The following is a 57671-nucleotide window of genomic DNA, read 5'->3' as shown; positions in this document are numbered from 1 at the left end:
AAAGGCAAGCGACGTTTCTATCAATTGTTGATTCCCTTTATTGACAGTGGAAATTTCTTGAACGATTGAGCGAAGTTGCTTGCCGATTGTCGTTAGTGTAGCTTCAATACTGGCTTCATTAAGTCGTTTAATGATTTCCTCAAGCGTAAAAGAAGTACCTGTATAACCTTTCGTTGTTAGGTACTCCTCGACAAATTGTTTTCTTTGAATTTCTAACTTTTCAATTTCCGAAGCAATCGAATTCTCACGATGGGTGATTTGCATGAGATTTTGCAGATCTCCGCCAATCAAAATCGCCCGTTTCTCTTGGGTAAGCTCTAGTAAATGTTTATGGGCATCAACCATTGAATCTAGTATATCAATGAGTTTTTTTAAAGAATTCATGTTCACTTCTCCTATTTGGAATCAGAACTCCAAAAGCTGATAAGCTTTTCTGCAACCTTACTGCTATCCACCTTGTAATTGCCATCTGCAATCAGTTGCTTCAATTCTTGAACACGCGCTTTATGCTCTGCTTGTTCGGTCATTTTTGCTTGTGAAATTTCTCGTCCGGCCGAAGATATGCTGATATCCGCTGAAGAAGGTGACTTTTTTGTTGCTTCTCTTGTCACAGAATTTTTCTGTTGATTTTGGTATGAATACATACCATATTTCATATTATCAATTCTCATAACAAGTCGCCTCCTGTCTTTTTTTATTTTATCGGCAATCTCTAACGAAAGTTTAATGAATTTATGAGAAAAAATCGAAACTATCCTAACACATCAATTTTCAGTTCAGGCCACTGGCTCATATATACTTCAGTTTTGCCAGGCTGGTAATTGAGGATAGGCTTTTGTGGGACAATGTTTACTTCTGTTCCACCGCTCATCCAATTGATTTGCATTTCCGTTGGTGTATATTCCAATTTAACCGAGCCGTAACTTGGGATAAAGGCAATATTAAAATCTGGCGGTGGCTTGATGGAATTTTCAGTTGCCATTTGAACAATCGCATCGCCTTTATTTTTGATAGCAGCCATGCGATTTCCCTTTTCGGCAATTTCGGCAATGGCTTGTAATGCTTCTTGTCGACCATACTCAGCGAAATCTTCTGACAAGGCGCTTGGACTTTTCAAATTAAGCTCATACCGCGCCTGTTCCTGATCAATTTCGAGCATTCCCTGTTTGCGGTCGATGACCATTTTCGCAGGCTCCTGTTTGATCGTCATTTGTGCAGCTGGCTGCTCGATCTCTTGGACCGGCTTTATGATTCTAATTCCTATTTTAGCATAGGTTTGCTGTAATTGAATTTGAGGAATTTGCATAAGCTCCCTCCTAATAGGTGTGAAGCTTGGTTTTTGTTAGGTTTTAACTGCTGTATGTTTTTATTATCGTCATATAACAGAAGACGTTTAACGTGGTAGATTTTGTTAGGGGAAGGAAATTTTGTTGGGGGAGGTGAATTTTGCCTCAGCCAATTACCAAACGAATACCCTCTTTCGCGGATATGTTATCGAAAGAGGGTATTTATTTTACTGGAGGTAGATTCTACCAAATAGAGCTTGCATCATGAGTGCAGGAATTGTGTCAATCGATGCTTGTTTTTCAACTGCCCCGATTGAGTAAGCAACCTTAGGCATACCGTAAACAACCGAGGAGGCTTCATCCTGACCGATTGTTCTGCCACCATGCTCCCGAATCGAGAGCAAGCCTTTGGCGCCATCGCTTCCCATTCCGGTTAATATAACACCGAGCGCTTTTTGCCCCACTTCACGGGCAACAGATTCAAATAATACATCAACGGAAGGGCAATGACCATTAACCTTTTCACCTTTATATACTTCAAGCTTTATTGAAGGACCTCGTTTTTTTATTCTCATATGGCGGTCACCCGGTGCAATATAAATTCTCCCGGACTCGACAACATCCCCGGGCTCTGCTTCTTTAACCGAAAAGTGCGTTTGGGCATTCAACCGTTCTGCAAACACCTTCGAAAAATTTTCAGGAATATGCTGAACGACAACTATACCTGGTATTTCTAGGGGTAATTGCTTAAAAATGTGTAACAAAGCTTCTGTTCCACCGGTTGAGGAACCTATCGCAATAATTTTGTCTGCCTTTCCATCATCATTGTGATTGATGCGTTCGCTAACATCTTTTGGATGTTGAATTAATCTATGACCATTTTCATGATAAAGATTTGTCCCAAAATTGCTTTCCACTACTATCATCTCTTTTTATTAGATTTCAGCATGAATTACCCTTTTCGATATATTGCCGGCTTTATGTATTGATATCGGGTTGTTTCACGATTTAAGGATTCTGAATGACCGATAAATAAATATCCACCTGGTTCGGTGTTTTCAAAAAACTTATTAGCCAGCTCCATTTTTGTTTGCTCTGAAAAATAGATCATCACATTGCGGCAAAAGATGACATGAAAGTTTTTTTTAAAAGGAAAGACTTTATCCATTAAATTTAAGCGTCGAAAAATGATGTCATCCCGAATCTGTTTGGAAATTCGACTTGTATCTCTGTCGATTTGCTCAAAATAGTTATTTCTCCAAATGCCAGGGACATTAGTTAGCTGATGATTGGAGAAATACCCCTTTTGGGCATAGGATAAAACTTTATCAGATATATCTGTTGCAAGAATTTTTGTATCCCAAAACAGCTTTTCATGCCCAAAAAAATCATTGATAATCATCGCTAGCGTGTAAGGTTCTTCCCCTGTTGAACATCCAGCGCTCCAAATTCGTAAATCCTTGTCTTTAACCGTTTTACTTAAGTAAGGAAGGATTCTTTCCCGAAAATATGCAAAATGATCGGCCTCTCTCATAAAGAAAGTATGATTAGTCGTAATTTTATTCACAAGAGTAGTAGCTGTCTGATTGGTTTTGTCTTGGATTAAACATTGATAAAATTCACTGAAGTTCTTCAAGTTTTTTTCTTTTAAAAATTGGAAAAGCCGACCTTCGAGCAAAGTCTTTTTTTCCTTTTTTAAATGAATTCCATAATTCCGTTCAATATAATATGCCAATTCCAGAAACTCTTTATCTGATATGTGCACCTTTAACACCCCATCACTTAAGAAGAGTATCAGGGACCGCCTCTTCGAAGTCATTGCTTAATATTTACCGAACTCTTTATCACTTAAATCAATGGAGCGAATGGTTTCGGATGTCATGTCTTTTTCATGATGGTAGGGAGTGAAAACCTGTGTTTGAGCATTGGCTGTCTTACTTTCCTCCAAATCTTCAAGCATTCTTAATACCGCAGGCGAAATAATTTGGCGTCTTGAGAATGATTGGCCTCGCTTTAACTTAAAGCTTTTCACCATTCCACTTAGCAACTCCGATTGACTCGAAAGCTCCTCGCTAGCGGCAGCGCTCTCTTCGGCGGTAGCTGAATTAGCTTGAACCACTTGAGAAATTTGCATAATTCCCAGATTTACTTGTCCGATTCCAGAAGCTTGTTCGTTACAGGCGTTAGCGATATTTCCTACAAGGATTGCAACCTTGGAAATTCCAGATACGATTTTATCAAGGGCTTCAGCTGTTTCTGAGGCAATTTTTGTGCCATCTTCAACTTTCTTGATTGATCCTTCAATTAAATCAGTCGTCTCTTTGGCTGCATCTGCACTTCTTGCTGCTAAATTCCTGACTTCCTCAGCAACTACAGCAAAGCCTTTACCATGCTGTCCCGCTCGTGCCGCCTCAACAGCAGCATTAAGAGCAAGGATATTTGTTTGAAAGGCTATTTCATCTATCACTTTAATAATTTTTGAGATATTGGTAGAGGCTTCATTAATAGCCTCCATCGAACTTAACATTTTGGTCATCTGTTCATTCCCAAGCTCTGCATCGTGCTTTGCTGTTTCAGCAATTTCATTTGCCAATCCGGCATTTTGTGCATTGTTGTTCGTTTGTGACGATATTTCCTCAATCGAGGCAGTTAGTTGTTCGATGGAGCTTGCCTGCTCGGTAGCTCCTTGAGCCAGCTCTACGCTTGAATCAGATACCTGCTTTGAGCCCGCCGAAACCTGTTCTGCAGCAGAATTGATGTTGGAAATGACATCATTCAGATTTTCAGACATTGTTTTAAAGGCTTGGGAAAGCATCCCAACCTCATCCGTTGATTGAATATCAATATTTACATCCAAATCTCCATCTGTCATTTTGTTGGCGGCATGCACAAGGTTTCGGAGCGGTTTAGAAATAAGACTGGCTACGTAAAGTCCAATTCCAACTGCAAATAATGTTCCCAAAATACCAACACTAATGATGATAATGGTGCGCGATAAGTAGTCATCACGACTGGTTTCAAGGTCCTTTTCCGCAGCGTTATGACTTTCATCAATAAGGTTATGAATAGCTTGATTATTTATCTCTGCTGCTGCAAGTACGTCTGGTAATTCAGCAATGGCCTGTTCGTAATTGTTTGCTTTTATTAGTTCAATATTTTTAGCACGTAAATCTCGATAAGTGGCCAGTGCATCTTTTACTTTAGTGAAAAGGGCTGCCTCTGTTCCACTTGATCCCTTTTTCTCTAATTCCGTAAAGATTTGATCGTCAGCTTTAGTAAGCTCGCCAATTTTTGTCAATTTAGATTGAAGGGTATCCGGATTTTGTTCATAAACAGCTTGAATATGGATTATTTGAATTTCTTTATTATTCGAATCTACTTCCGAAAGGAGGAGATCCGCCTGATAATCTTGTGAAAACATCTCTTCCAACGAATTGTTAATTCCCCTCATTTCATAAATACCGATTAAGCCAACAATAGTCGTAAAGATGGCTGCGATGCCAAAACAAATAATTAACTTAACTCTAATTTTTAAATTTTTAAACCAAGTCATCACTTTTCCTCCTTAATGATGGGCAATCACCTTCATCATTGGTTTCTTCATTAGGAGCATTTAGGCGATGAGTCCATTGACATCTAAAATTAGGCTGATACTGCCATCTCCCAGTAGTGTACAGCCCGCTAAACCGTGAATCTTCTTTATTTTTTGAATGTAGCTTGGCAGTGCCTTTACGACAACCTGCTGTTCACCTAATAATTCATCAACAAATAAACAAATCGATTTATTTTCATTTTCAATCATAATCATGATCCCATCATGCAATTGTTCAATCTTCGTTGGCACATGATAAAACCGGTGCAAGCGGAGGATTGGAAAACAGCAGCCCCGAATCATAATCATTTCATTTCCATCTAAGTCTTTAAATACCTCACCCACTTTTGGCTTAAATGATTCTCTAATCGATGTGGTCGGGAGCGTATAGCGCGATTCGCCAACTTTAAGGTTCATTCCATCAATAATTGCTAGTGTAAGCGGGATTTTAATCGTAATCGTAGTACCCTTCCCCTCGGTACTTTCAACCTGTATCGAGCCACCCACTGTTTCAATATTGTTCACGACAACGTCCATTCCGACGCCTCTACCGGAAAACTCCGTTACTTTTTCCTTTGTCGAGAAGCCTGGCAACAGAATTAAATTGCTTATCTCTTTATCTGTCATTTCTTCTGGCTGTTTCGTTAGTAGTCCGTTTTTGGCAGCTTTGGCAAGGATTTTTTGCCTATTCAAGCCTCTGCCATCGTCCTCAATGATAACTAACACTTCACTGCCTGCATTTCTGGCTTCTAATTTTATCGTGCCAATTCTATCTTTTCCAAGTGCCTCCCTTTCCTCCGCTTCTTCAATACCGTGGTCGAGCGAGTTTCTGACGATATGTATGAGCGGGTCGCCAAGGTTATCGATAATGTTTTTATCAACCTCAGTTTCTTCTCCGACAATTTTCAGCTTAACCTCTTTATTCAACTTTCGGCTCATGTCCCTGACGATACGATTCATTTTAAAAAAGGTAGGACCAAGTGGGACCATCCGGATGGACATCACGGTATCTTGTATCTCACTCGTTATTTTTGTTAATTGTCGCGAGGCTTTTTTAAAATTTTCCAGATGCAAGCCTTTTAAATCGGGATTTTGAGTGACCATTGCCTCGGAAATAACCATTTCTCCCACTAAATCTAATAGTTTATCAAGCTTTTGAACATTGACGCTGATGATTTTTGTTTGATGAGTGTTACCGCTATGAGTTTCTTTAGCTATTTGGACTTTGCTTTCTTCTGAGCGTTGTTGCTGTGGTGGTTGGGCAGCAGAGAGCTTGTCCTCATGTTTTACTTCCTTCAAATCTATTTGATCAATTAACGCTATTTGACTGAAGAACGCTTTTAGGTGCTCAAGTGAATAATCTGATGAAAAAATGATGGTAAATCCATCATTTCTAATGATTTCTGCAGTTTGGGCATTGTCGACGATGTCAGCTGGGATATAGGCATCAATGTTGGCAATATCTTGGAGATTATGAATAATCATGTAGGCGCGAATATTTTCCATTTCACAATCCTGTACAAAATGAATATTCACTTGATAGTGGTAGTTCTTAGCGGTTGATGTGGAGGCAGATTCATGGGTTGTCTTATGCTGAGACAATGATGCGGTTTGTTCAGGAGCGGATTCATTGGGTGCTTCGTAATTTGGCTTATTGCTTTCTTTGAGTAAATCCAGATAATCATGAAGTTTAACAAGGAGACTGGCTTCATCACTTGTAGCAGCCTCACCGTTTTTTATTTTTTCCAATTCATTCTTATTAAAATCAATCGCTTCTAAAACGAGATCACATAATGAGGTACTGTCAACGTTAGTCGGCTTATTTTCCCGGAGAAAGAAAAACAAATCCTCAGTCGCATGGGCAACCTTCGACATATTGTTGAATTGCATCATCGCAGCTGAGCTTTTGATTGTGTGCATATTTCTAAAAATATCGTTGACGTTTTCAGGTGTGAAATAACCAGATGTATCCGCTTCAATAATTGCCTGCTCAAGCTGTTCAATCTGTTGAGCTGTTTCAAACAGAAAGGGTTCAAGCATAAGGTCAAAATTTATCTTTTCCATCTTCTTTATGCACCACCAATTCAAAAAGTATCGTTAGCGCTTCGAATATTTTAAATAATTAAACATCTTAAATTATAACAATATAGATATTTTTTGCATGTTACAATTCTCACTTTAGTCGAGTGGGGGACAGTCCCCCGATGCGGTGACGCAGTGAAGCAACGGGGGACTGTCCCCCACCGCGCTATCGTAGTAAAGGGTTTTGGTTTTCCCTTGATGAAGTAACAACTTATGTGTTAGCATTAGGTTGTTACATTGATGAAGGAGGAGGAACAAAATTGATAGAGTTTAAGAATATCGTGAAAAAGTATCGGCAAAAGACAATCATTAATGATTTTTCATTAACAATCGAAGCTGGTCAGCTCGTTGTTTTTGTTGGACCGAGCGGGTGCGGGAAAACCACCCTATTAAAAATGATTAATCGACTCATTCAACCGACATCAGGCAAAATCTTAGTCAATGGTAAAGACATTGCTGCGACTAATCCGATTGAACTCCGCCGTAATATTGGCTACGTGATTCAAAACACCGGATTATTCCCCCATATGTCAATAAAGGAAAATCTCGAATTAATTCCCAAGCTTAAAGGTGAGGCTCCAGATAGAATAGTCGAAAAAACAGAGAGTTTACTAGAAATGGTTGGCTTAAATCCGAAAGAATATCTACACCGCTTTCCAAAAGAATTAAGTGGTGGGCAACAACAGCGTGTTGGAGTAGCCCGGGCCTTCTCAACTGACTCAGACATCATCTTGATGGATGAACCTTTTAGCGCCCTCGACCCTGTTACGCGGAGTTCCTTGCAAGAAGAATTATTCCAGATGCAAAAAGAGTTCAATAAAACGATTATTTTTGTAACGCATGACATGGATGAAGCTATAAAAATCTCCGACAAAATATGCTTACTAAAAGACGGCGATATTCTCCAATACGATACCCCTGAAAATATCCTAAAAAATCCTGCAGATGACTTTGTGGAAAGCTTCATTGGCAAACGACGAGTTTGGAACAACCCTGAGCTATTGAAGTCCGAAGATATAATGATTTCCAATCCTATAAAAATAACGCCAAAACGGACCGTCCTTCAAGCGATTGAGATTATGAAGGACAATAAAGTCGATAGCCTGATGGTTACCGATAAACAAAATGTCTTGGTCGGCATGGTGACCTTAAAAGGCATTAAACTGCAAAATCGAAACGCAACGATTGAAGAAGTTATGGAAACTAACGTTCAAGCAGTTTGCGAGGAATCCAATCTCATTTCAATTTTATCGACGATGAACGAACATAAAATCGGCTATGTGCCTGTCGTGAACGAGACTGGTAAACTAGTAGGGTTAATTACGCGAAGTAGTATTTTATCCACATTAAGCAGCCAATTAATTGACTTGGAGGTGGCCTTCTAATGGGTGAATTGTGGAATTACTTATTAAATAATTATCAGCAAGTAGGAAGTTTATTGGGTGAACATCTATATTTGAGTGTCTTATCAGTTTTAATTGCGATTATCATTGGTATTCCATTAGGAATCTTAATTTCGCGCAAACAAAAGCTGGCTAAGCCGATTATTGGTATGACTAATGTCATTCAGGCGATACCAAGCTTAGCACTACTTGGATTTCTGATTCCGATTATTGGGATTGGCAGTACACCTGCTATTGTCATGGTCGTGCTTTATTCTTTACTGCCTATTGTTAAAAATACTTATACGGGAGTAACGAATATTGATGGTGACATTCTGGAAGCCGCCAAAGGCATCGGCCTGACGAAGAGTCAAGTTATGCGAAAGGTTCAGTTGCCACTGGCCTTCCCGATGATTATGGCGGGAATCAGAATTTCAGCGGTAACCGCTGTTGGATTGATGACGATTGCTGCCTTTGTTGGTGCTGGCGGCTTAGGCTATCTTGTTTTTTCCGGAGTGCAAACAGTTGATAACAATATGATTCTCGCTGGGGCGATTCCTGCTTGTGTCCTCGCTTTAATCATTGATTTTATTGTCGGCAAATTGGAATCATCCTTTTCATATACGAGTAAAAAGCAGACCAGCGTTCCTACTCGAAAAATTAGCAGAGGCACAAGGAAAACGGTCATTGGCTTTGCGGTCATCCTCGTTTTCGCCATTGGTGCTTTCTCGATTTTTTCAAAAGCAAAAGCTGATGAAAAAATTGTGATTGGTTCAAAAAACTTCACAGAGCAATTGATTTTAGGAAACATGTTAGCTGATTTAATCGAGAGCAAGACTGATCTTGATGTTGAAAGAAAGCTGAATTTAGGCGGTTCACAGGTCGCGTTTAGTGCCCTAAACAACGGTGATATTGATCTTTACGTCGAATATACCGGAACCGGACTCGTCAATATTTTAAAAGAAGAACTCGTCGCTGACCCAGATGAAGTTTATGATATCGTCCATTCGAAATTCAAATCCCAATATGGGATTGATTTGCTGAAACCACTTGGATTCAATAACACTTATGCTCTTGCCGTGCGTCAGGATACCGCATCCCAATATGGCTTGGAGACCATTTCCGATTTAGCCAAAGTTAGTAGCGATTTAATCATGGGTCCAACGATTGAATTTCCTAATCGCGAGGATGGCTTAATCGGCTTGGCAAAACAATACAATTTGAACTTCAGTGAGGTTAAAGCCGTGGATGGTGGTTTGCGCTATACTGCACTTGAAAATCATAAGAGTGATGTAATTGATGCTTTTTCAACTGACGGTTTACTGGAAGCCTTTCATTTAAAGGTTTTAGAGGATGATAAAGGCTTTTTCCCTCCATATTATGCCGTTCCAATTGTGAAAAGTGAAACATTGGCTGAGCACCCTGAGCTCAAGAGTGTACTCAATAGCTTAGCTGGCAAATTAAATGATGACAAGATGCGGGAGCTAAATTACAAGGTTGATAGTTTGAAAGAGTCACCTGCCAAAGTTGCCAAAGAATTTTTGGAAAAAGAAAGATTATTATAGGAGCTTTAAACAAATGACGGTAGCCAACATTCTCATTGGCTACCGTTTTTATTGTTCATCATTCATAAAATGCAAGACGCGGTCATAGGCGAGTTCGTTACCGATGACGAGGAGCACATCCCCTTCTAAAATCAAAGCATACGGTCCAGGTGATATAATTAGTTCCCTCTTACGCTTAATACCAACAACTGTTCCTCCGGTATTTTGCCAAAACATCAACTCGGAAATGGTTTTGCCGATATGACTACATGTCGATTTTACCTCAACCTCAAGGGGAGCTAGTGGATTGGTGTGGCGGAGCTTTACTGAGTAATCAGTAATTTTCCTGAGCGTTTCAAACATTTGTTCATCTAGCTTTTCGCGCTCAGTAATTAACGCATTCATTTGTTTTTCCAGTTCATTAATGCTCTCGAGGCTTGAGAAACGATTGATGTATTTAAATGCATTTTCTCTGGATGAAATGATGATGCCACTGCCCTTTGTAGATTGGACAATTTCAACATCTTCTAAAATTTTAATTGCTCTTCGGACAGTTTCCGGAGATACCTTATATTCACTGGCCAAAGTTGACCGTCCGTGAATCTTTTCCCCTTCTTTAAACTTCCCATCATAAATCCGATTCGCCAAATCAATCGCGATTCGTTCATAGGTCGGAATTTTTGTTCTGATCAAGTTACTGTTCACCACCAGATTTCACTGTTATTACCTTGTACTAATACATACCCACTATACTCCTTTCATGGGAGGTTTGCGAGTAAACTTCAGCAATTTTACAAGAGCTTTTTTCGACAATTGGCCTGTGCACTGGTACTGCCGACTCTTGTCACCGTTAAGGCTTGATTCTATTTCTTAACACTACTTTTACACAAAATCAAGATGGCGTTCATGTTTCTTTTATAACATGGAGAAAAGTACTAATTCTTGGGAGGTATTGGATGAGGATTGCTGTTGCTGGAACAGGATATGTTGGATTAGTAACCGGAGTATGTTTAGCTGAGCTGGGTCACCATGTAATATGTTTAGACATTCTGGAGGAGAAAATTAACATGCTAAGTTTGGGACACTCACCAATTTATGAACCTGGTTTGGAACAGCTTTTACAAAAAAACTTACGAAATGGGCTACTACATTTTACAACAAATCCCAAGTTTGCTTATGAAAAAGTAGACATCATTTTCATTGCGGTTGGAACACCCAAAAAGGAAGATGGTTCCGCAGACCTTGATTCAATTTATGAGGTCGCAACTTCAATTGCTAATAATATAAAAAATGACGTAATTGTTTGTACAAAAAGTACCGTTCCTGTCGGTGTTAACTATCAAATTCGCCAAATTATTGACAACCAAAAACCTCCAAATGTGAGAGTTGATGTGGTAGCAAATCCCGAGTTTCTTAGGGAAGGATCGGCTATTATTGATTTTTTCAATGGTGACAGGATTGTAATTGGAACTGAAAAACCAGAAGTTGCAGAAACAATTGAAGAGCTTTATCTTCCATTACAAATTCCGATTATGAAAACCGACATTAGAAGTGCTGAGATGATTAAATATGTCTCAAATGCGTTTCTGGCAACAAAAATTAGTTTTATAAACGAAATTGCTGCGATTTGTGAAAAGGTTGGTGCAAATATTGACGAGGTTGCCTATGGAATTGGTCGTGACAAGCGCATAGGACAATCGTTTCTTTGTGCGGGAATTGGCTATGGAGGCTCTTGTTTTCCAAAGGACACGAAAGCGTTAATCCAATTGGCTGGAAACATTCATCATGATTTTGAATTGCTCGATGCGGTTATTAAAGTAAATAATCGTCAGAAATCACTTCCAGTCCAAAAGGCAATAGAAGTTGTTGGAGCATTAGCTCAAAAAAAGGTTGCTGTACTTGGGCTTGCCTTTAAACCAGATACAGATGATATTCGTGAAGCAGCAGCACTTACAATTATCCAGGAATTACTAATGGAAGGCGCTGTGGTTACAGCATACGATCCGGTTGCAATTCCAAATGCCGAAAAAGTGTTGGGTAGGAGCATTAATTATACTACTGACGTCCTATCAGCACTATACGATGCGGACCTTGCCATCATCGCGACTGAGTGGAACCAAATCAAACATATGCCATTAGAGCTAATACCTCTTTATATGAAACAAGCGATCGTTATCGATGGACGCAATTGTTTTTCGATAAATGAAATAAAAAAACACCCTATTTCTTATATCTCGATAGGCAGACAACCGATTTTCAAGAAATGTGGAAGCAATAAAAAATAAATAAATTAAGAATACGGAGGAGCCTCATATGAGTAGGTTACTAAATTCATTTTATTTGTTTGAATGCAGGGTATTTAAGGAGATCAATCGTCATTTTGAAAAACGGTTGCTTAATCTGTTTTTTCGGAGTATTACCCATTGTGGTGGTGCAGGTTTTACGATTTCTGTGACGTTGCTGCTCCTTATCCTTTTACCAGTTCATCTAAAGTGGATTGCCGTTGCAAGCGCAGCTTCCCTTTCCTTAAGCCATATTCCGGTTCATTTTATTAAAAAGCTATACCCACGTCAAAGACCTTATTTGACGCTGGATAAAATCAATATTCCTAGAAATCCATTAAAGGATCATTCGTTTCCATCTGGTCATACCACCGCTATTTTTTCTGTGATGATTCCTTTTGTATTATTTGCACCTGCACTCTCTTTCCTACTGATACCTGCTGGAATATGTGTTGGGCTCTCAAGAATGTATTTGGGGCTCCACTATCCATCTGATGTAATGGCTGGCGGAATACTTGGGTCAACCATCGGCGCCGTCTGTTTTTATTTTATCAACAGCTTTTTGTAATATGACTAGAATGCTATCTAAGGAGGCGCTAAAATGAAAATTGCATTTTTCACCGACACCTACTATCCAGATATTAATGGAGTTGCCAATACATTAAAGCTTTTTACAGATTATTTGAATTTGAAAGGAATAACCTTCAAAGTATTTGCACCAGTACCAAAACAAGCCGAGGTGGGCCATGAATATGTTTCAGACCAAATTCATCACTTTAAAAGCATGTCTTTTTTTCTATATCCTGAATGCCGCGTAGCTTTTCCAAATATGTTCCAATTAAAGGCTGAGCTCGAAAGCTTTGCCCCCGATTTAATCCATATTGCAACACCATTTAATATTGGCCTATGCGGTGTTTATTTTGCTAAAAAATTAAACATTCCCCTCGTTGGGTCCTATCATACGGACTTTGACTATTATCTTCAATTTTATGACCTTCAATTTCTTTCAAAATATTTGTGGAAATACATGCATTGGTTCCACCGCCCATTTCGAAAGGTTTTTGTCCCCTCTAATGTGACGTATAATCAGTTAAATCGCCACGGCTTTACCAATCTTGAAAAATGGCCCCATGGTGTCGATTGCCAATTGTTCCATCCGAGTTATGATCGCAAGTTGGTTCGGTCTCGCTTGGGGATTGAGAAAAAATATTTGCTGACGTATGTAGGCAGATTGGCTCCCGAGAAAGATTTGAAAACATTGATGGCCGTTGCAAAAGCACTTCCGTACGATTTAAATCAGCATTTGCAGTGGTTAATCATTGGGGATGGCCCATTGCGAAAGGACTTAGAAATGGAAGCTGCCTCGAATATGACCTTCACTGGCTATTTAAATGGTGAAGCCTTGGCTGAAGCCTATTGTGCCTCTGATTTGTTTGTGTTTCCATCACCGACTGAAACGTTTGGAAATGTTGCGCTTGAAGCGCTTGCGAGCGGGACTCCCGTTATCGGAGCAAATGCGGGCGGTGTTAAGAATATAGTTAAAGCTGGTATGACGGGTATTTTATGCGAACCGGGAAACGTTGAAGATTTTACCAGAGGAATCGTTCAACTGCTAACTAATAAAGGGTTAAGAACTCAGATGGGGCACGAAGCTCGAAATTATGCGCTGACACAAAAATGGGATGAGATTTTCGATGAAATGTTGGATCATTATTCGGCGATTCTCAAAGCTCGACCAGAACAGAAAATATTTGCCTAAACGACCTTGGAATATTTACAAGCCGGAATCTCACATCCGGCTTTTTTTCATGTTAAAAATAAAAATTGATGAATTCCAAAACCCAAAAGCTATGAAGGAAAAAGATGACAGTATACAGTCCTGATGCAAGATAAGTAACACCCTTGGAGGCTTGGCTGTTTGGGACTTGCTTGAAGAAAATAAATAAATACAGGAATAGCGATAGGGTTATTTTTACGGTGATGAAAAGTAACGGATGCAATTGATATAGTTGGTCCATAATCGGATTCATTTCCCCAATGACGGAAAACTCTAGACCCAAAAAAGTGATTACGCCATCAATTAAATTTAATAGAGATAAATAATGAAAAAGGTAAACCATCGTAATCTCCTTTCGATAGTGTTGGGGATGAGAGGATTTTGAGTTTTGGTTTGTTCTCTTTTAAGAACATCATTTTTTCATTATAACGCATAATTTCGTTTTTGGGGATGTTGAATTCATATTTTGTTGATGCCCAATTTACAGTGAACAAGTGACCCCCTTTTGATTGATTTCATATCATGGGGTAAAAATGCCTAGCTAATCACTTTTTCAATACGTAGGTTATCATCATTCGCTGAATGATTTACTGGTTATCAGAAGTATTTGACTAAGGCTAAACGTCAAAGGAGTTGTTTTGTTTGAGAAAGCTAATTGTTCTTGCGATTATCGGGCTATGCGCGCAATTAGTTGATGGGTCGCTTGGAATGGCGTATGGCGTCACCTCTACTTCACTGTTATTAATGTTCGGCATCGCCCCAGCCGCAGCTTCGGCCTCGGTCCACTTGGCAGAAGTAGTCACCACCGCTGCCTCAGGCGTGTCCCATATTCGCTTCGGAAATGTTGATAAGGGCATTGTGAAAAAATTAATCATTCCCGGGTCAATCGGCGCTTTTCTTGGAGCTTTATTTCTTGGAAGCATACCGGGAGATATTATAAAGCCATATGTTTCAGTATTTTTGTTAGGATTAGGCTTCTTTGTTATTTACCGATTTTTATTCAAGAAGAAAGTTACCGTGGCGCAAAATCAAAAGAATGTAAATAAACGTTTCTTTATTCCGTTAGGATTTATTGCCGGTTTTTTTGATGCTACTGGCGGTGGGGGCTGGGGACCGATTGCGACGCCCGTACTGTTATCGAAGCAAAATATCGAAACGCGAAAAGTGGTTGGCTCCGTTGATACAAGTGAGTTTGCCATCGCGATATGCTCCTCGCTGGGATTTTTCATATCACTAGGATGGAGTCAGATCAATTTTATGTGGGTGTTTGCGTTGATGATCGGAGGAATTATTGCAGCACCAATTGCTGCATGGCTCGTGAAAATTATTCCATCGCATCTGCTCGGAATCTTGGTTGGTGGAATGATCATTCTCACTAATGTGAGAACGATATTATCAACCTTTAACATCCCCTCCTCTGCGACTGCTATCGTCTACTGCGTGCTAATTGGGTTCTGGATCATAGGTGTTATCTACGTAATCGCTAACCTTAAAAAATACAAAATCCAATATGAAGAAGTATAAATATTGGATTTTACTGCTATGATAGTTTGCCGCATTAAAGCGCTGGGGGACAGTCCCCCAGCGCTTTAATGCGGCATTTTGTTATAGAATGAGTAATTGATTGATCAATTATTTTATTTATAATAATTATAATTTAGTATTGATTTTTAATTGAAATCTGTTATCATTTAGAGGTGCCCAAAATATACTACGAGGTGAACCACTAATGACAAACAATGAAAATAGACTAACAACAAGCTGGGGTGCTCCAGTTGGTGATAATCAAAACTCAATAACTGCTGGTCAAAGCGGACCTACATTATTGCAGGATGTCCACCTATTGGAAAAATTGGCTCACTTTAATCGTGAACGTGTTCCAGAACGCATTGTTCACGCTAAAGGTGCTGGTGCTCACGGCTATTTCGAAGTAACAAATGATTTAAGTAAATATACAAAAGCAAAAGTTTTTAATGAGGTAGGTAAACGCACACCGGTCTTTGCCCGATTCTCAACTGTTGCCGGTGAATTAGGCTCAAGTGATACTGTTCGTGATCCACGAGGTTTTGCGATTAAATTTTATACTGAAGATGGCAATTACGATATCGTTGGAAATAATACGCCTATCTTTTTTATTCGCGATGCGATCAAGTTTCCAGATTTTATCCATACCCAGAAGCGGAACCCGCAAACTCATCTAAAAGATCCTAATGCAGTTTGGGACTTCTGGTCATTATCACCGGAATCGCTCCACCAAGTGACGATTTTAATGTCTGACCGTGGTATTCCAGCGACATTGCGTCATATGAATGGTTACGGCAGCCACACCTTCAAATGGACAAATGCTGATGGTGATGGAGTGTGGATAAAGTACCATTTTAAAACGGAGCAAGGTGTTAAAAATTTAGCGCCAGATGTGGCTGCGAAAATCGCTGGAGAAAATCCGGATTATCACATCGAAGATTTATTTAATGCGATTGAAGCTGGTGATTTTCCTGTTTGGAAGCTTTGTGTGCAAATCATGCCTTTAGAGGACGCCAATACGTATCGATTTGATCCATTCGATGTGACAAAGGTTTGGTCACAAAAGGATTATCCATTAATCGAAGTAGGACGAATGGTGTTAAATCGCAATCCTGAGAATTATTTTGCCGAGGTTGAACAGGCTACCTTCTCACCTGGTACTTTGGTGCCTGGGGTTGATGTTTCACCTGATAAAATGCTACAAGGACGATTATTTGCTTATGCTGATGCGCATCGCTACCGTGTTGGTGTGCAGCATAATCAACTGCCTATCAATCGAGCTAAGGTTGAGGTAAATAATTATCAGCGCGATGGACAATCTCGCTTTGATGGCAATGGTGGCAGCAAGATTAATTATGAGCCAAATAGTTATGGCGGCCCAGTGGAAACACCTGAAAACAAGCAAGCGGCATTCCCTGTTAGCGGTGTCGCTGATAGTGTGAGCTATGATCACCACGACCACTATACTCAGGCTGGTGACTTGTATCGCTTATTAAGCGCTGACGAACGGACTCGCCTTGTTGCGAACATTGTTGCGGCAATGAAGCCAGTTGAAAAAGATGAAATTAAACTGCGCCAAATCGGTCATTTTTATAAAGCTGACCCAGAATACGGCAAACGCGTCGCTGAAGGACTGGGTCTATCAATACCAGTACCATCTGAAATCCAAAAGTGAATTTTCGCTTTTAGCGCTTTAGTGCAGTGGGGGACTGTCCCCCACTGCACTAAAGCAGAAAAGACCGGAGGATATCTTCCTCCGGCCTTGATATTGTTATGTTAGGCACCTTTGTACTGCTTGTGTAATATAGGTTTTTTGTATGACTTATGCAGCAAGTGGCCGAAGATGGAAGCTAGAACCTGCTGAAACAGCATTCCAATCACAACGGGGACGGCGACTGCAGGAACAAAATATGCCACAGCAAGGACTGCACCTGCACTGATGTTTCTCATTCCCCCTGTGAACATGAGTGTGGTGACGTCTTCTCTTCCCCACTTCAACAGCTTTCCAATTGCTACTGATATCATGTAGCCTGATGCGGAAACTGTGAGTGATAATGCGGCAATCATTAAAAGCTTCAAATCAAAGTGCTTTAAATATGGTGCTACCACCGAGCTGTTAATCATGACAACAGCTGCTAGACCAATTTTTGAAAAAGGAGCTAACGGTACACCTAGCTTTTCCTTGACCTTACCCTTGGTCAATTCATGCAACATCATACCTAACAATGAAGGAATAACCACCATCCCAAGCAAGCCTTGCATCATGCCGAATGTATCAATAGCGACTTTTTCACCTGCAAATAATGAAACGCTGTATGGAACGATAAATGGTGATAGAAATGTATCTACTAAGATGATCGTTAACGCCAAAGGAGAATTTCCTTTATAGACTGAAACCCAGATAAAGCTGGTAATACCCGTCGGAATTACGCTCGCTAGGACAATCCCGGTAATGGTGTGAACGTCACCGCTAAAAGTAACATGCCCTAGCAATAACGCCCATAGCGGCATGATGACATGTAGAATGAGTAACACCGTGATTAAACGCAGCGGATGACTAACAGCATCTTTTAAAGACTTAAAGTTTGAACCCAAGCTACCGATAAAGGTCATTACAGCGAAAATCCATGGTACTAAAAACGACCAGGACTTTAACCCATCTGTCAGGAGTACTCCAATAATGACGCTAACAGGTGTAATGACTGGCATCATTTTCTCAAGTACTCTGTTTATTGAAACAAGCATGCTTAATCGCTCCTGTGATTTTGTCGAAAAATTATAAAAAACATTTTACTCCAATTAATAGGAATTGAACAGAGAAAAACGCCTCTCTTTAGTGTGATGGGGGACTGTCCCCCACTCTGTTACCGCTTTAACGCAATGGGGGACTGTCCCCCACTCGGCTAAAGGATTCACAAAGTCGTCATATAATTATGTTAGATGTGATAGGAATCACCGCCGGTTTTGGCGTATTTATTTATGTACTGAATATAAGGAGGCTTATAAATGAAGAATCAACTTACTCATGTTTTAAACAAGCAAATCGCCAACTGGTCAGTTCTGTATGTTAAATTACATAATTATCATTGGTATGTGAAGGGTGAACAATTTTTCACTCTACACGTAAAATTTGAAGAGCTTTACAATGAAGCTGCGTTACACGTAGATGAAATCGCCGAGCGTTTGCTAGCAATTGGTGGCGTTCCAGTCGCAACAATGAGAGAAAACCTTGAACTTTCCTCGATTCAAGAGGCAAATGGTTCTGAAGCTTCTCAAGAAATGGTTCAAGCGATTATCAATGATTTCATGCTTATTATTGGTGAATTAAAGGAAGGCATGAGCCTTGCTGCAGAATTAAGTGATGAAACAACTGGCGATATGCTTCTTGCCATCCACTCTGGTCTTGAAAAACACGTTTGGATGCTAACCGCATACTTAGGTAAATCCATTTAAATTTATTCATACATCTTAGCCCAACATACAAAATATGTTGGGCTTTTTTGTCAAATAGATGATTTTGTTTATAATAATTATTAAAAAGGATTGACTTTAATTTTGACCTATACTATGATTACGTTAGATTAAAAAATAGGACAAAATAACAATAACTTTAAAAATTCATCACTAATTTTCAACGAATAAGCAAGCATTATTTTTACCTAAAGGAAGAAAATAATCGTTACTTAATAATAGGAGGCACACACTATGTCAAAACCTGAAATCATCGTATACAGCAGCACTGGCTGCCCGCATTGTGAAAAAGTAAAAGCTGCCCTAAAAGATTGGGGCTTCGAATATGAAGAACGAAATGCATCGATTCATAAGGAATATTTCGATCAATTAAGAGAAAGAAAAATCATGGGAACACCTGCAACTTTAATCAATGGCAAGCTTGTATTAGGCTTCCAAGAGAAAAAGTTGAAAAAGCTATTGGGAATTACCGATGAGCAAGCTGCTGCAGCTGCAGCTTCAACTAACGCAACTGCGACTACAGCAGCACCTCAAGAACAAGGTGATGCTGATTCAATTTTCAAGCCCGTGACAGCGGATGTATTGAATGAGGTGTATGATCTTGTTACCATCGGTGGTGGTCCAGCTGGAGCATCTGCAGCTGTTTATGCAGCGCGTGGTAAATTGAAAACACTCGTGATCGACAAGGCTCCAAAAGCCGGTACACTAGCGATTACTCACAAAATTGCCAACTACCCTGGCGTTCGCGAAGAGCTTACAGGGCTAGAATTATTAACACGCATGCAAGCTCAAGCGAAGGATTTTGGTGCAGATTTCGTGCGTACTACCGTTCTTTCGGTTGATTTTACTGAAGAAATCAAGAAAATTGTCGTTGCAGAGGGCACAATTCAAGCGAAGAGCGTCTTTATCGGTGTAGGAGCAAAAGCACCTTCAAGTAAAATAGCCGGTGAAGAAGAGTTTACAGGTCGTGGCGTTAGCTACTGCTCAACCTGCGACGCTGCTTTCTATCAAGACCGTGTTGTTGCTGTAATTGGTGATAACGAAGAAGCCATTCACGAAGCTGAAGTTCTTTCTAAATATTGTAAAACCGTTAAACTATTAGTTCCTCTTGCCCAGGTTAAAGGTGAAGCCGACCTTTCCGGATTGGAAAGCAAGCCAAATGTCGAAATTTACAAGCGCTATCGCTTAAAAGAAATTCAAGGAACTGACAGCGTTGAGAAAATCGTCATTCTTGATGACCAAAAAGCGGAGCAAACTTGGGATGTCGATGGGGTCTTCCTATACTTAGGCGGAATGATGCCTGGTACAGACTTCCTGAAAGATACTGTCAAACGCGATGAAGAAGGCTATATTATCGTCGATGACTATTTACGTACAAATGTTGATGGAGTATTTGCCGGGGGCGATGCGCGCAGAACGCCGATTAAGCAAGCCGTTATCTCAGCTGCTGACGGGGCGATTGCTGCATTAAGTGCCGAACAGCACGTCAACAAACGCTCGAAACTACGTCCACAATATAGCTAATATCGAAAAGCTAAAACGGCTCGCCTAGGGGCGACAGGCACAAGCCATATCAAAATAGCGAAAAGCCTGCATTCCATTTCGGAGTGCAGGCTTTGTTAATATAGATTATTTTGCAAAGCGGTGGTTACCGATTGTTACCGTCACTGGGCGTGAAAAAATCCATTGGCTTACTGCCGTATTAGGATTATAGAAATAAACCGACCCATTTCCTTGGCCTCTAAACGCGAGTGCTTCGTTGACTGCTTTTTGCGATTCGGCATCTGCCGCTTGATTTATCGAACCCGTTTTTACAGGTGTAAACGCATAGCTACCGCTGCTAGAAATTTGATAAATGACATCTCGGACTGTGTTAGGAAAGTCAGGGCTATCGACTCTGTTTAAAATAACTGTTGCTACTGCGACTTTACCAGCATAGGGCTCTCCTTTGGCCTCAGCATATACTAGGCGCGCCATCAGGTCCTTATCAGCCGCTGAGACAGTTGAATCCGGAATTGAAAAGCTTTGGCCTGGGTAAATCATATCGCTTGTTAGATTGTTGGCCTTTTTGATTGCCGCCACAGGCACACCGTATTTTACCCCGATTTTATATAGGCTTTCACCCGATTGGACAACATGGGTTCCAGCAGCCTCTGACTCTTGATTAGCCGCAAACATAGATACTGATAATGATAAAATAGATGCTAATACTAGCTTCTTCATGTTTTTCATAATGATAAAACCTCCTAGTAATCTTGTTGTCTTGCTCTACTAGTAGGCTAACATCTGTAATATTTGAATTCATTATCCAAAAATTGGGATAGAAAAATCAGCTTAAAAAAGCTAGATTTTAATAGGTTTAGAGTTTAATGTGGAGTTTTCTACCAATTAATAAAAATTTACAATTATCTCCTTTAGTCCCACCATCAGGAATCTTCTTAACAAACTATTTCAGGAATGTAACAAGAAAAATGGAAGTAAACGGTGGCTCTACCATTCCAGACCAGAAACAATCTTTATTTTACAAAAAAAACGCCTTTCCCCATGTCCCAGGAAAAGCGTTAAGAGTTGATTATGTTAAGCTTTCACGTTTTTTTGTAATCATAATAAGATACAGTATGATCGATATGAGAACGGATATAGCCGAAGTTAAATAGATGCTCTCATAACCTAATCTTTGTCCAATTACTCCAAACAGCATCGCCCCGATCCCAATTCCCAAATCGAAAAATGAGAAGAAGGTGGCGTTCGCCATGCCTTTCCGATGTGGTGGAGCTTGATCAACTGACCAGGCCTGCAGGGCCGGTTGAATCGTTCCAAATCCTAATCCATAACATATCGCAGCACCATATAGGGTTACACTATTCGGCAGCCACATTAATAGCAGCATCGCAACGATGATTAATAATGCTCCGGGGATGTAAACCGCCTTATGACCTTTTCGATCATAAATTTGCCCTGAAAATGTTCTTGTCAGCATTAAAGCAATTGCGTAAAGAAGAAAATACCATTGAATCCCCGAAATATCCTTTTGCGCAGTATACAATGGAAGAAATGTGGCAATTCCCCCGAACGTCACGGTATTGAAAAATAGTAACAGTGACGGTGACAACGCTGATTTTTCAATTAAATCAAGCTTTTTTCCACTTACAGCTGCTGCAGGCGAATGCGCTGCGGGTCTTTCAACCTTTTTGTACTTTATATTGACTGCTAATAACAGCGCTGATAGTCCGAGACCAGCACAAATGAAAAATAACATCTTAAAGCTAATCGTGCCTGCGAGAGCCAATCCTAATGAAGGGCCGAATGCCATAGCGACATTTCCTGATAAACCATAAAAGCCCATCCCCTCGCCACGGCGCTTTGGCGGTATTAAATCGGTGGCAATCGTTCCTGAGGCTGTTGTTGAAAAGCCCCACCCTACTCCCTGAATAATCCGCAATACTAATAAAAACATAATTCCTGTTGCAAACCCATATGCTCCTACTGAAAGGACAAAGATAGCGAGTCCTGTTAAATACACCAAACCCCTTCCCTTTGATTCTAGAGCATGACCAGCAAATGGTCGCAACAATAAGGCCGAGAAGGTAAATACACCAACAACAAAACCAATCATTTGATCATTCCCACCGAGTTCTTCAACAAATAACGGAATGGTCGGCAATGTCATTTGAAAGCCTAGAAAAATAAAAAAGTTAGCCAAACAAATCAGTAGAAAGTCTTTCGTCCAGATTTTCTCTTTCACATGGCTGAGCTCTGCTGATTTTTTTGCGACTTGTTGACTCATAATCGTCCTCTTCTCGTTAATGATCTTCTGTGATTTTGAATAACAATGACTATTTTATCTTATTGTATTTCGATTTACTAATGATATTAATTAGACCTTCAATGGAGTATAAATTTTCCACTGGTAAACCATACTATGAAAAAAGTTGAGGTGAGGTCATGGGTTTGCTCGATGCTTACCAACAATGGAAGGAATCACGTTATGAAAACCACGTAAACAATATGAAAACGCAAAATAAATGTCCGGACTGTTATGGTAAGGGCTTTCACTCATTCCCCGTAAATGAGTTTGTTTATTACACCAATCCTTACGACTGCCCTGGCTGCAACGGCAGCGGCCTGTACAGCGATTGGGAACAAATCAATTCATAACGAGCACACGCTGCAGCGCATTAACGCAGTGGGGGACTGTCCCCCACTGCGTTAATGCGCTGCATTTTTTCTTTGCCAAGTGCTTCCTGTGAGAGTACAATTAATGAAATAAATTATAGGAAGTATGGAGAACGATTATGCAGAAGCTTATTCTTTCTTTGCGTGATTCAATTGTGCACTTATGGAAAAAGTATCACCTGACAAAGATTATTTTATTGCTTGTTTTGGTCTTTATTTTATTGACCATTTCCTTTTTTGCGTTTATGGCCAGTCGAGCCAATGTCCAAACTTTAAAGGATGGCTTAAGCCAAGCAACGATTATTTATGATAAAGATGGAGAAGTAGCTAGTAACCTATCTACCAATCGGACAAAGGGAATTACGGTTGAACAACTCCCTAACCATGTAAAAAATGCTGTTGTGGCGATTGAGGATGAACGCTTTTATGAGCATAACGGTTTTGATGTAAAAGGGATTGCACGTGCCTTTTTCAGTAATTTATTCGCCCTTGAAATCACTGGTGGCGGGAGTACCCTAACGCAGCAATTAACGAAAAATGCTCTGCTTTCACCTGAACAAACGTATAAACGTAAATTAGAAGAACTATTTTTAGCGATTGAAATTGAAAAGCATTACGAGAAGGACGAAATCCTGCAAATGTACTTAAACCAAGTTTATTTTGGCAGCGGTGCATGGGGAATTGGTTCTGCTTCAAAGAAATATTTTAATAAGCCGATAGAGCAAGTAACGCTTAGTGAAGCTGCACTTCTTGCTGGTTTACTGCAATCACCATCGGCCCGTGACCCTTATAAGCATTACGATCGGGCAATTGAACGCCGTGATGTCGTCCTTGCGAAGATGAAGGAATTAGGAATGATAACGGACACCGACTATAAAGCTGCTAAAAATGAACAAATTAAGCTTGAGGATGGTGGCGGAAGCTATATTGAAAGATCTTATCCATATTACGTCGATTCAGTATTAGATGAAGCGATTAACCAGTTTGGTTTAACTCAAGATGAAATCTTTACGCGCGGCTACCATATTTATACGGAAATGGACCAAAATCTGCAGTCGACATTAGAGAAGGTCTATGCCAATAACTCCCTGTTTCCAAGAGGTCAGGATCGTTCTACCCTCGTGCAAAGTGGTGGGATTTTGCTAGATCCGAAAACAGGAGGAATTCGTGCGGTAGTTGGTGGACGTGGTGACTATGTGTTTCGTGGTTTTAACCGGGCAACCCAATTAAAAGCTCAGCCTGGTTCAACTATGAAGCCGTTGGCAGTATATACGCCTGCTCTTGAGGAAGGTTATAAATCGACCTCGATGCTTGTCGATCAGCAGTTATCGTTTGGAACGTATCAGCCGGAAAATGCTTCACGCACCTACCAAGGCGAAATTCCAATGTATCAAGCGGTTGAGAACTCTGTCAATCTACCAGCTGTTTGGCTGTTGGATAGAATAGGTGTTGACAAAGGCTTGAACGCCCTTGAACGCTTTGGCATTCCATACGAAAAACAAGATGAACATTTAGCGATAGCTCTAGGCGGGATGCATAAAGGTATTTCACCAAAACAATTAGCAGAGGCTTATTCGGTTTTTGCCAACGAGGGGAAACGAACCGACAGCCACTTTATTACCAAAATCGTTGGTCCAACAGGAAAAGTGATTGCCGAAAGTAATCCGAAAACGAAGAAAGTTACTTCAAAACAAGTAGCAAACGAGATGACCTCCATGCTCCTCAATGTTGTAGAAAGTGGCACAGGTCAGCGTACGAAGCTTGAAAATGTTCAAATTGCCGGCAAAACTGGTTCAACCCAACTTCCTTATCCGGATATTAACGGAACGAAAGATCAATGGTTTGTAGGGTTTACCCCCACCATTGTCGGCGCGGTATGGCTCGGTTATGATTTAACCGACCGGGAGCATTATTTGCCAAATAGCAGCTCAGATACAGTTGTACCAATTTTCAAGGCCATCATCGAGCAGTCCCTCCCTTACATCGAGCAAGGAGAATTTGGAACTGTCTCAGTCAATACTAAGCTCACCGAAAAGGAAAACACCAACAGAGCTATTAAGGAGAAGGCTGAAGAGGTTAAACAAAAAGCCAAGGAAATTGAAAAGATAATTGCCGAGGAAAGTCCAAAATGGAAGCAGAATGTTGAAGAAGGACTTCAGCTACTGCGCGATGTAACGGTAAAACTCATTGATCAAATCGGAGAGTTAACAAATTAACCGGTAAAAATCTGACTTTTTCTTATTCTTAGTGAAGACACAATAAAATTATAGCCCGATGATTAAACATCCAATCCATGTTTTTCATCGGGCTACTTTTTTACATTTTCATCCCGCTTCATTTTTTCGACTTCAGTTATAAAGCTGTCATTGCGAACGCCAGTCCTTCTAATAAAGATATTTGAGTCTACCTTAACAGTGCCGTCTTTAAAATACTCATCCCAGTTTTTATCGAGTTTCGTAAATGTCTTATGTTGCTTGCGATCCAAGTATTCACCAAATCCGAATACATCTACCTTAAAATCCTGTTGAATCTTTTTAATCGTGCCCGTTATAGAAGCTTCAATATGCTTATTTAAATCTCTTTCGTATTTTTTATAGGTTTTCAGCTCTTTTAGTGAAGCTTGACATTGTGTCCCCACTAACTTTGCTTCACCGGTAATCTTAACAATTAAATCAACCTTCCCATTATGGTATCGAGTACTCAGCTTCGAGACACTCGAAACAATTTGAATATCATTGTAGAGCTTATTATTGGTTTCATCGCTTCCACAGGCAACCGTTATGTCCGTCTGTTTCAAATCCTGTGTCCACAAATAATTCCTAGTATTACTAATGGGTAGGGTGCCTAACAATTTTTCATACTTAAAAATTCCTAAACCCTTTACAACTACGATTGCACCTAAATCGTTACCTTTATTATTATCAACCCTCTCACCTTTTTTCGGATCACCTTTTATCGTGACTACTGCACAAACAGGATTATTGCCTTTCGCGGTAATCGCCACGATAAAGTCAGAAAGGCGAATATTGGTGTCTCCTCCCCAATCCTCAAGCAATGAATCTAACTGGCTGTGTATCTTTAACGATGGATCTCTTTGAACCGGGTAAGTTATTTTTAAAACATCAGAAGCCTTTGCATCCTCTGCAATTAAAATATTAAAATCATTCCGAAATTCACCACTTCTTTCTAGAAAATCTAGAAAGCCAACAATCCCTTCTTCGGCCAATTTTTTTTCAATAATCAACACACGGGTATGTGAATAGATTAAGCGTCTCGACATCGCCACGTTCATCTTTCGAGCTAATTCAGAGACTGAATTCCCCTCGAGGGAAAAAGTAGTATTTGCTGTATTTCCCATCTGAGATGCTTTCGAGAGTTCCGTAGAATTTACAGCACTTATAGTAAATCGATATTTATATTTGTCACCTTTTTCCACAGCAATCCCAGTCACTACCGCAATATCGTTTAGCTCAATTTTATCCCAACAACCGCTTAACAAAATAGGAATTAGCAAAAGGAGCAAAAACAATTTACCCCGTCTCAACCTGATCCCCCCCTATTATTAGGTGGAAGAGGACGATGTATTTTCCCGTTGTTCAAGGTTTTACTTTTTAAATAACTCGGTTTCCGCACGTCTGCCCAATTTGGGAACCTGATAAACACATCACCTTGATCCTCGATAAGAAACGGAGCGACTGGCGCTAAATATGGAACCCCGAATGAACGCAAACTAACTAAATGAGCAACCATCAAAATTAGTGACAATAACACACCGTATAAACCTAGCACCGAGGCGGTTAATATAAACAAAAAACGCAAAAGCCTTGTTGGAGTCGAAAAATTATAGATGGGTGATACAAATGATGCGATTGCCGTAAACGCCACAACAATGACCAGCACATTCGAAACCAGACCAGCTTCCACTACCGCTTGCCCGAGCACAAGCGCTCCAACAATCGAAACGGTTTGACCTACAGCACGTGGCATGCGTACGCCTGCTTCCCTAAGCACCTCAAATGTAAATTCCATCAAGATAATTTCGATAACTGCTGGAAACGGCACCCCCTGACGCTGGGCTTGGAGGCTAATCAGCAAATCAGTTGGAATTAATTCGTGGTGAAAGGTAAGCAGGGCTACATATAAAGATGGAAAAACCATCGCCACCATAAACGAAACGTAACGCACAATTCTCATAAACGAACCAATTAAAAAGGAATGATAATAATCCTCAGGACTTTGAAAGAAGTCCGTTAATACGGTCGGGGCCAACAACACAAATGGGCTCCCATCAACTAAGATGGCAACCTTCCCTTCAATGATTCCCGCCGCAACAACATCGGGTCGTTCTGTATTGAAAATTAGCGGAAACGGAGTAAATGTTTCATCAGCAATCGCTTCATCAATATTGCCTGAATCAAACACCGCATTCATATTGATAGACTTAATTCGTTTCCGTACCTCCGCAACAATACCGTCATCAACAACCCCATTCATATAGCCAAGTGCTATCGTTGTCCTCGACTCTGCACCAACCGTCAATTTCTCGAATTGCAGGCGCGGATTTCTAATTCTCCTCCTAATTAATGTCATCCCTGTTTGCAATGATTCATTAAAGCTATCCTTTGGTCCGCGAATTACTGTCTGCGTGGTTGGCTCTGTTATCGAACGATAATCCGAATTACCCATTGAAAATAAGTATCCCTGCTCATTACGGTTTGCCATAATGAGGATATACCCATCTAGTAAATCCGTCGCAATTTGTTGATAATCTGATTTAATCTGAAAAGATAAACCTGACCAAATACTTTTACGAACTTCATCTAACTCGATAACATGACCTTCAGATATCTCCGCTTGATTCAGCTGTGAAAGCGGCTGAAGGACTTTATTGCTTACTTCATCGATATTTACCATGCTTTTCAAGTAAATTAACACACCTCGAGTTTGCATCATAAAAATTTCTTGGATTTCAAGATCACAGGTTGCCCCAAAAATAGCCCTAAAGATATCAATATTTGTTTCTAATTGCGTGGAAGTAGCAGAGTCTGCAAGCTCAATCTGTTCTGCCCCAAGTTGCCTCGCTTGGGTAAAAAAACTCGATAGCTTTTTTCTAAAAAACTTCACTCTTCGTTTCCCCCTTTTTGTGACGAACCCAATATCCCCTTACAAACAATAGGATTGGAAAGAAAAAATGAAACAGAAGCATTGCATACGAAAGTTTTTTTCCAAAATTCTTATATTCAATAAAGGTTTCTCCAATTAATAATCCCGACAAAGCAACAAGAATTGCCAGGGGAAGAAGCATGCTCCGATAGGGAATCGAAAATATATGCTCCAAGCCCTTCAAACCTGCATAAAAAAAGATCGTTGACCTGACTATCATTCCAAGCAGCATAATGAACACAACGAGCAGGTCAACCCGTTCAATAAAGTTTAATAACGAAATTTCATTAGAGGCTGAAAGGAGTGGGAAATTAGCTCTTTCTTTGAGCGGACCAAGCGTCATAATTTGCACCAGTGAGGAACAACAAAGAATCACACCGCTCGCTATTACGGCAATCATTCCCCACTTCATCATCTTTTTCTGAGCAGCCATTTTTGGGATAAGCACCATGAATGCAACCAGTTCACCGAAGGGCAAGGTAATATGGTAGGGGAAAATGGCTAGGAGAACAGGCCCCATTCCATCTCCTAAAAAAGGCTCTAAATATCGAATCCGCATTTGTCCTGAAACCAATAAACTTAGTCCAATAAAAACCAAAAAGGCGATACAGTATGGAATGAATATCTCTGCAGATCTCCCAAGCACCTCGACACCGAGATATAAAATATAAGCACTCGTCAACACCATCGTAATCAAAAAAATCTCTATTGGAGTCCTTGAAAGAATTGTATTGACCATCAATTCACCTATGTTTCTAACCGAAAGGCCTGCACTCAGGAAAAAATAAAAAATATAACTACTTCCAATCATGCGCCCAATGATTTTTCCAAAGCCCGAATCAAGTATTTGATACAAATGCATTTGCGGATATAAGTCCATCATTCGAAAATGGAAAATGAGGATTAGAACACCCCCAAAACTCGCTAAAAGGATAGCAAGCCAAGCATTATTTTTTGCTTCCTGTCCAATATTCAAAATTAAAGTGCTTCCGATATTAAACAGGATTAATAATACAAAAAACTGGACACGTGATATGGATTCCGTTTGGACTTGTATCATATACTCACCTATCATTAGTCATCATTTCTGGAGTCTTTTTTTCGTCAAAAGAATAGCAGCCATTAAAACAGGAATACCAAATTGAAGTGGCAAATGAAGATATTTAGGAACAATAACCAATCCTTCATTGACATGTTCTACTACATTTTGGCTGATAACAATCGAGAAAAAAGGCAGTTGCAAAGCAAAGGGCCAAACCAGCTTTCGATATGGGATGTTGAATATATGCTCAAGTCCCCGTAATCCACCATAAAAGAAAAGAGAAACCTTTACGATGATTCCAAACATAACTGTAAAAACAATAATTAAATCAACCCGTTCGATAAAACTCATTAAGGAAATTTCCCGTGCAGCCGACAACAATGGAAAGCTAGTTCGTTCCTTAATATAAACGCCTAATACACCAACTTGGATGATGGATGTATAAATAAGTGTTATCCCACTGACACCAATTGCTAACATTGTTATTTTATTGAGTTTTTTTTTGAAGGTAATATTCGTTAATAATAGAGTAACCACAATCAATTCACCGAAGGGAAAAGTAATTAAAGTTGGGAAAATCGCTTTTGAAATTGGCCGTACTCCATCACCAAGGATTGGATAGAGATTTTTAAAATGCAATTCACCTGTAATCAAAACTCCCAACCCAATAAAAATCATAAAGATTATGACATAAGGAATAAAAACTTCAGAAGTGCGGCCAAGTACCTCAATCCCCTTTTTTAAAACATAAGCAACAACAATCATTAATAAGATTTCAACCACTTCAATCGGAGTCGTTCGATAAATGGTCGTAACCATCAGTTCGCCAAAATCTCTCAATACACGAGCAGCAATATAAAAAAAATAAAATATATAGATCACAATAATCGTTTGACCGACCCATTTTCCAAAACAAGTTTCGATAAGCAATAGTAGATTTTTCTGGTTGAAGCTCTCAAGGAGCCATAGATAAAATCTAAACAACAACATGCCACAAACAGTGGCTATCCCAATGGCAATCCAAGCATTTTGCTTAGCTTCTCCACCTATCCCTATCACAACTGCTGACCCAGTAATGAAAACATATACTAAAATTGAAAACTGTAATATTGAGAGCGTCTCATTATTGTTATTGTCCATTTTCATGACCCTTTTGGAGCTTTTTCTTATGCTCCTTAAAATCGGTAAACATTGCGATACATAGTCCGATGCCTAAAGTCAGCACAATCCACCAACGATTTGTTCCCCCTTCTAAGGCGATAATGAAAATAAACATCTCTTCAAACTTTTTATGGATCAAAAAGATATCAATCATAACAATCCCACTAATCATCAGTGCAAAAATGAACAAATATACAAAAGTAATCATGAAGGACACACCTTAACCTACCATTTAATCATCAGTTCGCATCATACCAATTCATCTGATGTCCGATTTTTGGTTATTGTGCACTTTTTCGGAAATGAATATGCAACAATTTCCAGAAATTCATATGAATATAAAAAAGCGAACAAATCTGCCCCTGACAGAATCTGTTCGCCTTGTTAAACCCTATTTACCTGTTATCGTAGCTTTGATTTGTTGTGCAGCCAAACATACATCTACTGCATTGCTTATCGCGGAAATGACCGAAACACCATCTGCACCCGCACCAATGACAGCTGCACTATTTTCCTGATTGATACCGCCAATCCCTACAATCGGAATGTGATTTCCTGACTTTCTTAATTCCTGAATCAAAGTAAACCCGGCTGCTTTGCGGGCATCTTCCTTTGTTGTCGTTGGATAAACCGGCCCAATTCCTAAATAATCTGCTCCTTGGCTAATCGCTAACTCCGCTTCCTCCATCGTGTGGGCAGAGACTCCAAGAATTTTATTACCAATCCGACGCCGAACACTTTCAACACTTTCATCATCCTGTCCAATATGCACGCCATCAGCATCAAGCTCCAAGGCTAAATCAACATCATCGTTAACGAGGAAGGGGATATGATGCGCTCGGCAAATTTGCTGAAGCTCATCTGCCAATGCCTTTTTTGCAGGTCCTTCGTGGGCGCCTGTCCCCTTCTCGCGGAATTGAAACAAAGTGATTCCTCCGGCAATTGCTTCTTCTAACACTTCACCTGGTGCTTTTGGGCAATTGATACTTCCAGCGATAAAATAAAGCGGTAATAGCTTCATCATTTGTTCACGACTTAATCTGCTCATTAGTATATAAACAACTCCTTTATCGTACTGGGCTAGGTTGACTATGCTACCTAATACGTGAATGGATTACCGCACAATCCCAGCCCGACGGTTATACGCCCAATGATTCGTCGGCCCATGTCCTGCGCCAATATGAAGGTCATCTTCAATTGCTGCTTGAATGAACGATTTTGCAATCGTGACAGCTTCCTTCACACTTTGGCCCTTGGCCAACCCTGCTGCAACTGCAGAAGAGAATGTACAACCTGTACCATGAGTATTTTTTGTATGAATCCGCTTACTCGTAAAATATGAAAACTCATGACCATCAAAAAAAACATCGACAGCTTCGATAGGATCCTCATCATGCCCACCCTTTAAGACAACATGCTTTGCTCCAAGCTCTACTAGCTTTTTGGCGGCGTCCTGTTTATCTTCAAGTGTCTTTATTTCCATTCCTGTCAAAACCTCTGCTTCTGGAATGTTCGGGGTAATCACCATCGCCAGTGGGAGCAAATGCGCTTTTAACGCTACAACTGCTTCATTTTGTAACAAGGAAGCGCCGCCTTTGGCAATCATTACCGGATCAACGACAAGGTTTGTCCACTGATACTGTTTAATTTTTGCAGAAACGATCTCAATAATTTCAGCATTGAAAAGCATTCCGGTCTTTAAGGCATTCGTGCCCATATCTGTACCAATGGCATCGATTTGACTAGCGATTGCTTCTAGGGTTAATGGGTAGACACCATGAACCCCTAAAGTGTTTTGGGCGGTAACCGCAGTGAGTGCCGACATCCCAAACACACCTAGTTCCTGGAATGTTTTTAGATCCGCTTGAATCCCGGCACCGCCACCGCTATCCGATCCTGCGATTGTTAACGCTTTTCTCGTTTCCATTTATTCCCCCACCTTACGAAATTTTTTCGATTTTACTAAACTCTAAGATTTCATATTTTGAGATTTTGTCTAACTGATTCAAAAATTCAATTTGAAAACTGCCTGGTCCCTGATTAGCTGTTTTCAATGCGGCAAGTTCTGCGGCAATTCCGTACACTGTTAATGCCGCCGCACACGCCTCAATCATATTTTCAGCAACTGCAACAAAAGCCCCGATAACAGAGGTTAATAAACATCCGGTTCCGGTTACTTTCGTTAATAATGGGTGTCCATTGCTGATAGAAAAGGTCGTCTCACCATCCGTCACAATGTCCTCCTTACCAGTTGCGATGATGATCGTTTGGAGCCTTTGTGCCGTTTTCTTAACAAGCTCACTTACATCCCCTTCGTTATCACCAGCATCAACGCCTTTGACAGTCCAATTTTCCCCGGCAACGTTGGCAATTTCAGCCGCATTCCCTCTAATGGCTGTAAATTGAATTTCACTAATTAAGCTTTGCGCTGTTTCTGTTCGAAACGGGGTCGCACCAGCTCCGACTGGGTCTAACAAAACAGGAATTTTCAGCTGATTTGCAGCTTTCCCGGCAAGGTGCATCGCCTCAACAGTCCGCTCATTAAGCGTGCCAATATTTATCACGAGGGCTTTAGCGATTTTCACCATGTCGCTGACTTCCTTTCGACTATCAGCCATGACCGGAGACGCACCAAGCGCAAGCAAACCATTCGCTGTAAAATTAGTCACCACGACATTTGTAATATTGTGCACCAAAGGATTTTCATCTCTAACTCTCTGCAGTAATAAAGCTAATTTTTCCGCATTCATACTTATGTATCTCCTCCCATATTAAAAAGCCAGATTCGCTTCTGAACCTGGCTTTAGTAAGTGAAAATCAACTAGAAAATTTCACACTACTTTCCTCCGCTGGCATCACCCAGATCAGGTCCAAAGGGTTTAAAAACGAACATCGTTTTCCTCTCAGCCCTTTTCTGGGCACCCCTAGTAGTTAAGTATTATTTTTATCACAAATAATCATAGCCCTTATATCTATCAGTGTAAAGAATTATCTATCATTTCCGATTTTTGCCGCTTCATTTCGGTCATACTGAAAAATAGATTGATTTAATTGAGGTGGATGAATGGGGAAGCTGTTATATGTGCAGTTTCGGAAGCTGCCATTGGTACTGCGATTTTTTTTAATCGCCTGCATCACTATGTTTTTATTTGGCGTGATGATTCATCTAATTGAGCCAGAGAATTTCCCATCCATTTTTGACGGAATATGGTGGGCAATTGTTACCGCGTCAACAGTTGGCTTTGGAGATTACATACCCAAAACAGTTCCAGGCCGAATTCTTGGCATGCTGTTAATTTTTATCGGAGCAAGCCTTTTGACGATCTATTTTGCCAATCTGACAACTGAAGCGGTCACACGCCATAATGAATTTTTAGAAGGAAAGCGGGTTTATAAAGGGATGGGGCATTTAATTATTATCGGTTGGAATGAGCGTTCGCGGGATGTCATTTCATCCATTTCAAAACAAACTGCTAATGCGGAAATCGTCCTGATTGATGAGACATTGGAGGCACGGCCGCGAAAGCTTGATAATGTCCATTTTATCAAAGGAAGGCCGAACTCAGATGACACTCTATTTCAGGCAAATGTAGCTGAGTCCATTGGGGTGGTCATTACTGCTGATCAAAATAAAGATGAGCTGCAGGCTGATATGCATACGATCCTAACTCTGCTAGCAATTAAAGGCATTAATCCCGCTGTAAAATGCATTGCTGAAATCCTTACGACGGACCAAGTTTCAAATGCCAGGCGAGCAGGTGCGGATAAAATCATTCAGGCTAATATGCTTCTAAGCTCGGTTATGCTCAAAAGCATTTTTTCACCGGCCATTGCCGTTTCCTTAAAAAAACTAATCAATATTCGTGACAATTGGCTTGAGAGCATCCAGATTACGGATGAATTAATCGGAACTAGTTTTACAGAGGCAAGTAAGGATGTCTTTTTTCATAATAAAATTGTGATTGGCGTGATAAGAGGGGAGGATACGTATATTAATCCTCCGCACGATTTTCAACTGCAAAAGGAAGACCATTTACTCATTATTAGTGAAGCGTTAATTATTTAAGGACCGTTTCCAGGTTTTGCACGATTGTTTTACCGACATCTTGAATATTCGCTGGAATCTCGCCATCCTCATCAACCGGCTCCTGAAATTGATTGAAAGCTGCTGAGCTATTGTCGACATGAGCATGATCGTCCAAACCGTCTTGATAGACATGATTTAACAGATACGGTCGTCCTAACTCAACCTTACAATTACGCGAATCAAGTTGACCATCGACCGCTGTAAATGGGAGGCGCAAAAATAAATAACTGCCATTTCCATTCATTTTGTAATCAAATGCTCCGTGGTCATAATCCCAATTACCACCAATTGTGTAGCCCATCGGCTTTAGGATTTGCTCTAATCTGTATAAATCAAAGTGTCTGCCCTCTAACTGTGAAGGAATTTCAATCATGTTCCTTACCGCCCTTTCGCTTGTTTTTTGTTAGTTTTCCTAAAATCGCAAAAAAATAACCCGGAGCAATTTCTCCAGGTTATTTTTATTAAGTTAATTTATTTTAAACGTTTTTCAAGCTCTGCTTTCTTTTCTTCAAAACCAGGCTTGCCAAGAAGTGCAAACATATTTACTTTGTAAGCTTCCACTCCAGGCTGATCGAAAGGATTTACACCTAACAGATAGCCACTTAGCGCACATGCTTTTTCAAAGAAATAAGCTAAATAACCAAATGTATACTCATCCATAGTCGGAATTGACACGATAAGGTTCGGTACACCGCCATCCGTATGAGCGAGCATCGTGCCCTCAAACGCCTTGTTGTTAACGAAATCAACCGTTTGTCCAGCTAAATAGTTTAAGCCATCTAAATCATTTGCAGCTTCCTCAATCGATAATTCATGGCGTGGCTTGTCCACTTTGACAATCGTTTCAAACAAGTCACGACGACCTTCTTGAACGTATTGACCTAATGAGTGGAGGTCAGTTGAGAAGTTCGCAGATGCTGGGAAAATTCCCTTTTGGTCCTTTCCTTCACTCTCACCGAATAATTGCTTCCACCACTCAGAAAAATACTGAAGGCCTGGTTCATAGTTAATCAGCATTTCGATTGTTTTACCTTTATTGTATAAAACATGACGAACAGCTGCGTATTGGTAGGCAGGATTCTCTTCCAATTCTGATTTTCCAAAATCCTCACGTGCCTGTGCTGCTCCCTGCATCATCGCTTCAATATCAGCGCCGCTTGCTGCGATTGGCAGTAAACCAACAGCGGTTAGAACTGAATAACGTCCACCAACATCGTCAGGAATCACAAATGTTTCAAAGCCTTCTTCAGTTGCAAGCGTCTTAAGGGCGCCTCTAGCTTTATCAGTTGTTGCGTAAATTCGACCTCGGGCACCTTCAACGCCGTATTTTTCTTCAAGCAGCTTGCGGAAAATCCGAAAAGCAATCGCAGGCTCTGTTGTTGTGCCAGATTTAGAAATCACGTTAATGGAGAAATCCTTACCTTCAAGCAGGTCCATCACGTCGTGCATATAGGTTGAACTTATGTTATTACCAACAAAAATTATTTGTGGAGTTTTGCGTTTCTCTTTAGGAAGAGCATTGTAAAAACTGTGCTTAAGCATTTCAATTGCTGCTCTGGCACCTAAGTATGATCCACCAATACCAATGACCAAAAGCACATCGGAATCTTGCTTAATTTTCTCAGCAGACTTTTGGATCCGCGCAAACTCTTCTTTATCATAGTTAACCGGAAGGTCAATCCACCCTAAAAAGTCATTGCCAGCTCCAGTTTGTTCATGAAGAGAATGATGGGCAAGCTTTACGAAATCTCGTAAGTATGTAACCTCATGCTCACCAAAAAATTGGAGAGCTTTTGAGTAATCAAAACGAACATGTGTCATGTATGATCCTCCGTTTTCTGTGTATTCCTTTACACTTTATCGAATGATGTGGCGATAATCAATATACCCGCATTATTTAAAGCGTTTCCAATGTGAAAACATTTTTACATTATTCTACAGGAACAAAAATTTTTCTACATGACCGTTGTCAAATTTTACAGAGAGGCACGATAAATTGTCAAAACATCCTCACGATTTAGCCTTTTGAAGTTGCCAAATTCGCCATTAGCCATCGCCCGGTCTGCCATCAGTTCTAGCTTACTGTCATCGATATCATAATCGGCTAATCGAGCTGGTGCACCGATGCTTTTCCAAAATTCGCGGAGCTTTTCTATTCCAAGAATAGCAATTTCTTCAGTAGATTTTCCGCTCGGATCGATTCCGAATACCCGCTCGGCAAGCTGGGCAAAGCGTTCTGGTTTCACTGAGAGTGAATGCTTCATCCAATTTGGGAACAATATCGCCAATCCTCCGCCATGGGGAATATCATATACTGCCGACACCGCATGCTCAAGATTATGTGTTGCCCAATCTCCACGGTAGCCCATATTCAACATTCCGTTTAACGCCATGGTACCGCAGTATAATATCGTAGCACGATGCTCGTAGCTTTCAAGATTTGCTAACAGCTTAGGTGCAGTTTCCATAACCGTAACCAAAAGTGATTCGCACATCCGATCTTGAAAATGTGTTTCTTCGGTTAAATGAAAGTAATGCTCAAAGACATGGGACATCATATCAACAATCCCATATATGGTTTGATTTTTCGGAACAGTATAGGTATGAACTGGGTCTAAGATCGAGAATTTCGGATAGGTGAATGGACTACCCCAGCCATATTTCTCTTGCGTTTCCCAATTGGTAATGACGGAAGTACCATTCATTTCCGAACCAGTTGCAGCTAGTGTTAGCACGGTTCCAAATGGCAATGCTTCGGTAACTTGTGCTTTCTTCGTTACAATATCCCAAGCATCGCCATCATATTTAGCTCCTGCGGCAATCGCTTTTGTGCAGTCAATGACACTACCACCACCGACTGCAAGTAGGAATTCAATTCCTTCGTTTTTGCATATTTCAACGCCTTTAGTGACAGTCGTAATCCTCGGATTTGGTTCAACGCCACTAAGCTCAAAAACGGTAGCCCCGATTTTCTCTAAAATTGCAATCGTTTGATCATAAAGTCCACTTTTTTTGATACTGCCACCACCGTATACTAACAAAACCTTGCTACCAAAGCGCGGTATTTCTACTGATAATTGGTTAAGCTGACCCTGCCCAAAGATTAGCTTGGTTGGATTGAAGAATGAAAAATTATCCAATACTTTCACCATCCTCGTATGTTATTATGAACTATTTTCTGCTTAGACTTGCATGGCATATAAGATTATTGATTCGATTTGTTTAATGATTTACCTTCAGCAAAGTTCAACTAGGTTAATACTTTTTTAATCCGCGCAATCGCCCAATCCAATTCTTCCTTGGTAATGATTAGCGGCGGTGCAAAGCGAATGACTGTATCATGGGTTTCCTTGCAAAGCAACCCTTCACCCTTTAACGCCTCGCAATATTTCCTTGCTGGTGAATTCAGTTCTACCCCGATAAACAATCCGCGTCCCCGAATCTGTTTTAAAAGTGGTGATTGGATTTCCGTTAATTTACTTAAAAAGTATTCACCGAGCTTTAATGATCGATCTGCTAGTTGTTCTTCTTCGATTACTTCAAGCGCTGCAATGGAAACAGCACAGGCAAGTGGGTTACCGCCAAAGGTTGATCCGTGTGAACCTGGATTAAATACGCCCAATATATCTTTGTTAGCTGTTATACAAGAAATTGGGAATACACCGCCTCCAATTGCTTTTCCTAAAATGTAAATATCCGGTTCAATACCATCCCACTCACAGGCGAACATTTTCCCAGTCCGCCCTAAACCGACTTGAATCTCATCAGCAATAAATAACACATTATTTGTTTTACAAAGCTCATACGCCTGCTTTAGGAATCCCTTTGGGGGTATCACAATGCCCGCTTCACCCTGAATGGGTTCAACTAAAAATGCAGCGGTATTTGGTGTAATCGCTTGTTTTAAAGCTTCGATATCACCATATGGAACTAGTTTTAAACCAGGAAGGAGTGGACCAAAGCCACGCTTATATTCAGGTTCTGATGAGAGCGAAACAGCTGTCATCGTTCGGCCGTGAAAATTACCATTGCACGCAATAATCTCGGCACAATCATTGGCAACACCTTTCACATCATAAGCCCAGCGTCTTGCTGCTTTGACAGCTGTTTCCACAGCTTCTGCCCCGGTGTTCATCGGTAACGCCATATCTTTATTCGTTAACTTACAGATTTTTTCGTACCATGGACCAAGCTTATCATTATGGAATGCCCTAGATGTTAGAGTAACACGATCTGCCTGATCCTTTAACGCTTGCACAATTTTCGGATGACGATGACCTTGATTAACAGCAGAATAGGCACTTAACATGTCCATATATTGATTACCTTCCGGGTCAGTTACCCAGACTCCTTCCGCCGCGGAAATGACGATTGGTAGGGGATGATAATTGTTTGCGCCATAGCGTTGAGTTTGGTCAATTATCTGCTTTGAATTCGTCATACATTTTCCTCCTCATTTAAGTACATAGCTATTTCTATTATGACTGTAAACAGAAAAAAGAGCCAATTTCTACCTAGTTTATAGGTTATTCACCTATTTAGACTGGTAGAAGTTAGCTCTTTTATATCCGGACAATTATATAATTAACTTGATAACGAAACTATTTTTTGATTAAGTCTTCCCGTTGTGATTGGTCAATCCATTCAGTAAGCTTTTCTTTTAACGTGTTAAAGCCTTCAGTAATTTCGCCTTCACTTGGGAAATTGACATTAGTGATTGGGCGTTTTTTTGGTTTCTTCGGTTTTGCTTGTTCACCTTGTTCTACCGGTGCAGCTTCCGTTGCCCGAATCGACAAACCAATTTTTCCAGCCGACTTATCGACTGAAAGGACCTTCACGTTTACTTCGTCACCTACTTTAATATAATCATTAATATTTTTCACATATCCGTGTGTGATTTCGGAAATATGAACAAGTCCTTGAGTATTTTCATCTAGTGCAACAAAGGCACCATACGGTTGAATCCCGGTAACTTTACCGGTTACAACACTTCCAATTTCAATAGTTTCTGACATAGAAACACTCCTAAATTTATATTTATTTTTATCCCAATTATACGCAATAAAAAATTATACCACATTGAAGGGAACTTATCAAAACAGCAAATACGTGATTATTGCCGAAAATCACTATGTCAAGTGAGTTATTTTCAGATTTTTTTAATAATTTAAAAATTTTAACGAAATGTTCACGCTTTCAAATACAGTTGTTTGGTACAATATTATTAAATTCAAAATGATTATAAGAGGTGTGATAAATGTCAACACTTGGACAGAACATACGGCTCGGTAGAGAAAGGCTGAATTTGACGCAGCAAGAATTCGCCCGAAAGATTCGCGTTGGTCCTAATACGGTCGAAAAGTACGAGAAGGGGCTGCAACGACCTGATACACAAACCATTTTGAATATCTCTACCGTGTTAGATATCCCGGCCTCTGAGTTAGTTGCGCAAGATTTTCAACACAAAAATGGAATTGACCAAGAACTGGAGCAATTAGTGCGGGAAGTCGGCACGATAAAGGCGAAAACTTTTTTAAAAATGGCTAAAGAGGTAGAAGAGGAAGACTTGCCTATGCTTAAAAAATTTATTAGCGATTTGAAAATTTTGAAATAATTTTAAAATGAATGAATAAAAAGGGAAAAACCGGAAATCCTTATACCATAAGGCTTTCTAGTATTCCCCCCTTTTTGATTGAGGCAGACTCCCGATGAGTCAGCCTCTTTTTTTATTCGAAAAGCGGTAGCGGCTCTAGTTTTTGACCTGAACCTTGTTGGAAATAAAGCGATTTATTCTGAGCATCGCTTCTTGTAGCTGTTCCATTGATGTTGCGTATGAACAGCGAATATGGCCTTCACCACTTGCTCCAAACACGTTTCCAGGAACAACCGCAACCTTTTCCTCGATTAGCAATCTCTCAGCAAACTCCTCTGATGTCATACCAGTACTAGCAATTGAAGGAAAAGCATAAAATGCTCCGCCCGGGATATGACAGGTTAAGCCCATCTCATTAAAGGATTGCACAATATAATTACGACGACGGCGATAGCTTTTTCTCATATCAATAACATCAGATTCGCCTGTTTTCAATGCTTCAATGGCCGCATATTGTGCCATAGTTGAGGCACACATCATCGCATACTGATGAATTTTTAGCATTGCCTGCGAAATCTCCTCTGGAGCACAAACAAAACCTAATCTCCATCCAGTCATCGCAAAGCCCTTAGAGAAACCTGAAATCAAAATCGTCCGTTCCCACATATTAGAAATGGATGCGATACTTGTATACTCTTCATCGTACACAAGCTCAGCATAAATTTCATCGGTAATCACAAGTAAATCATGCTTTTCAGCAAATAAAGCTATTTCCTTTAAATCGTCACGATTTAGCATCGTCCCAGTTGGATTATTAGGAGAACAAATAAATAATGCCTTGGTTTTATAAGAAACAACTTGTTCAAGCTGTTCAGCTTGAATTTTGAAGTCATTTTCCTTTAATGCTTGCACGGTAACCGCTTTACCACCAGCTAGTTCGACAAGCGGAACGTAAGAAACAAAGCAAGGTTCAACAACGATCACTTCATCACCAGGATCAAGAATCGCCCTTAAAGCAATATCAATCGCTTGACTCGCTCCAACTGTCACAACGATCTCCGAATTTGGATTATATTTTACATGAAACTGGTCATTCATGTACTTGGAAATGAGCTGTCTTAACTCCAACAAGCCAGCATTAGCTGTATAGGAAGTAAAGCCCTTTTCCAATGATAAAATGGCTGCTTCACGAACAGACCACGGCGTAACGAAGTCTGGTTCCCCAACACCCAGTGACACAACGCCTTCCATACCCGCTGCTAAATCAAAAAAGCGGCGGATACCGGAGGGTTTCATGGTTTCAACGTTTTTCGCAACATAAGAATTTGACTTTTTCATTACGGTGACACCACGATCCGTTTATCATCATCGGTTTGTTCAAAAATAGTTCCATCATGCTTGTATTTCTTTAAAATAAAATGGGTCGTAGTTGACAGAACGGAATCCAATGTGGACAATTTCTGTGATACAAACCGAGCGATATCATTCATTGATTTTCCTTCGATAATCACTGATAAATCATATGCTCCAGACATTAAATAGAGGGATTTAACCTCTTTAAAACGATAAATTCTTTCAGCGATTTCATCAAAACCGACACCACGTTTTGGTGTGACCTTTACGTCAATCATCGCCGTTACACCTTCATGGCCTTCTACCTTTGCCCAATCGATAATTGCTGTGTGGCGAACAAGAATTTTGTCGTCTTGTAGCTTTTGAATGATACCCAAAACCTCTTCTATTTCAACTCCGACCATCTTCGCCAAATCAGAAGCGGAAATACGATCATCCTTTTCCAGAATTTCAAGCACCTCTAGTTCTTGATTGGTTAGCTGCATGAAACTCCCTCCTTAGATTAAAGTGTAAAATACTTTTTTGTTTTTAGAATAGTAAGTTCATTCTATAATTTTACCAAAATTAGACGGCAGATGTGTGAACAATTTGACATTAGGTAAAAATAAATCTGAAAGTGAGGGGAAAATTAATGGTCATTGATGTAAGGGAAGTAAATGGTATCAACGTTTATTACGAATTTCATCACAGCGATTCAGCGAAAAAAACATTGGTGCTTGTTCATGGATTTCTATCATCATCCTTCAGCTTTAGGCGGCTAACGCCCTTTCTCATTGATGATTTTAATGTTCTCCTCGTCGATTTCCCGCCATTCGGAAAAAGTGGAAAAACAAAAAAGTTTGTTTATACATATAAAAATATAGCGAGTACATTGCTAACTTTATTTTCGATGCTTCAACTAGACCAAGTTATTTTAGTAGGCCATTCCATGGGTGGGCAAATTTCAATGCAAATCGCTCTACAAAAGCCTGAATTTGTTGAAAGCATGGTGTTATTAGGTAGTTCAAGCTATTTAAGACCCGCCCACAAAACAATCAGGTATTCGAGCTATCTTCCTTTCTTCCATTTGATCGTGAAACGATGGTTAGCAAAATCCGGTTTGCTCCAAAATCTCCAAAATGTTGTTTTTAATCAGGATATGATAAATGAAGAGATGATGAACGGTTATATGGAGCCTTTTTTAAATGAAGATATTTTCCACGGTTTGGCCAAACTTGTTCGCGACCGTGAAGCGGAATTATCGAGCGAGAAAATAGCTAGCATCACAACGAATAGCCTGTTAATTTGGGGCGAGCATGACCGGGTTGTTCCACTTTCAGTCGGACGTCGTCTCCATCAAGACTTGGCAAATTCCAAACTCATTGTCCTAGCTGAAACTGGTCACCTCGTACCAGAAGAAAGGCCAGACCTTGTATACAATCATATGAGGGATTTTCTTTATCAAATTGGATAAAAGGAAGATACAATGGATTGGTGAATGGGAGGCTCAAATTAGGCAAATTTCAGGAATATCCTTTATCATGAATATATGTTTAACATTTTACATCTAGGTGGTGGAGAAATGGCAGAAATTGAATTTAATCATGTCTATGACAGGAGCAACACGGCATCAGTAAAATGGGAAATGACCAAGCTTGTTTACGGTAAGGATGACTTGCTGCCAATGTGGGTAGCTGATATGGATTTCAAACCACCAGCGCAGGTTATCGAAGCCATCAAAAGCAGAGTTGACCACGGGATTTTTGGTTACACGTATATTCCACCGTCAACCGGTGAAGCCATTTCCGTTTGGCTGCATCGTCGCCATCAGTGGAAAGTCGATCCGGCATGGCTGCAATATTCACATGGGGTCGTCCCGTCAATCAGCATTGTCATTAGAGCATTAACGAAACCAGGAGATAAAGTGTTGCTGCAATCGCCTGTTTATACACCGTTTTTTGACATGGTGAAACGGAATGATCGTGAGGTTGTAAACTCGCAGTTGGTTCTAAAAGAAGGTCGATACGAGATTGATTTTACTGACTTTGAACAGCAGCTGCAGGAAGGTGTAAAGCTATTTTTATTGTGCAACCCTCATAATCCAGGCGGCCGTGTTTGGAGCGAGGCAGAACTAGTGAAAATGGGAGAGCTTTGCTTACAGTACAACTGTGTGATTTTAGCAGACGAAATCCATTCGGACTTGGTGTTTAAACCAGCTCGACATATACCAATTGCATCTTTATCTAAAGACTTGGAGCAACAGGTGGTGACGCTGATTGCGCCGACAAAGACCTTTAATATCGCCGGACTTCAAGCAAGTGCGTTGGTCACAGCCAATCCGAAATACCGCACGAGCATTGGGGGAGTGATGCACGCACAAGGCGCATTCTCATTGAATGTATTTGGAATTGTCGGGATGGAAACCGCTTATCGCTATGGCGAAGAGTGGCTCGAAGCGCTGCTTGAATATTTAGCGGAAAATACAGCAATTGCCAAACGCTATATTGAAGAAAACATTCCAAAACTTTCCGTGATTGATCCCGAGGGTACGTATTTGTTGTGGATTGACTGCAAGGGTCTTGGATTGTCTGATGAGGAAATAAAGACTCGTTTGTTGACGATTGGCAAGCTTGCATTGGAGCCTGGACAAAAATATGGCCCTGGTGGCGAAGGTTTTGTGCGGATGAATCTTGCTTGTCCGCAGGAACTAGTTCTTGAAGGTTTGAAGCGCTTAAAGGCGTCATTTGCGTGATTTTTTCCATTTTGAGCTCATGATTAGAATCATAAGTTCTTTTTTTTGATTTCGGGGGAGGTTTTGAACTTATGAAAAGGTCATATGTTCATTTCTGATGATTTCGGATGGGGTTTTGAACTCATGAAAGCCTTATAAGTTCATTTCTCTTGATTTCGGTTGGGGTTTTGAACTCATGAAAGCCTCATAAGTTCATTTCTCTTGATTTCGGGTGGGGTTTTGAACTCATGAAAGCCTCATAAGTTCATTTCTGATGATTGCTGATGAGGTTTTGAACTTATGAAAGCCTCATAAGTTCATTTCTCTTGATTTCGGTTGGGGTTTTGAACTCATGAAAGCCTCATAAGTTCATTTCTGATGATTGCTGATGGGGTTTTGAACTCATGAAAGGCCTTTTGAATCTAATATAAAAAAGTAAGTGAAGATTTGGTATCCTCACTTACTTTTTTTGTCCTTGGATATTCTTCCACAGGCGATTCGATTACCAGAACCCCCATCGGGTTGGCTCATACCATCGTCTTTATGGCCATTAATCACAATGGATGTCCCCTCTTTTGTAAACAATGAATTCTTACCTTCAAGAAGAGTTGCCTTTGGTGCCATTAACTCCCCTTTTACTTTTCCATTCTCCCCAACAATAAGGTTCGGCAAATCACCAACATGTGCTCCTTTAGGGTGCAACAGACCATGCTTTTTCTTATCGGGATTTAAATGTTCTCCAGCAGTTTTAAATTTAGGTGGCTTGCAATTACCTTTATCATGAATATGCAGAGCATGCTCTCCAGGAGGTAATCCTTTTAAATCTAACGTCAGCTTGACGCCACTCGACTGCTCCTGCAACTGAATTGTACCAACTGATTTATTTTCACTATCGACCATTTTCACATCAAGCTTTGTAGGATTTTCCTCTGCACAACCCACTGTGATAAAAAGTGGAATAAGCAAAGTAAAATAATAAGAACGGAAATGAACCTTCCCCATAGCGAGAACCTCCCTAATTGGATGTTGTGCTTATTATTCCCTTAACAGCCGTTGATTTATAGGACGAAAAAAAAGGAAGCTATTTAGCTCCCTTTTGTCATCGTTTGTTTGTCAATTTGTTCTTCTAGCATTTTGGCTTTTTCTTCCTGCTTTTTCGATACTTTAATAATAAACCGCATCGTGAAAATCGCTGCGATTAAAAATATTGAACCTGAAATCGCTGCAGGAATATATTCCGATTTATCCTCTGGAAAATAAAGAAATAGCGCTAACACATACTGTTCAAACATATTTTTCCCCCTTCTGCCAAAAATGGCAGGTTCCCCTTGTCCTATTATAGCAAGGACTCATGAAGCTAAGTCAACCAAAATGGTTTGGCTTATCCTTCCAATTTTATTTGCATGAATCCTTACTGCTCCCCTTATTCTTTAACGGTAATTTTATTTATTTTTACATCCTCGGCAGGTTTATCCTGAGATCCAGTTTTCACATTAGCAATTTTATCCACTACATCCATGCCTTGGATGACTTGACCAAATACCGTATGCTGGTTATCGAGCCAAGGTGTACCACCTTTTTGATAGGCATCACGAATTTCCTGCGGATAGTTATTTGCGTCGATGTAGTCCTTTGTATCATCATCTAAGTTTGAATTTTGAACAATAAAAAATTGACTACCATTGGTACCAGGACCTGCGTTTGCCATTGACAGCGCTCCACGTAAATTGTACAGACTCTTTGAAAATTCATCTTCAAAATTATCTTTCCAAATACTTTCGCCTCCACGACCAGTACCAGTTGGGTCACCACCCTGAATCATAAAATCTTTGATAACGCGGTGAAAAATGAGGCCATCATAATAGCCCTCTTTACTATGAGTAATGAAATTTTCAACAGCCTTTGGGGCATATTTAGGGAATAGCTTAATTTTAATCAATCCCATTGTCGTTTCCATATCAACGAGAACTTCATCTTCACCAACTTCACTTGACAGCTGCGGGTATTCACGGTTTTCATCCTCTGCCTCATCGTCTTTAGTGTCGACAGCTTCATTAGTTGTCCCATTGCCGGTTTTCTTGTCATTGGTGTCTGCATTATTATTGTTGCTACCACATGCTGCTAAAAGAAAGATAAGTGTTGTGACAAGGAATAAAATTCTGATTTTCATATTTTCTCCTTTTAAAAGTTGATTTGTTTTTATTATTATAACCATAATGAACATTGAATCCAATTTCAAGTAAGGAGGAATTTATCATGAGTGAAATTCAAGTTGGCGATCACGTAACTGCCATATATAAAACGGGAAAGTATATCGGCGAGGTTACAGACATTCGGCCTCAAGCCTATTTGGTTCGGGTACTGGCGGTGGCGAAGCATCCGATGCAGGGAGACTTGCACAGCCCAAAGGATGCTGATGTTGGCTTTTTCCATCAGCGCCGCGCTCTCGCTTTTCGTGAGCAAGCTAATATTCCGAAGCAAATGGTGAAGCCCTATGATGCGGAAATTCCAGACTATGTAGAGTCCTTGAAGGAAGCCGTTGCGAGGATGAAACAGGAATTGACGGAAATGGGCACACCATGGGCCGAGCAAAGCCTAAAGCTTGTCGAGGAATTAGCAGGAGATTATTTTAGATAAGCTTTTTATGAAACACCTTTGGGGTTTTTGGGTGGAGGTTGTTTCATAGAGCACTTCTATGATTCATTTGGGCGGTTTTAGGATGAGGTTTTGTTTCATAGAGCACCTCTATGATTCATTTGGGCGGTTTTAGGATGGCCTTTTGTTTCATAGAGCACTTCTATGATTCATTTGGGCGGTTTTAGGATGAGGTTTTGTTTCATAGAGCACCTCTATGATTCATTTGGGCGGTTTTAGGATGGCCTTTTGTTTCATAGAGCACCTCTATGATTCATTTGGGCGGTTTTAGGATGGCCTTTTGTTTCATAGAGCACCTCTATGATTCATTTGGGCGACCAATCTTCTTAGTTTTGTCCTTATGATGCTTTCATACGGACACTTTGGCGGATTCCAACTCACCTTTTGGCCTTATAACTACATCACCCAGGATGAGCAACCAGAAAAAATAGCAAAATTAAAAGCCAAATCAGCTTTGATTGATTTGGCTTTTTAAGCGAATTTATTTAGAAGTTGCGAAAAGTCAACACGGTCACCAATAGTTGGTGGCTTTGGCTTTTCAAGATACTTTTTGTCCTTTTCAACTAATTTGAAAATGTTATAAGTTGTTAAGGCGTCGTCTAAGGCGCGATGGTGTCTACCAGTACCCTCTTTCCCGTATTCCTGGACAGCTTTCCACAATCCAGTTTGATTTTGATCTCCGAAGAATCGTTTATACTCCATCGATAAATCGATTTCTTTCCCATTAAACGGAAACGGGACATCGTTTCGCTGACAATTGTGACGAAGCACTCGCATATCCATATTTCCCCAGGTGATAATTGTGGTTGGATAGACATCGTTTAAATCCCGCATCGTCTTGACCAAATCCTCGAAAGAGATTCCTTGATCAACTTGTTTCTGTGAAATGTGTAGGAAAGATTTACAGCGTTCGCTTAATATAGGAAAACGGACAGGAGTAACAAATGAGGAAAATTGTTCATTAATTTGGTCACCAATTACCGAAACAATCCCTGCCTCAATAATTTCTGGAAAAAAACCGCGAAATCTTTCACTTTTTTCAGGCATAGTAAATTCAAAATCAATAAATAAATATTGATGTTTCTCCCTCATTAATTCACCTGCTTTCATTGGCATCACTGAATTCAAAATAGTTATTTTTATTATAACATGAACTTCGATAATTTTTTAAATTTTTATTCAAATCTTACAAAGGCATCTCTGCAAAAAAATAATGCCTCCAGAAATGCATTCTGAAGACATTTTTGATTATTTTTTCAGTTTTATAATCGCAACTGTACAGCGTGAAACACAAATCAACGCACCAGCTTCATCCGTAATTTTCGCATCCCAAACCATCGTCGACTTACCACGGTGTAGCAATGTCCCGAGCGCTGTCACGACGCCCTCTTGTTTACCTTTAATGTGATTTGCATTGATTTCCAAACCGACGACAGCCTCTGTTTCTTGATCAACAAGAAAATAGGCCCCTAAACTAGCAACAGTCTCTGCCAATGCCACTGAGGCTCCACCATGAAGAAATCCCATTGGCTGCCTTGTTCGTTCATCAACAGGCATCGTTGCCGTAACCATTCCGTTTTCTACCTTTTTTATTTCTATTCCAAGTGCACCCATTAGCGTTTTACTGAAATCCATTCGTGTATTCTCCTTATCCTCATATTCTAAGGTAAGATATTTTCAGAGATTAGCGCCCCCGTATCGTCCTGATTTTTTTCAAATGATTTCTTCGTAAAAATCTTAAAATGAAGGCGATGACAACAACCGTAGCCAAACCAAATAAAATTTCATTACCATACAGAAGAACCACGTCCATTTTATCATTAAACCAATAGCCAATCGAAAAGGCAATTGTAAGCCATGTTAGTGCTCCGCCGTATGAAAAAATAATAAATGACTTAAATGAGTACTTACTGACTCCGTAAAGAAAGGGCACAAAGCTACGAAAGCCCGGCAAGAAATAGCTTAACGAAAGTGAAAAAGAGTGGTACCGATCAATCAGTTTAAACGAACGATCAATTTTCCGTGATAACCGCTTACTTTTTTCAAAAAAATGCAGTAGCGGCCTACCTACATAACGACCAATGCAGTAGCAGGTTGTTAATGCGGAAATAATCCCACAATACGTAACGATAAATGAAACAGCGGGATGAAGTATGTCCTCAAAGGATAAATAGCCAATCGTCATGGCGATCACCTCATTTGGAATCGGAATCCCAAACACCCCTAGCCATAGCCATAAAAAAAGACCTAAGTACCCGTAATTCTCTGTGACTTCAACAATTAAATCTAAATCCATCGCAATTCCTCCCATCAACTGCTCCGGACGAACGAGCTGCAGATACCAATAAAGGTCTTTTTGATTAGTAAAGTAATCTATGTATCTATATTTTCATTGATTTATTTTAAAAAAACAAGGAAGAAAATTTGAACAAAAAAGCTGACTCACAGGGAACAAACACTTCCCTGTCGAGCCAGCCTCCTTATTTATATTAATAATATGGATACGAATATGGGGACGGATACGGTGAATATGGGTAGTATGGACGCGGATATAATAACGCACTGCCAAGCAGCCCTCCTAGGACTCCTCCGACAAGCGGCCCACCAAATCCATATCCATAGCCAAATGGTCTTCTCCCATAACCATAACCATGACCGAAGCCATATCCATGACCATATCCATGACCAAAGCCATGACCATAACCATGGGGACGCGGACGACGCAAATTACTCATTTTGCCTACCTCCTTTTTATTTATACATGACAAAGTCCTACACTACTTCATATGCAAAAAGGGGGCAGACGGAGTGGGCGAACGTCCACTATCGTCCTCCTTATTTTATCGGCTCGAATGTTTCGACTAACAGCGCCAAAGTCCTCGTCATGACACCAGTCGCTCCCGCTGGACCAAGATCATAATCGCGCTTAGTGACTGAGGTGCCTGCGATATCTAAATGAACCCATGGTGTGTCTTCTGCAAATTCACCAACAAATGCCCCGCCCATAATCGCATGCCCCTCCCGACCAGGCGAGTTATTCAAATCAGCTATTTTGCTAGAGCGGACACGTTCTTTGTCTTTTGGAAAAATCGGAAGTCTCCACATTTGTTCTCCTGCTTCGAGTGCCGCTTCGATTACTTGTTCATACAAGCCCTCGTGGTTGGTCAAAGCACCTGTCGTTTCCTCACCGAGTGCAACGATAACACCTCCGGTCAACGTCGCCACATCAATAATGTAATGAGCTCCATGATGTTTCGCGTAAGTGACGGCATCAGCCAAGACAAGGCGACCTTCCGCATCGGTGTTCAACACCTCAATCGTTTTCCCACTCATCGACGTAATAACATCATCTGGTTTCAGTGCGCCACCGTTAATCATGTTATCAGTCGACGGTATCACCGCAACAACATTTTGTTCCGGGCGTAATTCTCCGATAATTTCCATTGCGCCTAATACAGCAGCAGCACCGGCCATATCAGTTTTCATACCAACAATTCCATCCTTCGTTTTTAGGGAATATCCACCAGTATCGAAGGTAATCCCTTTGCCAACCAGACCAATTACATCTGTCCATTCGTCCTTACCATCGTACTTAAGCACAATCATTTTTGGAGGTTGTTCTGAGCCTTGATTAACAGCTAGTAAAGCCCCCATACCGAGCTTCTCCATATCTTCTTTTTCAAGGATTTCTAATTCAAAATTGTATTTTTTCGCGAGCTCTGCTGCATAGTTGGCCAAGTCAGTTGCGGTCAGCATATTTCCCGGTAAATTAACCAAAGTTCGCGCTGAATTAGTTGCCTGCCCATAAATGGAACCGACCATTAACGCTGCATAAATTTCCTCAGGCTCTGTTAATTCTGAATAAATCGTCATTTCCTTAATGTGTTTTTCCGACTCATTCGACTTTTGTTTATAGCCTTCAAATTGGTATGTAGCAAGATTATAAGCTTCACCAAGGGCGTAAGCCAAATCTAGTACGGATAATTCCCCCCTAACGAAAGAATCCAAGGCAACAGCAACCTCAGTAAATTTCTGTTTTTGGAGCTGTTTAAAGACAGACCCAAGCGTTTCTTTAATTGAATCAAAACCGCTATTTTTTTCCTTTCCTAAACCAACAAAAATTAGTTTCTTAATATGAAACTTTCCTAACGTATGTATAACCGTGACTTCTTTACGCTTTCCCGATATATCATTATTTTTAAATAGTTCAGTTAGATGGCCATCAAAGGCGTGATCTACTTCTGCTAAAAATCCTTCTAGTTTTGCCGGCCGATCATATACACCGATTATTAATCCTTGATGACTTACTGATAAATCCCATTTCGTTTTTATTTGAAACATATTTGCCACCTCCAATAGTTAACATAAATATTATATCGAAATATCAAGATGAATGGGAAAGAATTGGTTTTTCTTCGATTAGGCAGTATTAAACATGTCCGTTGATTTCCGTTCCAGGCGCTTCGCGCACCTTAGGGGCGGGCGGTGAGCCTCCTCGGCGCAATAGCGCCTGTGGGGTCTCACCTGTCCCGCTGCTCCCGCAGGAGTCTTCGCGCCTTCCACTCCAATCAACTTTGCGAAAAAAACAACTTGCCACTTTAACACACCCATTAAAGATAATCAAAATATTACCATTTTTTCTCAAATTAATAGTACGTTTAAAATGGCATAAAATGCAAATTTGAAGGATAATAAGGTATAGATAGTGTTGCAATATTGGATGATCTTTTATTGCTTTGGCACACGCTCGGAAATTAAAAAGGGGGAGTCCCTTATGGATATGCTCACAAATTTTCCGTTTTGGTCAGCAATCGCAGCAATCTTTTTTGCTCAATTTGTTAAGGTTCCAATTCAGTTTCTAGCTACGAAACAAATTAATTGGTCATTATTAACAAGTACTGGCGGCATGCCAAGCTCTCACTCAGCCGCTGTAACAGCTCTTTCAACTGGTGTCGCTCTTGAGGCTGGCTTAGATTCACCGATTTTTGCCGTGTCAGCTTTGTTTGCCATCATCACCATGTTTGATGCAACTGGTGTTCGAAGGCAAGCCGGTGAGCAGGCGATTGTCCTGAATCAGCTTGTTGCAGATTTTAATAAAATTGTAAAAGAAGCTAAGCATTGGACTGAAAAACCAGAAAAGGAAAAACGGAAGGAACTAAAGGAATTATTAGGGCACAAGCCCATCGAGGTCTTTTTTGGAGGGTTAACCGGAATTGCCTTAACCTTACTTTTTTATTTTCTGTTGTAGCATTTTGACAGGACGGATTCGTTCGTGGAATCCGTCCTGTTTTTTCAATAAGGTATATATCTAAACTTCGGATGACCCATTGCAGAATTATTTTTGCTCAGGAGAGAATTGTTGACGAAACACCTGCATGGCTTCATCTTCATTTAACTCATTCAGCTTAGTTTCTGTTAACGTGCCCGCCCCCATCTCAACAATATATACATCGATCGTTCGTTTACCCCATTCGTTGTAAACTTCATCAACCGTGTCAAAGTATAAATCAACTTCATTTCCCTCTATTGCGCCACCTTTATCTGCGACAACGCCATAGCCATAGTCAGGTATAAAAAGAATGGTGCCAATAGGAAAAACGTTTAAATCTGCAGCAACGGTTGAAAATAAATCACGCTTCACTTTCACACCGGAATAGGTGATTCCAAACTCAGGATGTCCAGGATTTTTCCCTGTTGATTCATAGCCTGCTGTATACCCGGTTGCAACGACGGTTTTTTTCGGATATTTTGACCAGTCTACAGCTTCTTCTAGGGATGGCGGACCAGCCGCCTGAGTTTTGGTTTCAACGTATTGTCCTATTGTTGCTGCTATTTGCGTAAGAATCTTTCCTACTTCCACACCAGAAATCGCCTGGTATGTTGTCATTAATGCTGCAAAAAATAAACAAGACATCACAAACCGTCTCGCCCATTTTTTTAGTTTTTTGGTCATAAAGCTATTCAAACCTCCCAAATCTATTTGTTCCCAACAGATTCGGAAATATGCAAAGAAAAGTAAAATATATTTACACTGTTAACAAGAATTATTGCTCCAACACTATATTTCTTAATTAAAAATAGCAAAATAAACGAAAAAACCACAGTGAGAACACTGTGGGAACATTTCTATATTCTGCTAACAACATTTTGAACCATTTAAAACATTGCATAACCTTTTTTGCGTAAAAGTTTCATAGTGACCCCTGCTAAAATAGCTCCAGCTAAACCGCTTACTAAAATCAGCATATCTGCTGGCGCCAATCCGCTCATTAATCCACCTAGCTCAGAAAATGCTTCCTTACTATTTTGGAAGTATTCAATAAACCGAACCTTATCTACTATGAAAATAGCAATAAATGGATATACTACCGCCATAATCCATGTCATTCTTAGCAACATGTTTAGTAAGAAACCGATGCCGAAAAACAACACGAAAAATAAAAGCATTGAAATAATAAGCGTAACGATGGTAAGTTCCATCAAGCTCCCTCCCCCTAACACTTCATTTAAAAGTGTACTCAACTTAACAGAGGTAGTCAATCCATTCGACCGTTTTCACAGCTAATTTTCGACTCTTTTTTCAATAATTCTGTTAATACGAGGTAGCGAAGGTGTAGCTAACCTAATATAAAAAACAACCCAACTCAGCCTAACACGACGAATTGGGTTGTCTCTATTATTTTATTATAAAATGTTAAATTTTCCTTTTTTCATGACAAGTGATGCGCCACCGATTAACAATAACGCGCGATTGTCAACCATTTTCTTCATGAAAGATGCCTTAGAGCCTACTAATTTTTTACCGAAAACTAGACCAATCGCATCGTCATGACCTAATGAGCAAACTGAACCTTTGATATCGGGTTTGAAAGTTTCAAGTTCATGCTTGCCTCTAATTAAAGCTGCAATATTTTTTGCGCAGCATTCACCTTGTTGCATCGCAATTTGAGCAGTTGGTGGATATGGACGATTAATTTCTTCATTAATCATCAATGAGCAATCACCAATTACAAACAAGTCGTCACTTCCAGGAGCTCTTAGATCAAGTTGAACCTTAACCCGTCCACGCATAGATTCAATTCCTGATTTTTCAATGATAGAGTTACCTCTTACACCAGCTGCCCATACAACAGTGCCAGCTTTAATTTCTTCCGTTTCATCCTCGCCTTTAGCCACAACGATTCCTTCTGGTGTACATTCTTTAATCGCTGTACCGATGCGGAATTCCACACCTTTTTTCTCTAATGCAGCCACTGCATAACTAACAAGTTCAGGATCAAAACCTGGTAATACCATTGGTGCCGCTTCGACACATATTAATTTAACCTTTGATTGATCAACATCGTATTCACGGCATAGTTCAGGAATACGATTTCCCATTTCCCCAAGGAATTCAATTCCAGTGAAGCCGGCGCCGCCGACAACAATAGTTAAGCGGTCATCTTTCTTTTCCTCTTCAGAGCTATATGTTGCAAATTGAAGCTCGATGTGCTCGCGAATTTGTCTTGCTGCATTGACGTTTACAATTGAAAAAGCAAATTCCTTTAAGCCTTTGATGCCAAAAGTTTCTGATTCACCGCCAAGCGCAACAACTAAATAATCATAAGCCAGTTCACCGTTTTCCAAGATCACTTTCTTTTCTTCAGTTTTGATTTCAACAGCAGTATCTTGAACAAATTCGACTTTGCTGCGATCGATTACATTGTTAATTGGATAACGAACGCGATCATGGTGTAGTGTACCTGCACTTGCCTCATGAAGCCATGTTGTCTCGTAGTGATAATCATGCTTGTTTACTAACGTAATATCCGCTTCGTTTACCCCAAGGATTTTCTGTAATCTTGTTACTGTCATTAAGCCACCGTAGCCTGCCCCTAATACTACTACCTTCGCCTTACTCAAAGTAATCCATCCACCTTTTCCATTTTTTCTTGTCTACAACTGAATGTCGATTCGGCTGTAGTCCTTTTCTATTTCTATATGCTAGCAAAGTTTGTGATGTACTTCACTTGTTTAGACAAAAAAACGTTAAAAAAATGTCACAAAAAATTAACATATGTTCTAGATAATAATATTCTATTTACATTTCATTTTCAAGTGTGAAAAATGATTTGTTCATTCTCCTATTTTTTTTGTCTAAAAACAACGATTAATAATCATGGTTTTTTCAAGTAATTACGCTATTATGGGGTATTATAGATAATTATTTTTCAAATTAGTCTGGGGGTTATCGAGTGAAGGAAGATCAGCAAATATATGATATTACGATCATTGGCGGGGGGCCAATCGGATTGTTTACCGCGTTCTATGGTGGTATGAGACAGGCAAGTGTAAAAATTATTGAAAGCTTACCACAGCTAGGCGGTCAATTAGCGGCACTTTATCCTGAAAAATACATATATGATGTTGCAGGATTCCCAAAAGTACGTGCACAAGAATTAGTGAATAACCTCAAAGAACAAATGGCCAAGTTCAACCCAACCATTGCCTTAGAACAGGCAGTTGAAAAGGTTGAAAAACAGGAACACGGTATTTTTAAATTAACTACCAATAAAGAAATTCATTATACAAAAACCGTTATCATTACAGCTGGTAATGGTGCGTTTCAACCGCGCCGTTTGGAGCTTGAAAGTGCCGTTCAATATGAATCAAAGAACCTTCATTATTTTATCGATGACCTAAACCAGTTTGCTGGTAAAAAAGTAGTTGTCTTTGGTGGCGGCGACTCTGCTGTTGATTGGACGTTAATGTTAGAGCCTATTGCAGCGCAAGTAACAATCGTGCATCGTCGCGATAAGTTCAGAGCACATGAGCACAGTGTTGAAAATCTACAAAATTCAAAAGCTGATATCAAAACTCCATATGTTCCTGCCGATTTAATTGGTGACAAATCCGGAATTAAGCAAGTAGTGATTAAAAATGTGAATGACGAATCACTCGAAACCATCGAGGTTGATGCCGTCATCGTCAACTACGGTTTCGTGTCTTCACTTGGTCCCATTAAGGAATGGGGCTTAGAGATAGATAAAAATTCCATTGTTGTTAATTCAAGAATGGAAACAAATATTGAAGGTATTTATGCGGCCGGGGATATTTGTACTTATGATGGAAAAATTAAACTGATTGCCTGTGGCTTTGGGGAAGCGCCAATCGCCGTAAATATCGCCAAAACCTACATCGATCCAAAAGCGAAAATACAACCAATGCATAGTTCTTCTTTATTTAATAAATAAGTATTCAATTTGAAATAAAAAAACGCATGGATTCACGCTAATCCTTGCGTTTTTTTGTACATATTTATTGATGAGTTGTTTATTCATCATGCTTTATTTAGCATTCTTCAGGTGTACCTGTTTCAGTTGCTGTGCGGAATGATGAACCACAGCCGCAAGATGCGATGGCGTTTGGATTGTCAATGGTAAACCCGCCGCCCATCATGGATTCTTTATAGTCAATGACAGTACCATTTAAAATCGGTTGGCTTTCTGAGTCGATTAAAATTTTAATATCATGCTGTTCATCCTTAAGATCACCCTCAGCCACTTCATGGTCAAAGCCCATGCCATAGGATAACCCACTACAGCCTCCACCCTTAACTGCCACTCGTAGAAAAGCACCAACTTCATCATTTTGCTCTGCCATATGTTTAATTTGCAATGCAGCAGCTTCAGTAATGGTGATAATTTGTTGCATCCTTCTCCCACCTCTCATCGGATTTCGTTTTTATTAGTATATACAACTAACAATATTCAGCTCAACTAATCCGATTCTGATTTTACCGAAAATATTAAAACATTGGGTTGTCATCTAAGTATTGATATATATTATTAGTCAACTCTTCAGCTGTAGACCCTTTTACGATTTCGCCGTTTACTACCGCGAATAGTGTTGATTCACAAATACCGCAGTAACTCATACACCCGTATTCAATGACATCTAGATTCGGGTCTCTTTTAAGTTCTTCGAAAACTTTTTGGGATCCATTCACTAAGTTGCCGATGCAAAACTCGATCAATGGCTTAATCATATCCCTCACCTCTCTCTACTAACTGATATCCTACTTTACTTCACTAATATCGTCAATTGGGAAAGTCGAAAGATTTGTAAGGATTTCGCCCTGAAAATGTTGAGATTTTGTGACAACTTAGTTATACTGTTAAGTGTTTACAAATGTCGAAATTTACTATTTTTCCTGTAATATTAAGTCTTTAGTGAAACCGGCCAGGCTTTAATGTTATGATTTTACGGCCTTACATACATGCCATGAATGAACATAAGATATTGCCAATGCTTAAATTAGAGATAGATAGAGAGAAAGCAGTTCAAGGATAGCTGCAGAAAAATGGGGAAAAGGGGAAATATTGAATGAAAAATCTAGTTATACTTGGCGGAGGCTATGGTGGAATGAGAATCCTCCAGCGCTTTTTACCGAACAACTTACCGGAAGATGTGACGATTACATTAGTTGACAGAAATCCGTATCATTGTTTAAAAACAGAATTTTATGCATTAGCAGCGGGTACTATTTCCGACCAGCATGTACGTGTACCTTTTCCATCCCACCCAAGATTAAAACTCGTTTACGGAGAAATCGCTTCCATTGACCTGGAAGAAAAGAAAATCTCCTTTGAAAATCAAGATTTACTCTCATTTGATGATTTAATTATTGGACTCGGTTGCGAGGATAAATACCATAATGTTCCTGGAGCTAATCAATTTACTTATAGCATTCAATCGATTGAGAGCGCCCGTAACACCTATCAAGCACTAAACAATCTACCACCTGGTTCA

58 protein-coding genes and 1 riboswitch (2 of these 59 only partly in view) are annotated in these 57671 nt (G+C 40.1%); of the genes, 18 read left to right on the top strand and 40 right to left on the bottom strand.

All coding sequences use genetic code 11. The features are described from left to right. The 7 genes from HHO41_RS02180 to HHO41_RS02150 all read right to left on the bottom strand — a co-directional run. Positions 1-384: the 5' portion of a flagellar protein FlgN gene (locus tag HHO41_RS02180; protein WP_169095165.1), read on the bottom strand. Its footprint begins 102 nt before the window's first position; only the first 384 of its 486 coding nucleotides appear in the window; its start codon is at positions 382-384; its stop codon lies off the left edge, out of view. An 11-nt stretch (positions 385-395) separates the two neighbouring features. Then, the gene (gene flgM / locus HHO41_RS02175) at positions 396-671 is read right to left on the bottom strand and encodes a flagellar biosynthesis anti-sigma factor FlgM (RefSeq protein ID WP_169095164.1); all 276 of its coding nucleotides are present in this window, start codon (positions 669-671) and stop codon (positions 396-398) included. Between the two features lie 80 nt (positions 672-751). Beyond that, positions 752-1306, bottom strand: a complete 555-nt coding sequence (locus HHO41_RS02170; protein WP_169095163.1) for a DUF6470 family protein — start codon at positions 1304-1306, stop codon at positions 752-754. Positions 1307-1513: 207 nt separating this feature from the next. Next, entirely contained in the window at positions 1514-2203 is a 690-nt protein-coding gene (locus tag HHO41_RS02165) for a CheB methylesterase domain-containing protein (RefSeq protein ID WP_348981204.1), read from the bottom strand. Positions 2204-2238: 35 nt separating this feature from the next. Then, entirely contained in the window at positions 2239-3051 is an 813-nt protein-coding gene (locus HHO41_RS02160) for a CheR family methyltransferase (protein ID WP_348981203.1), read from the bottom strand. A 57-nt stretch (positions 3052-3108) separates the two neighbouring features. Then, on the bottom strand, positions 3109-4839 hold the full coding sequence (locus HHO41_RS02155) for a methyl-accepting chemotaxis protein (RefSeq protein ID WP_211170997.1): 1731 nt from the start codon (positions 4837-4839) through the stop codon (positions 3109-3111). A gap of 60 nt (positions 4840-4899) precedes the next feature. Continuing rightward, positions 4900-6942: a chemotaxis protein CheA gene (locus tag HHO41_RS02150; RefSeq protein WP_211170996.1), complete on the bottom strand. Its 2043-nt coding sequence runs from the start codon at positions 6940-6942 to the stop codon at positions 4900-4902. 278 nt (positions 6943-7220) lie between these two features. On the opposite strand from HHO41_RS02150, the gene HHO41_RS02145 reads away from it, so the two are divergent. Both HHO41_RS02145 and HHO41_RS02140 read left to right on the top strand, forming a co-directional pair. Further along, positions 7221-8345, top strand: coding sequence for a betaine/proline/choline family ABC transporter ATP-binding protein (locus HHO41_RS02145; RefSeq protein WP_169095160.1), 1125 nt, complete (start codon positions 7221-7223; stop codon positions 8343-8345). Further along, positions 8345-9907: an ABC transporter permease/substrate-binding protein gene (locus HHO41_RS02140; RefSeq protein WP_169095159.1), complete on the top strand. Its 1563-nt coding sequence runs from the start codon at positions 8345-8347 to the stop codon at positions 9905-9907. Before HHO41_RS02145 ends, HHO41_RS02140 begins: the two co-directional genes overlap by 1 nt. Positions 9908-9955: 48 nt before the next feature. Here the strand turns inward: HHO41_RS02140 and HHO41_RS02135 are convergent, their stop codons facing one another. Next, the gene (locus tag HHO41_RS02135) at positions 9956-10579 is read right to left on the bottom strand and encodes a GntR family transcriptional regulator (RefSeq protein WP_248278320.1); all 624 of its coding nucleotides are present in this window, start codon (positions 10577-10579) and stop codon (positions 9956-9958) included. A gap of 263 nt (positions 10580-10842) precedes the next feature. On the opposite strand from HHO41_RS02135, the gene HHO41_RS02130 reads away from it, so the two are divergent. From HHO41_RS02130 to HHO41_RS02120, 3 genes are read left to right on the top strand one after another with little or no spacing between them, the layout of a single operon-like run. Further along, positions 10843-12171, top strand: coding sequence for a UDP-glucose dehydrogenase family protein (locus HHO41_RS02130; protein ID WP_169095158.1), 1329 nt, complete (start codon positions 10843-10845; stop codon positions 12169-12171). Positions 12172-12199: 28 nt separating this feature from the next. Then, positions 12200-12736: a phosphatase PAP2 family protein gene (locus HHO41_RS02125; protein WP_169095157.1), complete on the top strand. Its 537-nt coding sequence runs from the start codon at positions 12200-12202 to the stop codon at positions 12734-12736. Between the two features lie 33 nt (positions 12737-12769). Continuing rightward, positions 12770-13927, top strand: a complete 1158-nt coding sequence (locus HHO41_RS02120; RefSeq protein ID WP_169095156.1) for a glycosyltransferase family 4 protein — start codon at positions 12770-12772, stop codon at positions 13925-13927. A gap of 52 nt (positions 13928-13979) precedes the next feature. Here HHO41_RS02120 and HHO41_RS02115 read toward each other — a convergent pair whose 3' ends face one another. After that, a complete protein-coding gene (locus HHO41_RS02115; protein WP_169095155.1) occupies positions 13980-14288 on the bottom strand; it encodes a DUF5658 family protein in 309 nt (102 codons plus the stop codon). 299 nt (positions 14289-14587) lie between these two features. Between HHO41_RS02115 and HHO41_RS02110 the strand changes: the two genes are divergently transcribed. After that, on the top strand, positions 14588-15469 hold the full coding sequence (locus HHO41_RS02110) for a sulfite exporter TauE/SafE family protein (RefSeq protein WP_169095154.1): 882 nt from the start codon (positions 14588-14590) through the stop codon (positions 15467-15469). A 205-nt stretch (positions 15470-15674) separates the two neighbouring features. Then, the gene (gene katA / locus HHO41_RS02105) at positions 15675-17144 is read left to right on the top strand and encodes a catalase KatA (RefSeq protein WP_169095153.1); all 1470 of its coding nucleotides are present in this window, start codon (positions 15675-15677) and stop codon (positions 17142-17144) included. Positions 17145-17245: 101 nt separating this feature from the next. Here katA and HHO41_RS02100 read toward each other — a convergent pair whose 3' ends face one another. Then, positions 17246-18214, bottom strand: coding sequence for a bile acid:sodium symporter family protein (locus HHO41_RS02100; RefSeq protein WP_169095152.1), 969 nt, complete (start codon positions 18212-18214; stop codon positions 17246-17248). A gap of 261 nt (positions 18215-18475) precedes the next feature. Here HHO41_RS02100 and HHO41_RS02095 point away from each other — a divergent pair, with 261 nt between their 5' ends. Together HHO41_RS02095 and HHO41_RS02090 are read left to right on the top strand one after the other, a co-directional pair. Beyond that, on the top strand, positions 18476-18922 hold the full coding sequence (locus HHO41_RS02095) for a Dps family protein (protein WP_169095151.1): 447 nt from the start codon (positions 18476-18478) through the stop codon (positions 18920-18922). Between the two features lie 252 nt (positions 18923-19174). Next, positions 19175-20464, top strand: coding sequence for an FAD-dependent oxidoreductase (locus HHO41_RS02090; RefSeq protein ID WP_169095150.1), 1290 nt, complete (start codon positions 19175-19177; stop codon positions 20462-20464). A gap of 105 nt (positions 20465-20569) precedes the next feature. On the opposite strand, the gene HHO41_RS02085 is transcribed toward HHO41_RS02090, so the two are convergent. Both HHO41_RS02085 and HHO41_RS02080 read right to left on the bottom strand, forming a co-directional pair. Further along, entirely contained in the window at positions 20570-21172 is a 603-nt protein-coding gene (locus tag HHO41_RS02085; protein WP_169095149.1) for a cell wall hydrolase, read from the bottom strand. Between the two features lie 340 nt (positions 21173-21512). Continuing rightward, complete coding sequence (locus tag HHO41_RS02080; RefSeq protein WP_169095148.1) at positions 21513-22727, bottom strand: MFS transporter; 1215 nt, start codon at positions 22725-22727, stop codon at positions 21513-21515. 508 nt (positions 22728-23235) lie between these two features. On the opposite strand from HHO41_RS02080, the gene HHO41_RS02070 reads away from it, so the two are divergent. Continuing rightward, positions 23236-25332, top strand: coding sequence for a transglycosylase domain-containing protein (locus HHO41_RS02070; protein WP_169095146.1), 2097 nt, complete (start codon positions 23236-23238; stop codon positions 25330-25332). 92 nt (positions 25333-25424) lie between these two features. Here HHO41_RS02070 and HHO41_RS02065 read toward each other — a convergent pair whose 3' ends face one another. The 8 genes from HHO41_RS02065 to thiM all read right to left on the bottom strand — a co-directional run bounded on the left by HHO41_RS02065 (position 25425) and on the right by thiM (position 33232). Continuing rightward, on the bottom strand, positions 25425-26660 hold the full coding sequence (locus tag HHO41_RS02065) for a Ger(x)C family spore germination protein (RefSeq protein ID WP_169095145.1): 1236 nt from the start codon (positions 26658-26660) through the stop codon (positions 25425-25427). Continuing rightward, entirely contained in the window at positions 26657-28240 is a 1584-nt protein-coding gene (locus tag HHO41_RS02060; protein WP_169095144.1) for a spore germination protein, read from the bottom strand. Before HHO41_RS02060 ends, HHO41_RS02065 begins: the two co-directional genes overlap by 4 nt. Further along, positions 28227-29339, bottom strand: a complete 1113-nt coding sequence (locus HHO41_RS02055) for a GerAB/ArcD/ProY family transporter (protein WP_169095143.1) — start codon at positions 29337-29339, stop codon at positions 28227-28229. The genes HHO41_RS02060 and HHO41_RS02055 overlap by 14 nt, the downstream gene beginning before the upstream one ends. Before the next feature lie 21 nt (positions 29340-29360). Further along, the gene (locus HHO41_RS02050) at positions 29361-30461 is read right to left on the bottom strand and encodes a GerAB/ArcD/ProY family transporter (protein WP_169095142.1); all 1101 of its coding nucleotides are present in this window, start codon (positions 30459-30461) and stop codon (positions 29361-29363) included. Then, on the bottom strand, positions 30451-30690 hold the full coding sequence (locus HHO41_RS02045) for a hypothetical protein (protein WP_169095141.1): 240 nt from the start codon (positions 30688-30690) through the stop codon (positions 30451-30453). The genes HHO41_RS02050 and HHO41_RS02045 overlap by 11 nt, the downstream gene beginning before the upstream one ends. Positions 30691-30873: 183 nt before the next feature. After that, positions 30874-31530, bottom strand: coding sequence for a thiamine phosphate synthase (gene thiE, locus HHO41_RS02040; protein ID WP_169095140.1), 657 nt, complete (start codon positions 31528-31530; stop codon positions 30874-30876). A 66-nt stretch (positions 31531-31596) separates the two neighbouring features. Then, the gene (thiD, locus tag HHO41_RS02035; RefSeq protein ID WP_169095139.1) at positions 31597-32409 is read right to left on the bottom strand and encodes a bifunctional hydroxymethylpyrimidine kinase/phosphomethylpyrimidine kinase; all 813 of its coding nucleotides are present in this window, start codon (positions 32407-32409) and stop codon (positions 31597-31599) included. A gap of 13 nt (positions 32410-32422) precedes the next feature. Continuing rightward, positions 32423-33232 carry a hydroxyethylthiazole kinase gene (gene thiM / locus HHO41_RS02030; RefSeq protein WP_169095138.1) on the bottom strand — a complete coding sequence of 270 codons (810 nt, stop codon included), beginning with the start codon at positions 33230-33232 and terminating at the stop codon, positions 32423-32425. Between the two features lie 74 nt (positions 33233-33306). Further along, positions 33307-33418: riboswitch (TPP riboswitch) on the bottom strand. Positions 33419-33546: 128 nt separating this feature from the next. Between thiM and HHO41_RS02025 the strand changes: the two genes are divergently transcribed. Further along, positions 33547-34548, top strand: a complete 1002-nt coding sequence (locus HHO41_RS02025) for a potassium channel family protein (protein ID WP_169095137.1) — start codon at positions 33547-33549, stop codon at positions 34546-34548. Here HHO41_RS02025 and HHO41_RS02020 read toward each other — a convergent pair. From HHO41_RS02020 to yugI, 5 genes are all read right to left on the bottom strand, one after another. Then, positions 34541-34942: a YugN-like family protein gene (locus HHO41_RS02020; RefSeq protein ID WP_169095136.1), complete on the bottom strand. Its 402-nt coding sequence runs from the start codon at positions 34940-34942 to the stop codon at positions 34541-34543. The genes HHO41_RS02025 and HHO41_RS02020 overlap by 8 nt on opposite strands. A gap of 98 nt (positions 34943-35040) precedes the next feature. Beyond that, complete coding sequence (locus HHO41_RS02015; protein WP_169095135.1) at positions 35041-36390, bottom strand: glucose-6-phosphate isomerase; 1350 nt, start codon at positions 36388-36390, stop codon at positions 35041-35043. A 155-nt stretch (positions 36391-36545) separates the two neighbouring features. Next, positions 36546-37709, bottom strand: a complete 1164-nt coding sequence (locus tag HHO41_RS02010) for an iron-containing alcohol dehydrogenase (protein ID WP_169095134.1) — start codon at positions 37707-37709, stop codon at positions 36546-36548. A gap of 110 nt (positions 37710-37819) precedes the next feature. Continuing rightward, complete coding sequence (locus HHO41_RS02005) at positions 37820-39010, bottom strand: ornithine--oxo-acid transaminase (RefSeq protein WP_169095133.1); 1191 nt, start codon at positions 39008-39010, stop codon at positions 37820-37822. A 160-nt stretch (positions 39011-39170) separates the two neighbouring features. Continuing rightward, entirely contained in the window at positions 39171-39584 is a 414-nt protein-coding gene (gene yugI, locus HHO41_RS02000; protein WP_169095132.1) for a S1 domain-containing post-transcriptional regulator GSP13, read from the bottom strand. A 242-nt stretch (positions 39585-39826) separates the two neighbouring features. On the opposite strand from yugI, the gene HHO41_RS01995 reads away from it, so the two are divergent. Beyond that, a complete protein-coding gene (locus tag HHO41_RS01995) occupies positions 39827-40183 on the top strand; it encodes a helix-turn-helix domain-containing protein (RefSeq protein WP_169095131.1) in 357 nt (118 codons plus the stop codon). Between the two features lie 135 nt (positions 40184-40318). Here HHO41_RS01995 and HHO41_RS01990 read toward each other — a convergent pair whose 3' ends face one another. Both HHO41_RS01990 and HHO41_RS01985 read right to left on the bottom strand, forming a co-directional pair. Next, positions 40319-41500 (bottom strand): aminotransferase, encoded by a 1182-nt coding sequence (locus tag HHO41_RS01990; RefSeq protein ID WP_169095130.1) that lies wholly within the window; start codon positions 41498-41500, stop codon positions 40319-40321. Continuing rightward, positions 41500-42000 carry an Lrp/AsnC family transcriptional regulator gene (locus HHO41_RS01985; protein ID WP_169095129.1) on the bottom strand — a complete coding sequence of 167 codons (501 nt, stop codon included), beginning with the start codon at positions 41998-42000 and terminating at the stop codon, positions 41500-41502. Before HHO41_RS01985 ends, HHO41_RS01990 begins: the two co-directional genes overlap by 1 nt. A gap of 146 nt (positions 42001-42146) precedes the next feature. Here HHO41_RS01985 and HHO41_RS01980 point away from each other — a divergent pair, with 146 nt between their 5' ends. Beyond that, a complete protein-coding gene (locus tag HHO41_RS01980; protein WP_169095128.1) occupies positions 42147-42968 on the top strand; it encodes an alpha/beta fold hydrolase in 822 nt (273 codons plus the stop codon). 108 nt (positions 42969-43076) lie between these two features. Then, complete coding sequence (locus HHO41_RS01975) at positions 43077-44246, top strand: MalY/PatB family protein (RefSeq protein ID WP_169095127.1); 1170 nt, start codon at positions 43077-43079, stop codon at positions 44244-44246. A 435-nt stretch (positions 44247-44681) separates the two neighbouring features. Here the strand turns inward: HHO41_RS01975 and HHO41_RS01970 are convergent, their stop codons facing one another. The 3 genes from HHO41_RS01970 to HHO41_RS01960 form a co-directional block, all read right to left on the bottom strand. After that, entirely contained in the window at positions 44682-45227 is a 546-nt protein-coding gene (locus HHO41_RS01970) for a superoxide dismutase family protein (RefSeq protein WP_169095126.1), read from the bottom strand. A gap of 83 nt (positions 45228-45310) precedes the next feature. After that, positions 45311-45517, bottom strand: a complete 207-nt coding sequence (locus HHO41_RS01965; protein ID WP_169095125.1) for a hypothetical protein — start codon at positions 45515-45517, stop codon at positions 45311-45313. Between the two features lie 131 nt (positions 45518-45648). After that, entirely contained in the window at positions 45649-46395 is a 747-nt protein-coding gene (locus tag HHO41_RS01960) for a peptidylprolyl isomerase (RefSeq protein WP_169095124.1), read from the bottom strand. Positions 46396-46481: 86 nt separating this feature from the next. On the opposite strand from HHO41_RS01960, the gene kapB reads away from it, so the two are divergent. Next, positions 46482-46862, top strand: coding sequence for a kinase-associated lipoprotein KapB (gene kapB, locus HHO41_RS01955; protein WP_169095123.1), 381 nt, complete (start codon positions 46482-46484; stop codon positions 46860-46862). A gap of 489 nt (positions 46863-47351) precedes the next feature. Here kapB and kapD read toward each other — a convergent pair whose 3' ends face one another. From kapD to HHO41_RS01930, 5 genes are all read right to left on the bottom strand, one after another. Beyond that, the gene (gene kapD / locus HHO41_RS01950) at positions 47352-47972 is read right to left on the bottom strand and encodes a 3'-5' exonuclease KapD (RefSeq protein ID WP_169095122.1); all 621 of its coding nucleotides are present in this window, start codon (positions 47970-47972) and stop codon (positions 47352-47354) included. Positions 47973-48128: 156 nt separating this feature from the next. Next, complete coding sequence (locus tag HHO41_RS01945; RefSeq protein WP_169095121.1) at positions 48129-48515, bottom strand: PaaI family thioesterase; 387 nt, start codon at positions 48513-48515, stop codon at positions 48129-48131. A gap of 49 nt (positions 48516-48564) precedes the next feature. Beyond that, positions 48565-49176, bottom strand: coding sequence for a DedA family protein (locus tag HHO41_RS01940; RefSeq protein WP_169095120.1), 612 nt, complete (start codon positions 49174-49176; stop codon positions 48565-48567). A gap of 193 nt (positions 49177-49369) precedes the next feature. Then, positions 49370-49615: a hypothetical protein gene (locus tag HHO41_RS01935; protein WP_211170995.1), complete on the bottom strand. Its 246-nt coding sequence runs from the start codon at positions 49613-49615 to the stop codon at positions 49370-49372. Between the two features lie 100 nt (positions 49616-49715). Then, positions 49716-51221, bottom strand: coding sequence for a leucyl aminopeptidase (locus tag HHO41_RS01930; protein ID WP_169095119.1), 1506 nt, complete (start codon positions 51219-51221; stop codon positions 49716-49718). Between the two features lie 433 nt (positions 51222-51654). Between HHO41_RS01930 and HHO41_RS01925 the strand changes: the two genes are divergently transcribed. Then, positions 51655-52128, top strand: a complete 474-nt coding sequence (locus HHO41_RS01925; RefSeq protein ID WP_169095118.1) for a divergent PAP2 family protein — start codon at positions 51655-51657, stop codon at positions 52126-52128. An 87-nt stretch (positions 52129-52215) separates the two neighbouring features. On the opposite strand, the gene HHO41_RS01920 is transcribed toward HHO41_RS01925, so the two are convergent. From HHO41_RS01920 to HHO41_RS01910, 3 genes are all read right to left on the bottom strand, one after another. Beyond that, positions 52216-52833, bottom strand: coding sequence for a 3D domain-containing protein (locus tag HHO41_RS01920; RefSeq protein WP_169095117.1), 618 nt, complete (start codon positions 52831-52833; stop codon positions 52216-52218). A gap of 203 nt (positions 52834-53036) precedes the next feature. Beyond that, positions 53037-53360 carry a YuiB family protein gene (locus tag HHO41_RS01915; RefSeq protein ID WP_169095116.1) on the bottom strand — a complete coding sequence of 108 codons (324 nt, stop codon included), beginning with the start codon at positions 53358-53360 and terminating at the stop codon, positions 53037-53039. 204 nt (positions 53361-53564) lie between these two features. Continuing rightward, on the bottom strand, positions 53565-54782 hold the full coding sequence (locus HHO41_RS01910; RefSeq protein ID WP_169095115.1) for an NAD(P)/FAD-dependent oxidoreductase: 1218 nt from the start codon (positions 54780-54782) through the stop codon (positions 53565-53567). Positions 54783-55114: 332 nt separating this feature from the next. Here HHO41_RS01910 and HHO41_RS01905 point away from each other — a divergent pair, with 332 nt between their 5' ends. Further along, positions 55115-56113 carry an FAD-dependent oxidoreductase gene (locus tag HHO41_RS01905; protein WP_169095114.1) on the top strand — a complete coding sequence of 333 codons (999 nt, stop codon included), beginning with the start codon at positions 55115-55117 and terminating at the stop codon, positions 56111-56113. Between the two features lie 97 nt (positions 56114-56210). On the opposite strand, the gene HHO41_RS01900 is transcribed toward HHO41_RS01905, so the two are convergent. Beyond that, complete coding sequence (locus HHO41_RS01900) at positions 56211-56573, bottom strand: HesB/IscA family protein (RefSeq protein WP_169095113.1); 363 nt, start codon at positions 56571-56573, stop codon at positions 56211-56213. Between the two features lie 94 nt (positions 56574-56667). Continuing rightward, positions 56668-56907: a YuzB family protein gene (locus HHO41_RS01895; protein ID WP_169095112.1), complete on the bottom strand. Its 240-nt coding sequence runs from the start codon at positions 56905-56907 to the stop codon at positions 56668-56670. 338 nt (positions 56908-57245) lie between these two features. On the opposite strand from HHO41_RS01895, the gene HHO41_RS01890 reads away from it, so the two are divergent. After that, positions 57246-57671, top strand: partial view of an NAD(P)/FAD-dependent oxidoreductase gene (locus tag HHO41_RS01890; RefSeq protein WP_169095111.1) — the start only. The gene runs 642 nt beyond the window's last position; only the first 426 of its 1068 coding nucleotides appear in the window; it begins with the start codon at positions 57246-57248; its stop codon lies beyond the right edge, outside the window.

Source organism: Bacillus sp. DNRA2 (assembly GCF_012843265.1).
Lineage (GTDB): Bacteria > Bacillota > Bacilli > Bacillales > Cytobacillaceae > Bacillus_BU.
The sequence above is the reverse complement of the archived record's forward strand: the minus strand, read 5'-3'. Positions and strand labels throughout refer to the sequence as shown.

Excerpts from the sequence above, each read along its gene's own strand:
- flgM (WP_169095164.1), bottom strand. The coding sequence starts at position 671 with ATGAGAATTGATAATATGAAATATGGTATGTATTCATACCAAAATCAA.
- HHO41_RS02170 (WP_169095163.1), bottom strand. The coding sequence starts at position 1,306 with ATGCAAATTCCTCAAATTCAATTACAGCAAACCTATGCTAAAATAGGA.
- HHO41_RS02155 (WP_211170997.1), bottom strand. The coding sequence starts at position 4,839 with ATGACTTGGTTTAAAAATTTAAAAATTAGAGTTAAGTTAATTATTTGT.
- HHO41_RS02150 (WP_211170996.1), bottom strand. The coding sequence starts at position 6,942 with ATGGAAAAGATAAATTTTGACCTTATGCTTGAACCCTTTCTGTTTGAA.
- HHO41_RS02140 (WP_169095159.1), top strand. The coding sequence starts at position 8,345 with ATGGGTGAATTGTGGAATTACTTATTAAATAATTATCAGCAAGTAGGA.
- HHO41_RS02130 (WP_169095158.1), top strand. The coding sequence starts at position 10,843 with ATGAGGATTGCTGTTGCTGGAACAGGATATGTTGGATTAGTAACCGGA.
- HHO41_RS02125 (WP_169095157.1), top strand. The coding sequence starts at position 12,200 with ATGAGTAGGTTACTAAATTCATTTTATTTGTTTGAATGCAGGGTATTT.
- HHO41_RS02120 (WP_169095156.1), top strand. The coding sequence starts at position 12,770 with ATGAAAATTGCATTTTTCACCGACACCTACTATCCAGATATTAATGGA.
- HHO41_RS02115 (WP_169095155.1), bottom strand. The coding sequence starts at position 14,288 with ATGGTTTACCTTTTTCATTATTTATCTCTATTAAATTTAATTGATGGC.
- katA (WP_169095153.1), top strand. The coding sequence starts at position 15,675 with ATGACAAACAATGAAAATAGACTAACAACAAGCTGGGGTGCTCCAGTT.
- HHO41_RS02100 (WP_169095152.1), bottom strand. The coding sequence starts at position 18,214 with ATGCTTGTTTCAATAAACAGAGTACTTGAGAAAATGATGCCAGTCATT.
- HHO41_RS02095 (WP_169095151.1), top strand. The coding sequence starts at position 18,476 with ATGAAGAATCAACTTACTCATGTTTTAAACAAGCAAATCGCCAACTGG.
- HHO41_RS02090 (WP_169095150.1), top strand. The coding sequence starts at position 19,175 with ATGTCAAAACCTGAAATCATCGTATACAGCAGCACTGGCTGCCCGCAT.
- HHO41_RS02085 (WP_169095149.1), bottom strand. The coding sequence starts at position 21,172 with ATGAAAAACATGAAGAAGCTAGTATTAGCATCTATTTTATCATTATCA.
- HHO41_RS02080 (WP_169095148.1), bottom strand. The coding sequence starts at position 22,727 with ATGAGTCAACAAGTCGCAAAAAAATCAGCAGAGCTCAGCCATGTGAAA.
- HHO41_RS02070 (WP_169095146.1), top strand. The coding sequence starts at position 23,236 with ATGCAGAAGCTTATTCTTTCTTTGCGTGATTCAATTGTGCACTTATGG.
- HHO41_RS02055 (WP_169095143.1), bottom strand. The coding sequence starts at position 29,339 with ATGATACAAGTCCAAACGGAATCCATATCACGTGTCCAGTTTTTTGTA.
- HHO41_RS02050 (WP_169095142.1), bottom strand. The coding sequence starts at position 30,461 with ATGGACAATAACAATAATGAGACGCTCTCAATATTACAGTTTTCAATT.
- HHO41_RS02045 (WP_169095141.1), bottom strand. The coding sequence starts at position 30,690 with ATGATTACTTTTGTATATTTGTTCATTTTTGCACTGATGATTAGTGGG.
- thiE (WP_169095140.1), bottom strand. The coding sequence starts at position 31,530 with ATGAGCAGATTAAGTCGTGAACAAATGATGAAGCTATTACCGCTTTAT.
- thiD (WP_169095139.1), bottom strand. The coding sequence starts at position 32,409 with ATGGAAACGAGAAAAGCGTTAACAATCGCAGGATCGGATAGCGGTGGC.
- thiM (WP_169095138.1), bottom strand. The coding sequence starts at position 33,232 with ATGAATGCGGAAAAATTAGCTTTATTACTGCAGAGAGTTAGAGATGAA.
- HHO41_RS02025 (WP_169095137.1), top strand. The coding sequence starts at position 33,547 with ATGGGGAAGCTGTTATATGTGCAGTTTCGGAAGCTGCCATTGGTACTG.
- HHO41_RS02020 (WP_169095136.1), bottom strand. The coding sequence starts at position 34,942 with ATGATTGAAATTCCTTCACAGTTAGAGGGCAGACACTTTGATTTATAC.
- HHO41_RS02015 (WP_169095135.1), bottom strand. The coding sequence starts at position 36,390 with ATGACACATGTTCGTTTTGATTACTCAAAAGCTCTCCAATTTTTTGGT.
- HHO41_RS02005 (WP_169095133.1), bottom strand. The coding sequence starts at position 39,010 with ATGACGAATTCAAAGCAGATAATTGACCAAACTCAACGCTATGGCGCA.
- yugI (WP_169095132.1), bottom strand. The coding sequence starts at position 39,584 with ATGTCAGAAACTATTGAAATTGGAAGTGTTGTAACCGGTAAAGTTACC.
- HHO41_RS01995 (WP_169095131.1), top strand. The coding sequence starts at position 39,827 with ATGTCAACACTTGGACAGAACATACGGCTCGGTAGAGAAAGGCTGAAT.
- HHO41_RS01990 (WP_169095130.1), bottom strand. The coding sequence starts at position 41,500 with ATGAAAAAGTCAAATTCTTATGTTGCGAAAAACGTTGAAACCATGAAA.
- HHO41_RS01985 (WP_169095129.1), bottom strand. The coding sequence starts at position 42,000 with ATGCAGCTAACCAATCAAGAACTAGAGGTGCTTGAAATTCTGGAAAAG.
- HHO41_RS01980 (WP_169095128.1), top strand. The coding sequence starts at position 42,147 with ATGGTCATTGATGTAAGGGAAGTAAATGGTATCAACGTTTATTACGAA.
- HHO41_RS01975 (WP_169095127.1), top strand. The coding sequence starts at position 43,077 with ATGGCAGAAATTGAATTTAATCATGTCTATGACAGGAGCAACACGGCA.
- HHO41_RS01970 (WP_169095126.1), bottom strand. The coding sequence starts at position 45,227 with ATGGGGAAGGTTCATTTCCGTTCTTATTATTTTACTTTGCTTATTCCA.
- HHO41_RS01965 (WP_169095125.1), bottom strand. The coding sequence starts at position 45,517 with ATGTTTGAACAGTATGTGTTAGCGCTATTTCTTTATTTTCCAGAGGAT.
- HHO41_RS01960 (WP_169095124.1), bottom strand. The coding sequence starts at position 46,395 with ATGAAAATCAGAATTTTATTCCTTGTCACAACACTTATCTTTCTTTTA.
- kapB (WP_169095123.1), top strand. The coding sequence starts at position 46,482 with ATGAGTGAAATTCAAGTTGGCGATCACGTAACTGCCATATATAAAACG.
- kapD (WP_169095122.1), bottom strand. The coding sequence starts at position 47,972 with ATGAGGGAGAAACATCAATATTTATTTATTGATTTTGAATTTACTATG.
- HHO41_RS01945 (WP_169095121.1), bottom strand. The coding sequence starts at position 48,515 with ATGGATTTCAGTAAAACGCTAATGGGTGCACTTGGAATAGAAATAAAA.
- HHO41_RS01940 (WP_169095120.1), bottom strand. The coding sequence starts at position 49,176 with ATGGATTTAGATTTAATTGTTGAAGTCACAGAGAATTACGGGTACTTA.
- HHO41_RS01935 (WP_211170995.1), bottom strand. The coding sequence starts at position 49,615 with ATGAGTAATTTGCGTCGTCCGCGTCCCCATGGTTATGGTCATGGCTTT.
- HHO41_RS01930 (WP_169095119.1), bottom strand. The coding sequence starts at position 51,221 with ATGTTTCAAATAAAAACGAAATGGGATTTATCAGTAAGTCATCAAGGA.
- HHO41_RS01925 (WP_169095118.1), top strand. The coding sequence starts at position 51,655 with ATGGATATGCTCACAAATTTTCCGTTTTGGTCAGCAATCGCAGCAATC.
- HHO41_RS01920 (WP_169095117.1), bottom strand. The coding sequence starts at position 52,833 with ATGACCAAAAAACTAAAAAAATGGGCGAGACGGTTTGTGATGTCTTGT.
- HHO41_RS01915 (WP_169095116.1), bottom strand. The coding sequence starts at position 53,360 with ATGGAACTTACCATCGTTACGCTTATTATTTCAATGCTTTTATTTTTC.
- HHO41_RS01900 (WP_169095113.1), bottom strand. The coding sequence starts at position 56,573 with ATGCAACAAATTATCACCATTACTGAAGCTGCTGCATTGCAAATTAAA.
- HHO41_RS01895 (WP_169095112.1), bottom strand. The coding sequence starts at position 56,907 with ATGATTAAGCCATTGATCGAGTTTTGCATCGGCAACTTAGTGAATGGA.